The organism is Micromonospora arida, from assembly GCF_003857035.1.
GTDB classification, from domain to species: domain Bacteria; phylum Actinomycetota; class Actinomycetes; order Mycobacteriales; family Micromonosporaceae; genus Micromonospora; species Micromonospora arida.
Genome location: NZ_QGSY01000226.1, coordinates 1 through 42639, shown reverse-complemented (window position 1 = coordinate 42639; position 42639 = coordinate 1). Strand labels below are relative to the sequence as shown.

The following is a 42639-nucleotide window of genomic DNA, read 5'->3' as shown; positions in this document are numbered from 1 at the left end:
GTGCTGGGGTGGGTTAGAGGGTGCAGTTGATGAGGACTGGTTCGGGGTGCAGGGTTACCCCGAAGCGGGCGTGGACCTGGTCGCGGATGGTGCGGGCCAGGGTGAGCAGGTCACTGGTGTGGGCGGTGCCGCTGCGGTTGGTCAGGGCCAGGGTGTGCTTGCTGGAGATGGCCACCCCGCCCTCGCCGGGGTGGCCCTTGGCGAAACCGGCCCTGTCGATCAGCCAGGCGGCGCTCACCTTGACCAGGCCGTCCGCCCCGGGCCAGGCGGGCGGGTCGCCCAGCTCGGCGGAGCGTTCCAGGAGCTGTTCGTACGTCGCCCGGTCGAGCACCGGGTTGGTGAAGAAGGAACCGACCGAGCGAGTGTCCGGGTCGTTGGCGTCGAGCACCATCCCCTTGCCCGCCCGCAGCCGCAGCACCACCGCTCGGGCGTCGGCCAGCGGCACCTGGTCGCCCACCTCGACACCGAGGGCTCGGGCCAGCTCCGCGTAGCGCACCGGCCCGGAGAGCGGAGACCTGGTGAGTCGGAAGTCGACCGAGAGCACCACCCAGCGGTCCACGTACTTGAAGATGCTGCCCCGGTAGGCGAAGCCGCAGTCGGCGGCGGGGATGACCTGACGGGTGCCCTCGACCCGGTCGTACACCTCGACGCCGGTGATCGTCTCGGCGACCTCCTGGCCGTACGCGCCGACGTTCTGGATCGGGGTGGCACCGGTCGAGCCGGGGATGCCGGACAGGCATTCCAGCCCGGCCCAGCCGTTGGTGACCGTGGCGGCGACCAGGTCGTCCCACGGCTCGCCGGCGTCGACCCGTACGGTGACCGAGGTGGCGTCCTCGGCGATGACCCGCATGCCACGGGAGCGCACCAGCACGACGGTGCCGGGGAAGCCGGCGTCGCCGATCACCACGTTGCTGCCCCCGGCCAGGATCAGGACCGGCTCCGCTGCGGCGCGTACCGCCTGGACGAGTTCGTCGGCACTGCCGGCGGCCACGATCCGTTCGGCTGGCCCACCCGTTCGGAGGGTGGTGTAGCCGGCGAGTGGACCGGGGATGGCACGATCGGCGTCGGTTGTCGGCTGGGCGGAGGCGTCTGGCACGCCCTTCACCTTAGGCTGACAAGTAGCCGTGGCACCCACTGGTCGTCCGGCACCCCCGGGAGGATGGCGATGAGCAGACTGCAGGGCAGCAAGGATTTCTGGATCGGGGCGCTCCGGACGGAGGGTCCGGCTTTCGCGGCAGCGGTGGCCGAGGCGCCGCCGGAGACACCGGTGCTGTCCTGTCCGGGCTGGACGGTCAACGACCTCACACTGCACATGGCCGGCCTCTACCACTGGGTGTCGTCGTTCGCCGGTTCCGGCCAGACCAGCCAACCGCCTCGCCGGGAGAAGCTCGAGGCCGGCCCGGGCGTGAACGCGCTCCAGCTGTGGCAGCAGGGTTACGACCGGGTGATGACCCTCTTCGACGGGCTCGACCCCGAGGCACCGGCGTGGAACTGGGCACCGCAGCCGAAGAAGGCCGGTTTCTGGCCGCGTCGGATGGCGCACGAGACGGCTGTGCACCGCTGGGACGCCCAGCTCGCCATCGCGGCTGGTGACCCGGTGGAGGCGAAGCTCGCGGCCGACGGGGTGAGTGAGGTGCTGGACACCTGGCTGCCGGCGGGCCGGCGGCATGTGCCGGGTGACTGGCACGGGGTGGTGCAGCTCTGCGCGACCGATGCGGCCCAGGATTGGTATCTGCGGTTGCGCGGCGAGGGCGTGGCGCTGCTCGACACCGCGACCATCTTCGACCACGACGATCACCACGCCCGTGCCCAGGTCAGCGGCACCGCGAGCGACCTGCTGCTGGCGCTCTGGGGTCGGGTGAGCTTCGAGACGCTGGACGTCGTCGGTGACCGCACCCTGTTGGACGGTCTGCGCACCGGCTGACCGACGCACCACGAACGAGGGCGTCACCCCGGCGGGGTGGCGCCCTCGTCGGCGTTCGGGGGATCCACCGCGCACCGCACACCGCACACGGCGCACCGGCGGCCCGTCCATCACAGGACCACAACGCTGAGAGAGCGCTCTCTTGACACCGGGTTGACGACCTACCACCCTGTCGTGAGAGCGCTCTCTTAGCCATCTGCCATCACCCGCCCGCCTTGAGAGAGGTCGATAACCCATGGCTGTCTTCCCGCGCCGCCGCCTCGCCGCGGTGGCCCTCGCCGCCACCACCGCCCTGCTCGTCACCGCTGGCTGCGGCGGCGGTGACGAGCCGGGCGACGGACCGGTCACCCTGACCGTCGACGTCTTCGGCCAGTTCGGCTACGAGCAGCTCTACCAGGAGTACATGACCGCGAACCCCGGCGTGAAGATCGTCGAGCGCGGCACCGGCACCAACCTCGACGAGTACTCGCCGAAGCTCACCCAGTGGCTCGCCGCCGGCCGGGGCGCCGGCGACGTGGTGGCCATCGAGGAGGGTCTGCTTGTCGAGTACAAGGCCAATCCGGCGAACTTCGTCAACCTGCTGGACCACGGCGCCGCCGACCTCAAGGGCAACTTCCTGGAGTGGAAGTGGAACGCCGGCCTGACCGCCGACGGCAAGCAGCTCATCGGCCTCGGTACCGACGTCGGCGGGATCGCCATGTGCTACCGCAAGGACCTCTTCTCCAAGGCCGGCCTGCCCACCGAGCGCGACGAGGTCTCGAAGCTCTGGCCGACCTGGCCGGACTACATCGCCACTGGTGAGAAGTTCGTCGCGGCCAAGACCGGGGCGTCCTTCCTCGACGCAGCCACCAACACGTTCAACACGATCCTGCTCCAGACGGCCGGCAACAGCAGCGGCTACAGCTACTACGACACCAGCGAGAAGCTGGTCGTCGACAGCAACCCGGCCGTGCGACAGGCCTACGACACCACCATGGACATCATCGACTCGGGCCTCTCCGGCAAGTACGGCTCGTGGTCCGAGGAGTGGGTGTCCGCCTTCAAGCAGTCGAAGTTCGCCACCATCGCCTGCCCCGCCTGGATGACGGGCGTCATCGAGGCCAACGCCGGCACTGGCGCCCAGGGCAAGTGGGACATCGCCCGGGTGCCCGGCAACGGCGGCAACTGGGGTGGATCGCACCTCGCCGTGCCCAAGCAGAGCAAGCACCAGGCCGAGGCGATCAAGCTGGCCAAGTTCCTGACCAGCGCCAAGGGGCAGATCGGGGCGTTCAAGGCCAAGGGTCCGCTGCCCTCCTCGCCGCAGGCGCTCGACGACCCGGCGATCACCGGTGCGACCAACGCGTACTTCTCGGGGGCACCCGTCGGCTCGATCTTCGGCACCGGCGCGAAGAGCCTGAAGCCGGTCTACATGGGCCCGAAGAACCAGGCCGTACGGACCGAGGTGGAGAACGCCGTACGGACCGTGGAGCTGGGTCAGCGCAGCCCCGCGCAGGGCTGGACCGACGCGGTGACCAACGCGAAGAAGGCCGCCGCCAAGTAGCCCAACCAGCGTGCGTGCGGGCGGGCTCCGACGACCGGAGTTCCGCCCGCACGGCGGAAAGGAGTTTCCGGGCATGACCGTCCAGCTCGAGGCCCGCCCGCCGGTCGTACCGGCACCCCAGCGTTCGCCAGGCCGGCTCAGCCGGCTCGACACCCGGTTCTCGCCGTACCTCTACATCGCCCCGTTCTTCCTGATCTTCGGCATCTTCGGGGCGTACCCGCTGGCGTACACCTTCTGGGTCTCGCTGCACGACTGGGACCTGCTCGGAACCGACCACCCCTTCGTCGGGGCGGAGAACTACACCCGGCTGCTGGCCGACGTCGACTTCTGGCACGCTCTGGTCAACACGCTGGGGATCTTCGTCATCTCGACCGTGCCGCAGTTGCTCGCCGCACTCTGGCTGGCCAACCTGCTCAACCGCGGCCTGCGGGCGCGCACCGGTTGGCGGATGGCGGTGCTCGTCCCCAACGTCACGTCCACCGCCGCGGTGGCGATCGTGTTCGGGGTGCTCTTCGGCCGCGAGTTCGGCATGATCAACTGGCTGCTCGACCTGGTGGGCATGGACGCGATCGAGTGGAAGTCCAACCGGCTCGCCTCCTGGGTGGCCATCTCCGCGATGGTCGACTGGCGGTGGACCGGCTACAACGCGCTGATCCTGCTGGCCGCGATGCAGGCCATCCCCCGCGACCTCTACGAGGCGGCGGCGATCGACGGCGCCAATCGGGCCCGACAGTTCTGGTCGGTCACCGTGCCACTGCTCAAGCCGACGATCATCTTCTGCACCATCATCGCCACCATCGGCGGGCTGCAACTCTTCACCGAACCCCGGATGTTCCACTCCGGCACCAACCCGATCCGTGGCGGAACGCTACGCGAGTCGCAGACCCTGACCATGTACATGTTCGAGAACGCCTTCGCCCCGCACTACAACTTCGGATACGGCTCGGCCGTGGCCTGGCTGCTCTTCGCGCTCATCGCGATCGTCGCGGCGGTCAACGTGCTGATCCTGCGCCGGCTCGGCGGCGGGGACCGACCGCAGAAGGGAACGGCGCGATGAGCCGACTCTGGCGGGCCAGCCCGCTCACCTACCTTGCCCTGGTCGTCGCCGCCGGCCTGTCGGTCTTTCCGATCTGGTGGATGTTCGTCGTCGCGAGCCGCAGCAACGACGCGATGGGCCAACTGCCGCCCCCGGTCACCCCGGGCGGCAACCTGGGCGCCAACATCGCCCGGCTGTTCGACAACACCGACGCGTACTTCCTGACCGGTCTGATCAACTCGGCGATCGTGGCCACCACGGTCACCGTCTCCGTCGTGTTCTTCTCCAGCCTGGCCGGTTTCGCCTTCGCCAAGCTGCGGTTCCGTGGCCGCAACGCGATGCTGCTGGTGATCATCGCGACCATGATGGTGCCGACGCAGCTCGGCGTGATCCCGCTCTACCTGCTCATGACCAAGCTGCACTGGAACGACCGGCTGCCCGCGGTCATCGTCCCGGTGCTGGTCACCGGGTTCGGGGTGTTCATGATGCGGCAGTACGCCGGCCAGGCCATCAGCGACGAGCTGATCGAGGCCGCCCGGATGGACGGCTGTGGCACCGCCCGGATCTGGTGGCACGTCGTGGTGCCCGCGCTGCGTCCCGCCGCCGCCGTGCTCGGTCTGCTCACCTTCATGACCACCTGGAACGACTTCCTCTGGCCGTACGCTGTATTGAACGATCCGGCGAATCCGACGGTGCAGCTGTCCCTGAGAGCACTGTCGGACGGGTATTACCAGGACATGTCGCAGGTGTTCACCGGAACGGCCATCGCGACGCTGCCCCTGCTACTGGTCTTCGTGTTGTTCGGCCGGCAGATCATCGGCGGAATCATGGAAGGTGCGGTCAAGGCGTGAACGAGCGGAGCGAGCCAACCAACCGGTCCGGCAACGAGATCCGGTTTCCCGAACACTTCCTCTGGGGAGCGGCCACCGCTGCGTACCAGATCGAGGGTGCGGCCCGCGACGACGGTCGCGGTCCGTCCATCTGGGACACCTTCAGCCGTACGCCGGGCAAGGTGTACCAGGGCCACACCGGCGACGTCGCCTGCGACCACTACCACCGGTACGCCGACGACGTGGCGCTGATGGCCGAGCTGGGCCTGCGGGCGTACCGGTTCTCGGTCGCCTGGCCGCGCATCCAGCCCGATGGCACCGGCCCGGCCAACCCCCGTGGGCTGGACTTCTACGACCGGCTGACCGACACGCTGCTCGACCGGGGAATCGACCCGATCGTCACCCTCTACCACTGGGACCTGCCGCAGGCCCTTGGCGACCGGGGTGGCTGGACCAACCGGGACACCGCCGAGCACTTCGCCACCTACGCCACCGCTGTGTACGCCCGCCTCGGCGACCGGATCGACGTGTGGACCACGCTCAACGAGCCGTGGTGCTCGGCCTACCTCGGTTACGCCAACGGCCTGCACGCTCCCGGCGAGCAGGATCCGGCTGCGGCCTTCACCGCCGTACACCATCTGCTGTTGGGGCACGGCCTGGCGGCGCGGGCGTTGCGGGCGGCCGGCGCGCGCAGCGTGGGCATCACCGTCAACCCGGCCGACGTACGCCCGGCCGACCCGCAGAGCGCGGCCGACGCCGCCGCCGTCCGCCTGGTCGACGGCCTGCACAACCGGATCTTCCTCGACCCGCTGCTGGCCGGCGGCTACCCGGACGACGTCCGCGAGCACGTGGCCCGGATCGTCGAGCCGACGTTCATCCGCGACGGCGACGAGAAGGTGATCGCCGCCCCGATCGACCTGCTCGGCATCAACTACTACGCCCCGAGTTACGTGGCCGGCCGGCCCGACGGCGCCGGCAACGGCGCGTATCCGGGCACCGAGGGCGCTGTGCACTTCCTGCCGCCGGCCGGGCCGCTCACCGACATGGGTTGGATGATCGAGCCGGCCGGGCTCACCCGGCTGCTGGAGCGGATCGCCGCCGACTACCCCGGGGTGCCCCTGCTGATCACCGAGAACGGTGCGGCGTTCCCCGACAAGTCCGGCGCCGACTCGCCCGACGGCCCGGCACAGGTGATCGACGCCGATCGCATCGCCTACCTCGACGGGCACCTCCGTGCGGCGCACGAGGCGATCGCCCGGGGCGTGGACCTGCGCGGTTATCTCGTATGGTCATTCCTGGACAACTTCGAGTGGGCGGAGGGTTACCGCAAGCGGTTCGGGATCGTGCACGTCGACTACCTGACCCAGCGGCGCACACCGAAGGCCAGCGCCCGGTGGTACCAGGAGGTGATCTCCCGGAACGGGCTGTGACGAGCGGGGGGAAAGCGCGATGACGACGGCGCAGCGGCCGACGCTCGAAGCGGTGGCAGCGCGGGCCGGAGTGTCCCGCGCCACCGTTTCCCGGGTGGTCAACGGCTCCACCACCGTCGCCGAGCCGATCCGCGAGGCGGTCACCCGGGCGGTCGCCGAGTTGGGGTACGTCCCCAACCTGGCGGCCCGCAGCCTGGTCACCCAGCGCACCGACTCGATCGCCCTGGTCATGCCGGAGGCGGCCACCCGGGTCTTCTCCGACGACCAGGTCTTCCCCGGCATCATCCGGGGTGTCAGCCAGGAGTTGGAGGCGGCCGACAAGCAACTGGTGCTGATGCTCGCCGGCTCGCCGGCCGGGCACCAGCGGGTCGAGCGGTACACCACCGGCCGGCACGTCGACGGCGTGCTCTTCGCGTCGCTGCACGGTGCCGACCCGCTGCCCGGCACGCTGGCCCGACTCGGCATCCCGGTGGTGGTGAGCGGCCGGCCGCTCGGCGACGTGCCAGTCCCGTACGTCGACGTCGACCACGTGGCCGGGGTGACCGCGGCCGTCCGGCACATGATCGACAGCGGTCGTCGACGGATCGCGACCATCGCCGGGCCACAGGACATGGTCGCCGGGATCGAACGGCTCAGCGGTTACCGCAGCACGGTCGCCGACGCGGGGCTGCCCGAGCTGATCGCCATCGGTGACTTCACCAGGGAATCCGGGTCGGCGGCGATGCGCCGCCTGCTCGCCGAGCATCCCGACCTCGACGGCGTCTTCGCCGCCTCCGACCTGATGGCGCACGCCGCCCTGCGGACGCTGCGCGAGGCAGGTCGGCGGGTGCCCGACGACGTGGCGGTGGTCGGCTTCGACGACATCGAGACCGCCGCCTACACCGAGCCGCCACTGACCACCGTCCGGCAGCCGATCGTGGAACTCGGCCGCCGGATGACCCGCCAACTGCTCCGGCTGGCCGCCGGGGAGACCATCGAGCAGGCGATCATGCTGCCCACCGAGCTGATCCGTCGCGCCTCCGCCTGACCGCGCCGGACGATTATTGCGTCGCTCCGGCGGGCGATCCTGGTTAGCCTCGCCGACATGCACATCCGAGTGGCGCGACCCGACGACGCCCCGGCCGTGGTGGCCCTGCGGGCCGCGGTCTTTCCGTACCTGGTGCGCGGTGTCGAGTCGACCCGGAAGATGATCGCCGAACCGCCGCCCGAGGAAGAGTGGACCGCGTTCGTGGCCGAGGTCGACGAGCGGGTGGTCGGTTGGGTGTCCGCCGAACGCATCGGCACCACATCGGCGACGGATGTCGGTGGCATCAACCTGCTGCACGTGCACCCGGAACACCGGCGGCACGGCATCGGCACCGCCCTGCTGACCGCCGCGACCGACTTCCTCCGCCCGTTGGGAATCCGCCGGGTGCGTGCCATGGCGCAGCCCGACGCGCTGCCGTATGCCCGGCGGCACGGCTACGAGCCCAGCCGGGAGGTGCGCTACTCGGCGCTCGACCTGAATCCGGCACCCGCGCTGCCCGACCCGCCACCGGGCGTGCGGCTGCTCCCGATCGCCGACCTGGACCCGCACCTCCTGTACACGGCGGACGTGGCCTCGGCGGCAGACGAACCGGGCGACGTGCCGGTCGACGCGAAGAGCTACGAGAGCTGGCAGTACGACGTGTGGGACAACCTCGGGCTGGACAAGGCCGCCAGCGTCGCGGCCGAGGTCGGTGGTGAGGTGGTCGCGTTCAGCCTGGTGAAGCGGGACGGGGACCGGATGTGGTCGGACTACACCGGCAGCATCCCGACGTACCGCGGCCGAGGGCTGGCGCGGCTGGCCAAGACGGCCGCACTGCACCGGGCCGCCGCCGACGGTGTACGTGTCGCGTACACCTCGAACGACGAGGCGAACGCGCCGATGCTGGCGATCAACGCCCGGCTGGGCTACCGGCCGGTCACGTCCCAGTGGTCCTGCCTGGCCGACCTGAGCTGATCGTCGTCGCCCGGTGGGGCCGAACCCTCAGCCGCTGTCGAGATCGAGGTACGGGCTGAGAAGTTCGCGGGCGAGGCCGGTTGCGGTCCGCAGGGGAAGCCCTCCCTCGATCATCCGGCTCAGGGCGTAGACGATCGACTGGACCAGTTCTGCCATGCGGACCGGGTCCGACGAGCCGTGGTCCGTGAGCGCGGCCCGCAGCGGGGCTTCCAGGCGGTCGTGCATGAGTCGACTGGACGAGGCGAGTGCCTCGCTGCTGCCGGCCGATGCCAGCGCCCGGGCCAGCGCGTGGTCGCCTCGGGCAACCAGTTGCAGGTTGGCTTCCACGTACGCCTGGATCTTCGGCCCGGGGGCGGTGGCCTCGTCCATGTGCTTCTCGACGTACGCCGACCAGCGGGGGAACGTGTCGATGACGAGTGCGTCGAACATGTCGGCGCGGGACTTGAAGTACGAGTAGACGCTGGACCGGGCGAGACCGGCGTGCTGGGCGACCTCGGCCAGACCAGGGATCTGCTCGGGGTGTTGCGACAGCAGTGTGCGGGCCGCGTCGAGCAGCGCGGCGCGTTGGGATGCACGGTGTTCGGCGACGGTCGCGGCCTGGATCTTCGGCACCCCGCCCCCTCGTGTCGGACGGGCGTGGCCTGCCTGGTCCCTGCGGCCGCGCCCGCCCCGTCGTCGTGGTCAGCTACTGGCCGCGAGCTTGCCGTCGACCATCTCGTAAACGGTGTCACAGTATTGCAGTACGTCGTGGTCGTGAGTGACCATGACCACCGCGACCGACCGGTGCCGGGCCTCGCGGGCCAGCAGCTGCACGATCTCATGACTGCGTGCCCGGTCCAGCGCCGCCGTCGGTTCGTCGACCAACAGCACGCTGGGCTCGGTGACCAGTGCCCGGGCGATCCCGACGCGCTGGCGTTCACCGCCGGACAGCTGGTGCGGGCGCCGGTCGGCCTTGTCTGCCATCCCGACGTCCGCGAGCAGTTTCAGCGGGTCACGGCCGGACCGCTGCGACCGCGGTCCGAGTTGCAGGGGCAGCCGCAACTGGTCGGCGGCGGTCAACGCCGGCAGCAGGTTGCCCGACTGGAACACGAACCCCACGTGCCGGCGGCGCAGCTCCGTCCGCGTGCGGCGACTCGGAACGGTCATGTCCTGACCGGCAACGGTGACGGTTCCGTGGTCGGGCCGGGCCAGGCCGCCCGCGACGGCGAGCAGGCTCGACTTGCCCGCACCGGACGGACCAACGACTGCGGCGAGTTCACCGGGTCGCACCGTCAAATCGACGTCGTCGAGCGCCTGCACGGTCTCGGCGGCGTTGCCGTGCCGCAGGGACACCGCACGCATCACCAACCCGAGCCGCTCGGACGCGTCGTCGGCGGGTGTGGTCGAAGCGGTCGGAGCGGGACGGCTGCTCATCGGTTTCCTCCCAGAGCGGTGGCCGGGTCGACAGAGGTGATGCGGATGACCGCCGCGCCGGCTCCGACCAGGCCAAGGACGACGAGGCCGGCCCCGGCTGCGGAGATGCTCGGCATGCTCAGGGCGAACGGGATGCCACTGCCGGTGATGAGGGCGCCGAGCGCGAGCCCGATTCCCACCCCGATGGCGACGGCAGCAGCCAACAGCACGAGCGCCTGCGTCAGCGCGTCCCGCAACACCCAGCCGGTCGAGGCGCCCAGCGCCCGCAGGACGGCCACCTCGGGCTTGCGCTGGATCGCCCACACCGCGAAGAACGCTCCGGCGACCAGCGCCGAGATCGCGTACAGGAATCCCTGGATCAGTTGCAGGGTCGTCGTCTCGGCGGTGTATCCCGGCGAGGCGCCGTAGGACTCTTTCAGGGTCAGGCTCTCGGTGCCCGCCGCGGTGTCCCCGGCGGGCAGGTCGACGGACTTCCCGTCGTCCGCGCGGACCGCCACGGCCGTGATCTCCGTTGCAGCGCGCTGCGGCAGCGCCGTGCCGGGGGCGGTGCCGGACTTGATGGCCTGCCACGCCGCCAGCGGCACGTACGCCACGTCCACGTGCCCGAAGGTGTCCTGCTGCTTTGTCACGCCGACGACCCGCAGCCGCGTGCCCAGCCGATCGATGGTGACCGTGTCGCCCATCTGCAGGCCCGCGTCCAGCGCCGTGGGGCTGACCACGATGCCGTCCTCGGTTCCCAGCCGTTCACCCTGGCTGACCGACGGCGACAGGAACGAGTCGGGCTGAACCCCGAACAGCGCCAGGTCGACCTCCGTCCCCCGGTCGGTACGCGTGTTCACCAGCGTGTTGCCGAACGGCGCCGCGTCCGCGACGCCCGGCTGGGCGTCCCACTCGTCCACCGCCGAGAGGTCCACGACGCTGCGGGAGAACGCGGAGTCGCGCTGGACGTCCTGCGCGAAGGCGAACGAGGTGACCGGCAGGTTCTGCAGCCCGGACACTCCGTCGCGGACCAGCCCGACCGACAGGCCCGACAGCATCACCATCAGCACGGCGATCAGGGCGATCACCGCGCCCATCAGTGCGAACCGCAGGCGGGCAAAGCTCAGCTCACGAATTGCGAGGAACATCAGCGCCCGCCCTCGTGGGTTATCGACATCATGTCGACATGTTACCAACAGGCTGTTGGCAAAGCGCCGCCCCTGGAGGCAGGGTGATCTCCGTGTCAGCTTTCCTCGATCGGCTGGCCCATCGAGCGACGGGCCAGCAACGTGGCACCGGCGACCGCCGCCGGCATGATCAACACCGCGCCGAGCGGGATGAGGAAGCAGAGGAAGACGGCCACTCCGAAGCCGAGCGCGGTGGGTCGGTCGGCCTTCAGGATCGTCCGGCGCTGCGGCAGCCGCATACCGCGCCGGTAGAACGGCGCCCCGACCAACTCCACGGCGAGGAACCACCCGCCCACGGCCGCCCCGATGACCGGGACGACGGTCTGGCCGACCACCGGGATGAAGCCGGCGACGAACAGCGGGATGCCGACCAACGCCGTGAGCGCCACCAGGCGTACCGAGTCGGCGAGGCTGCGGCGCAGCGACGACCAGAAGGGCACGTCCACCGCCCCCGGCGTGCCGCCGTACCGCTGCTCGACCTGCTCGGAGATCTTCTCGTAGAACGGGTCGCCGATGACCAGGGTGACCGCGGTGAAGGTGAGCACGCCGAGCAGGCCGCCGAGCCCCAGGAAGGCCAACCCGGCGATCACCCGGACCAGGCTGCGGCCGGTGCTCGACCAGTCGTCGGCGAACGGGGTGACCAGCGCGGCGAGATCGTCCACGAAGTACACGAGCGTGGCGAGCGCGGCCAGGAAGAGCACGCCGGAGATCAGCGCCGGCACGACGCCGAGCAGCATCAGCCCCGGGCTGCGGACGTAGAGGCCCAACCCGCGCAGTAGCAGCCCCGCCCCGGCGAGGAAGCGTCCGACGACCCCGGTCACCGGGCTGGCGATTCTGCTGGCATCCACGATCGAGCAGCCTAACCAGCCGTGCTCGGATCCGCCGCGCGGAGCGCTAGCAGCAACGCACCACGTACACATCAACCGGTTGACGGACGGCAGTGATCCACCGGGGACGCCGAGCTTCGTCGCCGACCGGTCGATTCGCCGGCGGGCCAACCCGACAACCCTTGAGGGGTACGAAATCAGCGGCGGCGGAAGGCGGCACGATGCCGGTCATCGAGGTGACCCACCTGAAGAAGCGGTACGGCGACCTGGTGGCGGTGGACGACGTGTCGTTCGCCGTGGAGGCCGGGGAGATCTTCGGCGTCCTCGGTCCGAACGGCGCCGGCAAGACCACCACAGTGGAGTGTGTCGCCGGGCTGCGTGTCCCTGACGGGGGCGGGGTGTCGGTCCTCGGGCTCGACCCCCGCCGGGACGCGGCCCAGCTACGCCAGCGGGTCGGGGTGCAGCTCCAGGAGAGTCAACTGCCGGACCGGTTGCGGGTGGCGGAGGCGCTGGAGTTGTACGCCTCGTTCTACCGCAACCCGGCCGACCCGGCCGCTCTGATCGACAAGCTGGGCCTCGGCGACAAGCGGAACACCGCGTACAAGAAGCTCTCCGGCGGTCAGAAGCAGCGGCTCTCCATCGCGTTGGCCCTGGTCGGCAACCCGGAGATCGCGATCCTCGACGAGCTGACCACCGGGCTGGACCCGCAGGCGCGCCGAGACACCTGGGGTCTCATCGAACAGGTCCGCGACAGCGGGGTGACGATCGTGCTGGTCACCCACTTCATGGAGGAGGCCGAGCGGCTCTGCGACCGGGTCGCGGTGATCGACCGGGGTCGGGTGGTTGCCCTGGACAGCCCGGCGGGCCTGGTGTCGACGGTGGCTCCCGAGCAGCGGATCCGGTTCCGGCCCTCGGCTCCGGTCGACGACCGACTCCTCACCGACCTGCCCGAGGTGTCCGCCGTGCAGCGAACCGGCGGCCAGGTGGTGGTGACCGGCACCGGTGACCTGCTGCACGCCGTCACCTCGGTGCTCGCCCGCCACCAGATCGTCGCCGCGGACCTGCGGCTGGAGCAGTCCACCCTCGACGACGCCTTCGTCGAGCTGACCGGGCACCGGCCCGCCAACTGAGAGGGAGCAAGCATGCACGCCTTCCGCAACATCCTGAGAACCGAGGCGCGGCTCTACCTGCGGGACCTACCGACGCTGCTCACCATAGTCGGGCTGCCCACAATGATCCTGGTGGTGCTCGGGTTGATTCCCTCGCTCCGCGAGCCGGATCCGAACTTCGACGGGCAGAACTTCGTCAACTACTTCGCCCCGTCGCTGTTGGTGGTCACCCTGGCCATGGTGGGGGTGAACACGATGCCCATGGCACTGGCCACCTACCGGGAACGCGGCGTGCTGCGTCGGCTGGCGACCACTCCGGCGCACCCGGGCGCTCTGCTCGCTGCCCAACTGGTGGTGGCCCTGGCCGCGATCCTGGCCAGCGCGCTGCTGCTCATCGTCGTCGGCCGGTTGGCGTTCGGGGTGCCGCTCCCCCGGCACCCGCTCGGCTTCACCCTGGCGTTCGTCCTCGGCACGGCGGCGCTGCTGGCGCTCGGCCTGCTGGTCGCCGCCGTGGCCCGGACGACGAAGGCGGCGCAGGCCCTGGCCGTCCCACTGTTCCTGCTCACCATGTTCTTCGGCGGGGTCTACCTGCCCCGGTTCCTGCTACCGGACGCCGTGGCGCGGATCGGCGACTACACGCCGCCCGGGGTGCAGGCGCTCCTCGACGCCTGGACCGGCCCCTCGCCGCAGCCGCTGCACCTGGCGATAATGGCGGTGATCGCCGTGGCGGCCGGCGCCAGCGCGGCGAAACTGTTCCGCTGGGAGTGAGCGGAGATGCGATGACCAGCAGCGGTGGGCACGACCGTCTGACCAGTTGGCGAGAGCGCGAGGCGACGCTCTATCGCGTACTTCCCTACGGAGGGCTGGCTCTGGGCACCCTGCTGGTCCTCGTCGTCCCGGCGCCCCGCAGCCTCGCGACGGCGCCCACCCTGGCCATCGCCGCGGCGGCCGGATGCTGGATCGTCTGGTTCCTCACCCTGCACCCCGGCTGGCAGAGCCGGCGCAAGCTGATGGCGGTCTACTACGTCGGGCTGCTCACGTTCGCCGCCGCACTGGTGGCCGCCAGCCCGTGGTACGGCTTCTTCGCCTGGATCGGTTACACCCACGCCTTTCCGGTGCTGCCCAAGCGCTTGCGGATCGCCGGGGTGATCGCCACGGCCGCCTTCGTCGCCACCTCTCAGGGCGGTGGTCTCGCGATAGCGATGTCGCACTGGCCGCTCTGGTTGGTGCTGGTGCTGTTCAACCTGGTGGTCGCCGGCTCGGTGACCTGGTTCGCGATGATCGCCGAATTGGAGGACGCCAAACGCCGGCGGTTGATGGCGGAACTCGGCGAGGCCAACCGTCAACTCACCGAGACGGTCCAGGAGAACGCCGGGCTGCACGCCCAGCTGCTCACCCAGGCACGGGAGGCCGGCGTGCTGGACGAGCGCCAACGGATGGCGCGGGAGATCCACGACACCCTGGCGCAGGGGTTGACCGGCATCATCACCCAACTGGAGGCGGCCGAGCAGACCCGCGACCGCTCCGCCGACTGGCGGCGGCACGTCGACAACGCGCTCGCGCTGGCCCGGGAGAGCCTGACCGAGGCCCGCCGCTCGGTGCGGGCGGTCCGCCCGGAGACGTTGGAGACATCCCGGCTGCCGGACGCGCTCGTCGAGCTGGGCGGGCGCTGGTCGGCTCTGAACGGGGTACGGGCCGAGGTCGCCACCACCGGCACGCCCCGCCCCCTGCACCCGGAGGTCGAGGTGACCCTGCTACGGGCCGCCCAGGAGGCGCTGTCCAACGTGGCCCGGCACGCCGCCGCGTCACGGGTCGGGCTGACCCTGTCGTACATGACGGACGTGGTCACCCTCGATGTCCGTGACGACGGGACGGGCTTCGAGCTCACCGATCAGCCGCTGCCCCGTGAGTCGGGCAGCGGGTACGGGCTGACCGCCATGCGGCAACGGGTGACCCGGGTCGGTGGCGAGTTGGCCGTCGAATCCGAGCCGGGCGGCGGCACCGCCATCTCGGCGTCCGTTCCCGCGCTACCCGGAGGTGCCGGTTGAGCGCCCCGGTTCGACTGCTGATCGTCGACGACCATCCGGTGGTGCGGGACGGTCTGCGGGGGATGTTCACCGGCGACCCCGATTTCGAGGTGGTGGGCGAGGCGGCGGACGGTTCGGAGGCGTTGGTCCTGGTCGAGACGCTGCGGCCGGACGTGGTGCTGATGGACCTGCGGATGCCCGGCATGGACGGGGTGACCGCCATCGGCAGGCTGGCCCGCGCCGGCAGCACCGCCCGGGTGCTGGTGCTCACCACGTACGACACGGACGCCGACGTGCTGCCCGCCATCGAGGCCGGTGCCACCGGCTACCTGCTCAAGGACACGCCCCGCGAGGAGCTGGTCCGCGCCGTACGGGCCGCCGCCCGGGGCGAGTCGGTGCTCGCGCCGAGCGTCGCCGGGCGGCTGATGGGCCGGCTGCGCGCACCGGTCGAGGAGCCGCTCAGCCAACGGGAGTTGGAGGTGCTCACCCTGGTGGCGCGTGGTGCCTCCAACCGGGAGGCGGCGACCCGCCTGTTCATCAGCGAGGCCACCGTCAAGACGCACCTGCTGCACCTGTACGCCAAGCTCGGGGTCAACGACCGGGCTGCCGCGGTGGCCACCGCGTACGACCGGGGGTTGCTGACGCCCGGCGGGCGGTGAGCGGCACAGGGCAGGATGGGCGGATGCGCGCGTCCCGACTGATCTCGTTGCTGTTGCTGTTGCAGTCGCGCGGATCGATGACGGCGAGCGAGCTGGCACGGGAGCTGGAGATTTCCGAGCGGACCGTCTATCGGGACGTTCTGGCGCTCTCCGCGGCGGGTGTGCCGGTCTACGCCGACCGGGGGCGGGCCGGCGGTTACCGCCTGCTCGGCGGGTACCGCACCCGACTGACCGGGCTGACCCGCGACGAGGCGGAGGCGCTCTTCCTCGCCGGGCTGCCCGGGCCGGCCGGCGAGATGGGGCTCGCCGACGCGGTCGCGTCCGCCGAGCTGAAGGTGCTCGCCGCGCTGCCACCCTCCCTGCGCGATGCGCCGGCCCGTGCCGGGCAGCGGTTCCACCTGGACGTGCCGGGCTGGTTCCGGGAGACCGCGCCACCGCTCTGGCTGCCCGAGCTGGCCCGGGCGGTCTGGGGCGACCGGGTGGTGGAGCTGCGCTACCGACGCGGCGACCGGGAGGCGACCCGCCAGGTCCAGCCGTACGGCCTGGTGCTCAAGAGCGGGGTCTGGTATCTGGTCGGCCGGGTCGGCGACGATGTGCGCACCTACCGGGTGGACCGGGTCACCGGGGTCGAGGTGGGCGACGAGCACTTCGACCGCGACGAGGGCTTCGACCTGGCCGGGCACTGGCGCGAGCAGGCCGGGTCGTTCCTGCGGACCATGCTGCGGGCCGAGGTCGCCGTCCGGCTGAGCCCCGCCGGCCTGCGCCAGCTCCGGCACCTGGTCGATGCCCCCTTCGTGTACGACGAACTGGTCGCCGCCGCCAGCCCGCCCGACGGGCAGGGTTGGGTGGTGACGCGGTTGCCCGTCGAGTCGGTCCAGGTGGCGTACCACCAACTGCTGGGGCTCGGCCCCGAGGTCGAGGTCATCGACCCACCCGAGCTGCGGCGGTTGTTCGCGGAGAGCGCCGACCGGCTCGCCGCGCTCTACCGGTAGCCGGTCACGTCCGCCGGCTTGCCCGCGTCGACCACCTCGGTGATGTAGCGGAAACCCTCGGGTTGGCTGCCGTCGAGGTCGGTGAAGCCGTACACCTTGGACAGCGTGCCGGCGTCGACGGATTTGCCGCTCCAGCGGGCCTTCTCCTCGTCGGCGGCGAGCGCGGCCACCGCCCGGCCGACGAAGGCCGGGGTCTCCGAGATGAGGAAGTTCGTGTCGGTGGCGGCACCGTCGCGCCAGTTCTCCTCGGTCACGCCGAAGTGCTCCAGCATCGCCTCGGAACGGATCCAGCCGGGGGTGAGCGCCACGGCGGTGCAGCCGTGTGGCTTCAGCTCGTGCGCCTGGCTGAAGGCGAGCCGGTTGACCGACACCTTGGCCAGGTCGTAGAAGACCGACAGCCGGTAGTTCTCGTCGTTGTACGCCTTGGTGCCGTCGCCCATCTCCACCACCAGGCCGCCGGGCTTGCGGATCAGCAGCGGCAGGGCGAAGTGGCTGGTGATGATGTGCGTGTCGACGGCCAGTCGCAGGGTACGGAAGCCGGCGTCGAGCGGCTGCTCCCAGACCGGCTTGTTCCAGGTGACCAGTGGGTCGCCGCCCCAGATGTCGTTCACCAGCACGTCGAGTCGACCCTGCTCGGCGTCGATCCGGGCGACCAGGTCGCGGACCTGCTCGGGCACCAGGTGGTCGACCTGAACGGCAATGCCGGTGCCGCCGGCCTCGCTGACCAGTTCGGCGGTCTCCTCGATGGTCTCCGGTCGGTCCATCTCGGAGCGGCCGGCCCGGGAGCTGCGACCGGTGGCGTAGACCGTGGCACCGGCCGCGCCGAGCTGAACGGCGATCTGCCGCCCGGCACCACGGGTGGCACCGGCGACGAGCGCGATCTTTCCTGTGAGCGGTTGTGTCATGCCTGCGACGTTGTCAGGAATACCTGACAACCGACGTCCGAATTCGGTACTCGATCTAATCGACCAGCCGGACCCGGACCCGGCGGTTGGCCCGGCCCTTGCTCTCCACCTTGACCACCTGCACCTTGCCGATCTGGGCGGTGGAGGCGACGTGGGTGCCCCCATCGGCCTGCACGTCCAGCCCGACGATGTCGACGATCCGGACCTCCTGCTCATCCGGCGGGATGAGGTTGGACTGGGTACGGATGATGTCCGGCAGGGCCAGCGCCTCGGTGCGCGGCAGCACCCGGGTGGCGACCGAGCGGTCGGCGGCCACCTCGGCGTTGACCAGTTCCTCGATGCGGCTCTTGAAGTCCGGGGGCACCTCGGGGAGGTTGAAGTCCATCCGGGCCTCGCCCGGCTCCATGGAGTTGCCCGTGACGAGGGCGCCGAAGTCGCGGAACACCACACCGCAGAGCACGTGCAGCCCGGAGTGGGTACGCATCAGCCGGGTACGGCGCTCGTCCTCCACCGCGCCCACGACCTCGGTGCCGACCGGCGGCAGCGGGTCACCTTCGGCGGGGATCAGGTAGGGGTCGTCGCCCTTGCGGGTGCCGACGATCCGGGTCTGCACGCCCTGCCAGAGCAGGACGCCGTGGTCGGGTGGTTGACCACCGCCACCCGGGTAGAACGCCGAACGGTCCAGCACGATGCCCTGCTCCGCATCGGAGTGCAGGACCGTGCACGTCCATTCGCGCAGGGTCGGATCGGCAAGGTCCAGCCGGTGCGTCCGGCCATGCTGTGTGACGCCCATGACAGGGCAGGTTACTCGTTCAGAAAGCCGGAGATGCGGTCCCGCAGATCGGCGCGTTCCGACCAGAGCACGCCGGGCCGGTCGTACACGTGCAGGGTGGCCTGGGGCAGCGCGACGGCGAGCCGCTCGGCGACCTCGACCGGGTGCAGGTCGTCGCCCGCGCAACCGATCACCAACGCCGGCGCGGTGACCGCCGTCAGGTCACCGATCTGGCGCAGCGGGGTCTGGTCGGTGAGCGTGGCCAGGCCGTCGGCCAGGCCGTCGCGGAGCAGTTGGTCGAGCCGTTGTCGCAGGTAGGCCCAGCCGGCCGGGGTGTTGCGCACCGCCGGAGGCAACTCCAGCGTGACGATGTCGGCGACCGCCGAGGCGTCCCCGCTCTCCACCGCCTCCAGCAGGTCGGTGACGCGCTCCCGGGCGAGCGGCCCGCGTGGCTCGTCGAGGACCGCCGGCAGGAAGAAGACCAGCTTGTCGAAGCGGTCCGGGCTCTCCACGAGGAGTCGGCAGAGGGCACCCGCGCCGAGGCTCGCGCCGAACGCCCGGCTGGCGCCGCCGAGGTCGGCGATCGCCCGCAGATCCCGGGCCAGGTCCAGGTAGTCCCAGGGCCCGTCCGGGGCTTCGGAGCGGCCGTGCCCGCGGAACTGGAAGAACACCTTGCGGCCGTTCACCCCACTGCCGAACGGGCGGGTGGTGGCGATGCCGTTGCCCAGCCCGTGCGCGAACACGGTGACCGGATCACCGGTGCCGGTGACCAGCCGCTCCAGCCGTACGCCGTGCGGGGTGGTGACCAGCTCGGTCTCCGGCTCCGGCAGCGCCGGCCGGCCGGTACGCGGCCCACCCGGCCCGGGCCCCCAGGTGCGGGGCCCGCTGTCGGGTGGGGGCGGCCAGCGAAAACCTCTCACCAGAACCCTTTGCCGTCGGTGAGGTCGCGCAGACCGACCCGTACGTCGAGCAGGTAGATGAGCGCGGCGGCGATGCCGATCAGTCCGAAGAGGCTGATCGGACCGAAACCGAGCAGGGTGAGCACGAGGCAGACCGCCAGGATGGCGATCCAGCCGCCCTTGGGCAGCGTCCCGATGGCGGGGAAGGCGTCGGAGCGCTGCGTGACGGCGTGCACCAGCGCGACACCCTGGATGATCAGCGCGAAGACGAGCAGGATCAGCTCGATCACGTAGCGGACTTCGAACGCGAAGATCGGCGCGGCGTTGGCCATGTCGGCCAGTTTATGTCCACGACCCCGGCTACGTCCGACAAGGACGCCGCCGGGGTCGTCGACCCGACGAGTTACTCGGCGGCCGGGCGGGTCCGCTTGGTGGCCCGGGGGAGCTTCGCCGACGGGGTCTCGGCCGTCTTGGCAGCCTTCGGCGCGCGGGCGACCTTCTTGACCGCAGCCGGCTTGGCCTCGGCGATCTCGGCCACGTCGGCCGGGGTCGGCGCGTCGGCGGGGGCCGCAACGGTGGGGGTGGTGGCAGCCGCGGTGGTGGCCGGCGTCACGGCCTCGGTGGCCTCGATGTCGGCGTTGACCGTCTCGGCGGCCTCCAGCACGCCGGCACCGACGACCCGCTCGCCCCGGGCGACCAGCGCGCCGTACGCGGCGAACGCGCGCTCCTGGGCGACCTGGGCGCCCGCGACCACCAGGGCGGCGTTGCGGGTCGCGGCGGCGCGCAGCTTGTCGATGTCGGTCACCTCGCGCAGCTTCGCCAGGTCGGCGGTCTCGTTGGCGGTGCGCAGCGTCTCGGTGGCCTTCTGCTTCAACTCGAAGCCGGTCAGCACGGCCCGGCCACCCAGGTCGGCGACGACCCGGGTGCTGAGGACGCCGACCACGGCGGGCAGCTTGCGCAGCTGCTCGATGGCCAGCTCACCGGCGCCGGCTGCGGCGTAGATCGGGGCGGGGATGCGGTTGGTCTTCGGCTCGCTCATGACGTCTCCTCTTCGGCCGCCTCGGCGGCCTTCTTCTTCTGGGGGATGCTGGTGCTGCCCGGGGCGGGGGCGGTGCCCGCCTCGGTGACGGCGACCGACTCGAGCACGGCCTCGGTCGGGGTGCCGCCCACGGTGGTGGGGCCGGTGGCGGCCACATTGGCCAGGTCCGCAGCCTGGCTGGCGGGCTGGTCGGCCTGCGCCGCCTCGGCTTCGGCCTGAGCCTCGGCCACCCGGGTGTTCTCCCGGCGGAACGTCTCGTAGATCTGACTGAGCGACTGCTTCTGCGCCATCGTCAGGTCGGCGTCCACGGCGATGGCGGCGAGCACCCCGTGGCCTTCCTTGTCGTCGAGCAGGCCGGCGCGCAGGTACATCGCCGGCGTGGAGACCCGCAGCGCGCTCGCCAGTTGCTGGAGCACCTCGGCGCTGGGTTTGCGCAGGCCCCGCTCGATCTGGCTGAGGTACGGGTTGCTGACCCCCGCCTGCTCGGCGAGCTGCCGAAGCGAGATCTTGGCGTTGCGCCGCAGATCGCGGATGAACCCGCCGACGTCGGGAAGGTCCTTGGGTGTGGCCATGGCAGCGACGCTAACCGCCCGCGCTAGCTCTTGCAAGCAAAACGCTAACCATAGTTAGCAAGGTCTCAGGACGCTGTTGCGCGCCGCTCGGCCGATCCGTACGGTCCGTCCGTGGACAAGATCACAGTCAATGGAGCAAGCATCGCGTACGACGAGGCCGGCACCGGTTCGCCCGTCGTCCTGCTGCACGCCGGAATCGCCGACCGGCGGATGTGGCGAGGGCAGGTGTCCGCGATCGCCGCCCGGCACCGGGTGATCGTCCCGGACCTGCGCGGCTACGGAGACTCGGAGCTCCCGCCGACCCCGTTCACGCACCACGACGACGTGGCCGGGCTGCTGGACGCGCTCGACCTGCCCCGGGCCGCCCTGGTCGGCTGCTCCTTCGGCGGAGCGGTCGCCATCGACACCGCGCTGGCCCACCCCGACCGGGTGAGCGCGCTCGCGCTGTTCGACACGGCGGTCTCCGGCAACGAGTGGTCCGACGAGGCGAACGAGCTCTGGGACGGCCTGGTCGGCGAGGTCGACCCGGACGACTTCGTCGCCGGCGCGGCCGGTGAGGTGCGGTTCTGGGTGGTCGGCCCGCACCGCCAGCCGGAGGACGTCGACCCGGAGCTGGTCGCGTTCGCGCAGGAGATGGACCAGCGCGCCCTCGCCGCCGAACTGGCGCTCGGCGCGGTCGAGGTGGGAGAGCTGTCGCCACCGGCGATCGGTCGTCTCGGTGAGTTGAAGATCCCCGTCCTGGTCACCGCCGGCGCCGCGGACGTGCCGGACATCAGTCGGCTCGCCGACCGGATCGCCGCCGAGGTCCCCGGCGCGGTACGACTGCCCGACGTGCCGGACGCCGCGCACCTGCTGCCGTTGGAGCGTCCGGAGCAGGTCAACGCCGCGCTGCTCGACTTCCTGAGCTAGAGCGCGCTCACCAGAGCGGGCGGACCGCCCCGACCGGGACCCCGCCACCGAAGAGCGGCACCTCGGCGTACTCGGTCAGCACCGGAGCGTCCACGCCGAGCCGGCGCAGCGCGGAGACCAGGACCGGCATCCGGGCCCGGTCGGCGCCGTCGTCGATCTTCAGTGCGACGGCGCCGACGCCCGGCAGCGCCACGGCGATCACGCCCTCGGCACCGACCTTGGCCAGCAGCCCCGGGACACCCCGCATCAGCCGGGTGTCGTCGGCCTGGGTGCCACCCACGATCTCCGGGTACGCCCGCATCGCGTCCACCACTGTGCGCGGCACCGAGCCGGGCTCGGCGTCGACCAGCCGGAGGTACGCCCCGGCCAGGCCGGCCAGCGACACCGCGAGGACCGGGGCACCGCAACCGTCGACCCCCACCGCCGCCGCCTGCTCGCCGGTGAACTCCTCGATGGCGGCCCGCAGTCGCTGCTGAAGCGGGTGCTCCGGCCGCCAGTAGCCGTCCCGGGACCAACCGGCGGCCTCGCAGGTCAACAGCATCCCGCTGTGCTTGCCGGAGCAGTTCATCTGCACCCGGCTCGGACCGCCACCGGCCCGAAGCACCGCCTCCCGCGCCGCGGCCCCCACCGGCAGGTCGGGCGGGCAGTGCAGCGCCGACGCGTCCAACCCGGCGCGCTCCAGCAGCGCGCCGACCCGGGCCAGGTGGAATTCCTCGCCGGCGTGGCTCGCCGAGACCAGCGCCACGTCGGCCGGGTCGGTCAGGGCCAGGCCGGCCCGGAGCATCCCGATCGCCTGCATCGGCTTGCTGGCCGAGCGGGGGAAGATCGGCGAGGTCACGTCCCCGGCGGACGCCACCGCGACACCATCGGCGTCCAGCACCACCACCGAGCCGCGGTGCGCACCCTCCACGAACCCGGACCGGACCACCTCGGCGAGCGGCGCGCCGCCCTCGTACGTCTTCGTCACGCGCTGGACGGTACCGACGGTCCGGGGGTGCCCGGCGGCCGGGTGACCAGGAGGTCCACCGCCCGGGTGACAGGGGCGCAGGACAGACCTGGCCTTACAACCCGAGCAGCTCGCGGGCCTCGGTGGTGGTCAGCGGCGGGCGCTGAGCGAGCTGGGCGAAACCCACCGCGCGGGCGACCAGCTGCATGTTGGACTCCACCGGGCGGCCCTTCGCATACGTCACGGTGTCCTCCATGCCGACCCGCAGGTGCCCGCCGGTCGACAGCGAGGCCAGCAGCACCGCGATGGTGCTCCGGCCGACGCCGGTGGCCGAGAAGGTGGTGCCCTCGGGCAGGTCCCGCAGCATCCGGTGGGCCGCGACCAGGGTCTCGGTGTTGCCCGGCATCCCGCCCGGCACGCCCATCACGAAGTCGACGTGCACGTGCCCGCCGGCCGGCAGCCCGTACTTGCCGAGCAACCGCTGCAACGCGGACAGGTGGCCGAGGTCGAAGATCTCGTATTCCGGCACGATTCCGCGTTCCTGCATCCGGGTGTGCAGGTCGACGATGAACTCCCAGCGGTTGAGGAAGACGTCGTCGCCGAAGTTGACAGTGCCCATGGTGCAGGAGGCCATGTCCGGACGGGCGTCGAGCACGGCGAGCCGGGCGGCCTCCGGGTCGGTCACCGCGCCGCCGGAGGAGAGCTGCACGATCAGGTCGGTGCTCTCCCGCAGCGCCGCCACCGTGTCGGCCAGGCGCACCGGGTCGAGCGTCGGCCGGGCCTCGTCGTCGCGGATGTGGACGTGGATCACGGCGGCGCCGAGGGCCTCGCACTCCTTCGCGGTGAGCAGCAACTCGTCGAGGGTCACCGGCAGCGCCGGCACCTCCGCCTTGGCCGACTCAGCGCCGGTCGGGGCCACCGTGATCAACGTCCCTGTCGTCATGCCGGCGATCCTAGACGGCCCGCTCAGGACGGGTCGATCGCCGCCGCGGTCTCGCCGATCAGCAACGCGGCGTCGTCCGGGACGTTCCGCTTCAGCACCGCGAGAGCGACCTGGCCCAGCTCGTGGTGCAGCACGGCGGTGCCGACGAAGCCGACCGCCCGGCCGTCGAGGGTCACCGGCGTACCGGCCACCGGCGGCTGATCGGTGGTCACCCCGTCCAGATGCAGCAGTACGAGGCGACGCGGCGGCCGGCCCATGTTGTGCACCCGCGCCACCGTCTCCTGCCCCCGGTAGCAACCCTTGTCCAGATGAACCGCCGGGGCGATCAGGTCGACCTCGGCCGGAATGGTCCGGTGGTCGGTGTCCACCCCGACTCGCGGCTGCCGGGCGGCCACCCGGATCGCCTCGTACGCCCACAGCCCCGCGACCGGCACACCGGCGCCGCGCAGCTCCGCCACCACCTGGTCCATCGCCGAGCGGGGCACCAGCAGGTCCACCCCGAGCGGACCACGTCGGGCCCAGCCGCCGATCGGCAGCGGTCGTACGTCGTACCGAGCGCTCGCCCGGGGTGGCACGGCACCGTGCGGAAACTTCGGACCCGGCACCGCGACCACGTCCGGTGCGGCGAGCCCGGTCACGCCGAGCGTGCCGAGCGCCTCCATGGCCGCCGGCCCGACCAGCGACAACAGCGCGCGCTCGGCCGTCGCGTCGCGCGGTTCGACCTTGCTGAAGAACCGCATCTTCTCCAGGTAGGTCAGCAGGCCCTGGGTGGCACCGGGCTCGGTGTCCAGCCAGGTGGTCTCGCCGTCCTCGGCGACCATGGCGTGCTGCTCGATGTGGCCGTGCGGGGACAGCACCAGCAACTCGGTGCCCTCACCGGCGGCCAGCGCGTTCAGGTGCTGCGAGGTGACCGTGTGCAGCCAACTGGCCCGCTCCTCCCCGGGCACCGCGATGATCCCTCGATGCGACCGGTCGACCAGACCGACCTCGGTGTCGAGGGTGCGCTGCTCGCGCAGCGGGTCCCCGTAGTGCGCGGCCACCCCCCGCACCCCGGCCGCGACGTGCGCCGGATCCGGTTGGTCACGGCTGGCCTCGTCGATGCTCTCGACGGCCACCGCACCCGCGATGTCGATCATTTTTCGTCCCCGTTCTCGCAGCGTACGCAGACGCCGAAGAGTGACACGTGCCCGATGTCCACCCGGAACCCGCGCTGCGCGGCCAACTGGTCGGCGAGGGGGCGGAGCAGCTCCGGATCGATCTCGTCGATCGCGCCGCACTCCCGGCAGACCAGGTGGACGTGTTGGTGTTCACCGGCGGCGTGATAGGTCGGTGAGCCGTGCGACAGGTGCGTGTGGGTGACCAGACCGAGCCGTTCCAGCAGCTCGAGCGTGCGGTAGATGGTGGTGATGTTGACGCCGGCGGCCACCTCCCGGACCGCGGTGTGCACCTGCTCCGGGGTGGCGTGGCCCAGATTGAGCACCGCCTGGAGAACGAGCTGCCGCTGGGCCGTCAGCCGCAGCCCACGGGCCCGCAGCATTTCCGCGAGGGAGGATTCGGACACCGTCCGATCATAGTTCGGCCACCAGGCTGTTCCCCGCACCGCGATCGATCACCGCTACGCTCGACGGTCATGGTGAGGTCGTCCGTCGGGAAGGTCGCGGCCGCCCCGACCGCGCGGATCGCCGTTCTGGGCCGCGGCCCGGTGCCGCCCGGCGACCCGGTGCTCCGCGGTGACGACCTCGGTGTGCTGCACGGCGACGGGCTGTTCGAGACCATGCACCTGCGGGACGGCCAGCCGTGGCTGCGCGACGAACACCTGGCCCGCCTGACCGCGGCGGCGGCCGCCGTCGAGCTGACCCTGCCCCCCACCAGCGCGCTGATCGACCTGCTGGATCAGGTGCGGACAGGCTGGCCAGCAGCAGTGGAGGGTGCACTTCGGCTGGTCTGCACCCGAGGCCCGGAGGCCGGCGGCCCGCCCACCATCTACGCCACGCTGGCCCCGGTGCCGGCGGCCTCCCGGGCCGCCCGGCGGGACGGAATCACGGTGGCCACCCTGCCGCTGGGGCTGCCCGCCGCCGCCCGCAGTGGGCTGACCTGGCTGCCGGCCGGCATCAAGTCCACGTCGTACGCGGTCAGCAGCGCCGCCCGCCGCTGGGCCCGCCGGGCCGGCGTGGACGACGTGCTCTGGATCTCATCCGACGGGTACGTGCTGGAGGGCCCCACCGCCAATGTGGTGTGGCTCACCGACGACACGCTCTGCACGGTGCCGGCCGCCAGCACCGGCATCCTCGCCGGCACCACCGCGGCCTGGCTGCTCGCCCACGCGAGCGAGCTGGGCCTGGGCGCCGCCGAGCGGATGGTCGGCACCGCCGAACTGCACGCGGCGGACGGCGTGTGGTTCACCTCGTCGCTGCGCGGAGCCGCCGAGGTCCACACGCTGGACGGGGTACGGCGGGCTCGCTGCCCGCGTACCCCCGCCCTACAGGCCCTGCTGGGCTTCCCCGTCTAGCCGGCCACCGACCGTCGAGGTCAACCGCCGACCCGGACGAGTCGGGCGGAGAGGTGCGGACTGAGCCCGTGCCCCATGGCGGCCATCTCCTGGGCGTAGAGCAGCGCACCCTCGACGATGCCGAAGAGCCGGTGCCCGCCGGTGACCTCCTTGGCGGTCGGAGTCCGGATCACCGCGTCGGTGGCGAACTCGAGCTGCGTGCCGGTGCGCTTGCCCAGGTGCAGCTCCATCACCCCGGTCGGGGTGGTCAGCAGCGCCTCCAGCTCGTCGGTCGCCCGCCCGTCCACCAGCACCGGTCGCCACCAGCCCACCTCGCGGCCGGCCGGACGGACCGGCTTGCTCTGCTCGTCGAGGATCCACGCACGCGACTCGTAGTGCAGGAACGGTCGGCCGTCGTGGCTGATCCGGATCTCCTGCGCGTAGTCGAAGTCCTCGATGGTGGGGAAACCGCCCTTGCCCCGACCACGCCACAGACCGATGTACGGCAGCAGGGCATCCAGCGCGGGGTGCAGCTTCGGCCCGACCCGCAGGTCGTGGCTCTCCTCGAACGGGTACTCCTCGACCGGCGGCGCGTTCAGCCACGGCGGCTGCAGCGGGTTCTCGCTCACTGGACCACCTTCGTTCGCGACTGCGGGGCTCGCAAACCCGGCTCACTCCTCGCGCTCACCAGCGTCCTCTCGAAATGCGTACGGCAAGGTAGACCAGGCCACCGGCGAGCCCACCCAGGCCAGCGACCAGCAGGCTGACAAACCCGATCTCGGTAACCATCCCGGCCATCCTATGCTGGGCCACATGGCCCGCACTCTCGTCGTCAAGGCCACCGCAGGGGCGGACGCCCCGGAGCGGTGCGCGCAGGCATTCACCGTCGCCGCGACGGCGGTAGCGGCCGGGGTGGACGTCTCGCTCTGGCTGACCGGTGAGTCCACCTGGTTCGCGGTGCCCGGTCGCGCCCAGCAGTTCGACCTGCCGCACTCCGCACCCCTGGCCGAGCTGTTGCACGTCATCCTGACCAGCGGCCGGGTGACCGCCTGCACGCAGTGCGCGGCCCGACGGGACATCGGCCCGGACGACGTACTGCCCGGGGTCCGGATCGCCGGTGCCGCGGTCTTCGTCGAGGAGGCGTTGGCCGAGGGCGCGCAGGCACTCGTCTACTGACCGCACGGCGGCGGTGGGTCGATCCGGGCGGAGTGCCGATACCGACCCGACATCTCGGACGACTGCCTACGATTCGGTTGTGACCGAGGCGGCGGAGAGGTTCTTCGAGGCACTGCCGTCGCACGCCGCCGAGGTCCTCGGCGGCCTGGCCGACGGCACCCTCCAGATCGACCTCGGCGAGGACCACCGCACCGAACACTGGCTGGTCCGGATGCGGCCCGGGTCGGTGCAGGTCAGCCGGGGACGCGGTCCGGCCGACGCGATCTGGTACAGCAGCGCCGCCCTCTTCGACCGGCTGATCACCGGTGAGGCCCAGGGGGTCGCGGCGGTGCTGCGCAATGAGAGCACGTTCAGCGGGAACGTGGTGCTCTTCCTCGCCTTCCGCCGGTTCTTTCCGAGCCCGCCCGGCACCCGCGACCCCCGCGAAACGGCCCGTCGAGCAGCCGGGCGACTCAGGTGAAGGACCTCGTCAGCATTCTGGACGGCAACACCTTCCTGGTCAGCGACCGGCGTGGGGACATCGAACCGTCCTACGACTTCCCCACCGGGCTGTTCTCCTTCGACACCCGCTTCCTGTCCAAGTGGGTGCTCACCCTGGACGGCGAACGGCTGCACGCACTCTCCGTCGACGATGCCGAGTCGTACCGCACCAAGTTCTTCCTCGCCCCCGGCGAACCCACGCACTATCTGGACGCCAAGGCGTCGGTGATCCGCAGTCGGGCGATCGTGGGCAGCTTCCAGGAGGAGCTGACCGTGCTGAACCACCTCGGCGCGGAGGTCGAGTGCACCCTCCGGATCGAGGTCGGGGCCGACTTCGCCGACCTGTTCGAGATCAAGAACTCTCGACAGAAGCGGGGCCGGACCACAGTCACGATCGCCGAGAACGAGCTGCGGCTGACCTACCGGCGGGAGGCGTTCCACCGGGAGATGGTGGTCAGCACCACCGCGCCGGCGCAGGTCGACGACACCGGAATGACCTTCCGCATCCGGATCGCCCGCAACGACAGCTGGAGCACGCGGCTGCACGTGTCCAGCGTCGTCTTCGGGGCCCGGGGCGAAGACATCCGGGCCACCCTCCCGTACGGCGGCAGCCGCAGCGCGGACGCCATCCGGGCCGAGCAGCAGGAGCTGATCGACCGGGCGCCGAAGCTCGGCTGCGACTGCGAGCCGCTGGCCGGGGCGTACCGGCGCAGCCTGAACGACCTGGCCGCGCTGCGGTACGAGTCGATCGCCCTTGGCGTACGGCTGATCGCCGCAGGACTCCCCTGGTTCATGACCCTGTTCGGCCGGGACAGCATCATCACCTCTTTGCAGGTGCTGCCGTTCCTGCCGGAGCTGGTTCCGCCGACCATCCTGATGCTGGCCGGCCTCCAGGGGCAGCGGGTGGACGACTTCCGGGACGAGGAGCCCGGCAAGATCCTGCACGAGCTGCGGTACGGGGAGACCGCCGGCTTCGAGGAGCAGCCACACTCGCCGTACTACGGGTCGGCCGACTCGACGCCCCTGTTCATCATCCTGATCGACGAGTACGAGCGGTGGACCGGCGACGCGGCACTCGTCCGCAAGCTGGAACCGCAGGTCCGCGCGGCGTTGGAGTGGATCGACACCTACGGTGACCTGCTCGGCACCGGCTACCTCTGGTACCAGACCCGCAACCCGGAGACCGGCCTGCAGAACCAGTGCTGGAAGGACTCCTGGGACGCCATCTCGTACTCCGACGGTCGGCTGCCCGACTTCCCCCGGGCCACCTGCGAGTTGCAGGGCTACGCCTACGACGCGAAGGTCCGGGCCGCCCGGCTGGCCCGGACCTTCTGGAACGATCCGGAGTTCGCCGACGAGCTGGAGCGCCAGGCCGCCGACCTCAAACGGCGGTTCGACCGCGACTTCTGGATCGCCGACCGCGAGTACTACGCGCTCGCGCTGGACGCCGACGGCCGGCAGGTGGACGCGCTGACCTCGAACATCGGGCACCTGCTGTGGAGCGGCATCGTGGACGAGTCGCGCGCCGGCAAGGTGGTCGAGCATCTGCTCGGGCCACGACTGTTCTCCGGCTGGGGGGTGCGGACGCTCGCCGCGGACGAGGGGCGGTACAACCCGATCGGCTACCACGTGGGCACCGTCTGGCCGTTCGACAACTCGATCATCGCCTGGGGATTGTGGCGGTACGGCTTCCGGGAGGAGGCAGGGTTGCTCTGCGAGACGATGCTGGCCGCGTCCCGGTACTTCCAGGGTCGGCTGCCGGAGGCGTTCGCCGGCTACGCCCGCGACCTCACCGACTACCCGGTGGAGTACCCGACCGCGTGCAGCCCGCAGGCCTGGTCGACCGGCACCCCGCTGCTGCTGCTGCGGGTGATGCTGGGGCTGGAGCCGCAGGGCGAGCACCTGATCATCGACCCGGCAGTGCCACCGGGAATGGGCCGACTCGAGCTGCTGGACATCCCCGGCCGGTGGGGCATGGTCGACGCGTTGGGTCGCAGCCGTGACCCGGAGGACCAGCCGGACGACGGCTGACCCGAGGGGCCGCCCAGCTCAGCCCGGGCAGCCGACGGTGGCGGCCAGTCGGGTGGCGTCCGGGCTGATCTCGGCCAGCACCGTGACGACACCGCTGCGGTACGCGTACACCGGGGGTTGGTCCAGCAGTGGGCCGTTACCGGCCAGCGGGGCGAGTGCGGCCGTCGAGGCCGGCGGGCCGGGACCGTTCGCGGACCATGCGGTACGGGCGAGCCCGCCGCCCGGGCAGGGCGCGGTGACCAGCTCCGAAGCGGCGTCGCCCGGCCGGTCGAGGGCCCGCAGCGCGGCGGTCAAGGCGGCGGTCTCCGGGTCGCCGGCGGTGGCCAGGGCCGGCGTGTATCCGGTGCCGACCGGCCGGCAACCGGTGTCGACGACCAGTCGCACCCGGCCGTCGACGGTCGGCCGGCCCTCGACGGCCACGAATTCTCCGGCGTCGGCGCGCAGCTCGGGGCCGTCCACGCCGGGCCCGACTCCGGCGCGCCAGCTCGCCGGCAGCCGCTCGGCGATGCCGGCCAGCACGGCCCGCTCGTCACCGGTGGCCGCGAGCACCCCTACCTCGCGCCGCAGCCTCGCCCCGTCGGCGAACGGGGTCACCCGGCAGCCGGACGCGACCCGCGCGGGGCCCAGTTCCAGCAGACCGGCCGCACCTGCCGCGCGGGCCAACTCGCCGACCGCCCGGTCGACCACCGGGCCGGCCTGATCGAGGGAGCGCTGTTCGCGCACGGTCGGCGGGTCGTTCCGCACCGATATCCAGGTGAGCCCGGCCAGCAGCACCGCCCAGGCCACGGTCACGGCCAGCAGCCAACGCCGCCGCGACCCGGCCGGTGTCGGCGCGGCAGGGCCGGCCGAAGAGGCCCAACCCGTCTGGACAGCACCGCTCACCCGGCCATGGTGTCACGGGCCCGCCGCCGGGCCGGCAGCGGATGCGGTCGGCCCGGCGGAGCGACTGCGGGTCAGTGGTCGTTCAGCCGGGGCGGCGGGTCGAGCCGGTAGCCGACGCCCCGCACGGTGTGCACCTGCGGTCCGCCCGGGAGGCCCCGCAGCCTGCGACGAAGCCGTTTGATGGTGGATTGCAGCGCTGCGGTGTCCGCGCCACCCAGCGCGGAGACGCAGAGCCGTTCGTAGCTCCACACCACCAGCGGCGGGCCGATGAGCAGGGTGAGCAACTCCCGTTCGGTGGGGGTCAGCGGAAGCACCTCGCCGCGCCAGGTGACCCGGTGTCCGGCCCGGTCGACGACCAGCTCACCCCACTTCACGAGGCCCCGCGCCTCGGTGAGCGGAAGGACTGTGGGACTGACCGGCGCCGGGCCCGTCGGCGACGACAACAGCTCGCGTAGCTCGGTCAGATCGGAACAGCTGTGCACCGGGGCGCGCCCGTCGAGTTGGCTCAGCACCCGCTCCCGCAGCGACATGTCCGTGCCCACGCAGAGGACGATGGGGACCGCTTCGTCGGACCCGCCGCTTTCATCCCTGAAATCCACCCGTAGATAGTGACGCATGCCGATGAATTTCGGCACCCGTCCCGGCGTGCCGGCGCGCTGCGAAGAAACGACCGGGGCCAGCCACCCCCGGGAGGGTGACCGGCCCCGGTCGATCAGAGCAGTGGGTCAGGCGACGGTGACGGCAACCTCGTTGACGCCTCGGCCGGCAGTGACAGCGGTGTCACCGTTGCCGTGCCGGGACAACGCCCGCAGCGTCCAGGAACCCGGCGCGGCGAAGAACCGGAACTGCCCGGCGGCTGAGGTGACCACCTCGGCGGTGAACTCACCGGTCGAGTCGAGCAGCCGGACGTACGCGCCCGGCACCGGCTCGGCCTCGGCGGAACGGACGATGCCGGTGATGACGGTTTCCTTCTCCAGGTCCAGGCTGGCCGGCAGCGGCGCGGCCTGGTCCGGTGCGGCGCAACCTGCGGCGGTGGGAAGAGTCATGATCAGGCCTCCCCGGGTTCGTCGCCGAGCGCGACCGGCACACCGACCAGCGAGCCGTACTCGGTCCAGGAGCCGTCGTAGTTCTTGACGTTGCGGTGACCCAGCAGCTCCTGGAGCACGAACCAGGTGTGCGACGAGCGCTCACCGATCCGGCAGTACGCGATGGTCTCCTTGCCGTCGTCGAGCCCCGCGTCGCCGTAGATCTTGCGCAGCTCGTCGTCGGACCGGAAGGTGCCGTCCTCGTTGGCCGCCTTGGACCACGGCACGCTGATCGCGGTGGGGATGTGGCCGGCCCGCTGCGCCTGCTCCTGCGGCAGGTGGGCGGGGGCGAGCAGGCGACCGGCGAACTCGTCGGGGCTGCGCACGTCGACCAGGTTCTTGGTGCCGATCGCGGCGACGACCTCGTCGCGGAAGGCCCGGATGGAGGTGTCCGGCTCCTCCGCGACGTACTGCGTCGCCGGGCGGGACACCGCGTCGGTGACGAGCGGGCGGGCGTCCAGCTCCCACTTCTTGCGGCCGCCGTCGAGCAGCTTCACGTCACGGTGGCCGTAGAGCTTGAAGTACCAGTAGGCGTACGCGGCGAACCAGTTGTTGTTGCCGCCGTACAGGATGACGGTGTCGTCGTTGCTGATGCCCCGCTCGGAGAGCAGCGCCTCGAACTGCGTCTTGTTGACGAAGTCCCGGCGAACCTGGTCCTGGAGGTCGGTCCTCCAGTCAATCTTGATGGCGCCGGCGATGTGGCCGGTCTCGTAGGCCGAGGTGTCCTCGTCGACCTCGACGAAGACGACGCCCGGGGCGTCGAGGTTCTTCTCGGCCCACTCGGCCGAAACGAGTGCGGTGTCGCGACTCATCGAATCACTCCCTGGTGAGGATGGATGGTGAGCCAACGCGCGCGAATCGATGGGTGTAACTGTCGCACCACGCGCGGGACCCAGCGGAAGGACGGGATCACGGGTTCGTGCGACGGCGCCGCTGCCGGGCGTTCGGTGGGATAACCGGAGGGTGCGAGAACCCTGTGCCGGTGGCCGCCGTCAGGCGGCCGGAGACAGCCCCGCCGTCAGATGACGGGGCGACACAGGCAGGTGGCCACGCGGCACAGGTCGACCGCGCGCCGTTTGGTGAGGTGGGTCCCCATGGCCAGGGAGCCTACCAGCCAGTGACCGTGCTGCCACTGGGCCGACCACCATCCGGGAATCGCCGGGATCGCCGAGGATGTCGGCGTCCCACCGCGCCTCCGGCGTCAGCCAGCGGAGTTGATCGGCACGTTCTTGGCGTCGGCGGTGACCGCCAGCCCCTCCGGCAGTGGACGGACCTCCCGGACCGCGAGCTGGAACGGCAACTCCGGCAGGGGAACGTCGATGGAAATGCTCTTGGCGAAGTTGTTCAACAGGCCGCGCGCCAGCGGCAGGTTCGGCAGACCCGCGGCGTCCAGGTCGTTGAACCGCAGGGCGACCGCGCCGTTGTCGGCGACGGTGACGTCGGCGGTGCCGCTGATCGTGATCTTCTGACCGAGGATGTCGGCCGGACCCGTGACGGCGAGCTTGCCGTTCTGCTCGCCGAGGGTGAGACCCGGGCGGTTCAGCAGCGCGGCCAGACTCTCGTAGCTGATCGTGCCGGCACCGTTGACGGTGTCCGCCACGACGTCACCCTGGCCGGTGCGCAGGGTGTCCAGCGAGGCCCGGACGTTGCGGGCGGTCACATCGAGCACCGGCAGCCGGACGGCGTCGCCCTCGACCGGGGCCTGCACGTCCCGCAGGTTGATGGTGATCCGCTTGTAACGGCCATCCAGCACCTGGGTGAGGAACGGCGTGCCGCCCACCTCCACATCGGGCTCGGCGGATTGCGCGCCCTGCTTGGTGATCTCCTGGCGGACCCGGTCTGCGATCATCCGCTCGGCGACCCCGACCGCGACCCGGTCGGCGACCACCAGCAACCCCGCCAGCAGCAGGAGCAGCACGAACAGCCCGATGAGCAGCTTGCGTCCACGCCGTCGGGGTCGCGCCTCGTTCACCGGATAGTCCTGCGCCACGCCGCCTCCTGTCTCCGCCCGTCGCGCCGCGACGGATCGTTCGTACCGACGCCGCGGGGCGGCGCACCCGTAGGTACCCGACCGACCCAGCGCTCAATCGTGACTCAGAGGAAGAGCATGCACATGGCGTACGCGGCGGGCGCCGCCAGGGCGAAACCGCCGAGCGGGCCCTGCATGTGCCGGGCCACCCACATCGTGGGCGGTTCGCCGGCCATCAACCGGCCTGCCTCCGCGTACCCCACGGCGAGGTCGGAGAGGACGGCGGTGACCGCCGCGACCAGGCCGATCACGGCGGCCCGGGTCGGCGTGAAGGGAGCCACCAGGTAGCTGCCGAGGAGGGCGCTGGTCAGCGTGCCGACCATCGCGCCGGCCACCACGCCGGCGGCGCCCCGGGGCACCTGCGGGGCGAGCCGGGGCCAGGGCAGGACGGCGTCGGTGAGTCGGGCGACGGTGAGCGCGACACCGCTCGCGGTCAGGCAGACGGTGATCGCCTGGGTGCCGGCCGGGATCCGGCTGAGCACGATCAGGGTGCCGAAGGCCACCACCCCCACCACGATGAGCAGCGTGGCGCCGAGGGAGTCGGTGACCCGGACCCGGTCGACCCGACGAACCAGCTGGCCGAGCACGGCGGCGAGGAACCCGCCGGCGGCCAGGTAGCCCAGTGGCGCCAGGCCGGCGACGTCGGTCTGCACCGCGGCGATGTCGGCCAGCGCCGCGACCACGGCGCTGATCCCGGCGACCACCAACAGCGCGGGCGGACGCATGGCCATCGTCCAGGCGAGCACGAACAGTAGTTGGACGCCGAAGATGATGAAGGCGAACGGCAGCCGGTGACCGGGGCCCGACGTCTGCGCGCCGAGCACCAGGCCGACACCGAGCAGCGCGGCGAAGCCGGCGATGGTCAGCGCCAGTTGACGGTGCACCGCGACCGGGGGGATGACCTCCTCTTCCGGCTCGTCGATCTCGTCTTCGGATCGGCGGGCCGGCTCGCCGGCGCGACGGGCACGGCGCGGCCCACCCCGTTCGCGGCGGTCGCCATCGGTGGTGGCCGGACCGGTACGCGGCGCGGGCGGTTGGCCGCGCGTCGCTGCGGCGGCCGGGCCCGGCTGGGGCCCAGCGGGCCACGATTCACGGCCGGCCTCGGGCGAGGTGGAGGGAAACACGACCCGATCGTGCCAGACCGACGGCCCGACGCGGTGGTCACGGGTTTCAGCGACGTTAAAATCCTTGCCACGATCAGGGGCAAGATAGACAAACGGGAAATGACCTGACGGCGCGGCCGAGGCGATCGGTTACGCTCATCGCGTTACCCGCCCGTCAGCGACGCCGGGACCACGCAATTTCTCAGCGCACTCCTTGATGAGTGCGACTGGTCGCGTGCGGCCTCGCGCCGCCGGGACGGAGGTGATCGTGGAGATCCTGCTGCTGGTGACCGCACGCGCAGGAGAACCGTCGGCTGTGCTGCCGGCGCTCGACCTGCTGCCGCACTCGGTCCGCACCGCGCCGCGTGATGTTCGCACACTGGTCGCGGGCCCCAGCCCGGACGCGGTGATGGTGGATGCCCGATCGGAGTTGAGCGAGGCCCGGGCGACCTGCCGGATGTTGCACGCCACCGGGCTCGGCGTGCCGTTGGTCGCGGTGGTGACCGAGGCCGGCCTGATCGCCCTCAACGCCGACTGGGGCGTCGACGACGTCATCCTCGCCTCGGCCGGCCCCGCCGAGGTCGAGGCACGGCTGCGGCTGGCGGTGGGCCGGCTCAGCAACGCGACCGCCGGCGCGGGCGGCTCGATCCGGGCCGGTGAGCTGACCATCGACCCGGACACCTACGCGGCCAAGCTGAAGGGCCGTCCGCTCGACCTCACCTACAAGGAGTTCGAGCTGTTGAAGTTCCTGGCCCAGCACCCGGGCCGGGTGTTCACCCGGGACCAACTCCTGCGCGAGGTCTGGGGCTACGACTACTTCGGCGGCACCCGCACGGTGGACGTGCACGTCCGGCGACTGCGCGCCAAGCTCGGCTCGGAGTACGAGTCGATGATCGGCACCGTCCGCCAGGTCGGCTACAAGTTCGTCGTCCCGCCGTCGCGGTCGCTTCCCGAGGCGGAGCACGCGCCCCTGCCGGTCTGATCCGGAGACCTCTCCGGGCGATTTCCCATATGCCCTTTTTGCGCAGCTTGGCGGATCTATTCTGACTGCCGGGTTTGTCGGAGAAAGGGGCGATGGTGCTCGCACTGAACACGGGGGCGACGGGCCGGCGTGACCGGCAAGCCAGGCGGAAGTCGTGACGCGGGGCAGCTCCACCGCGCGGGCCGCGGGGATCGTGACGCTGGTGGTGGCGGGGCTGCTCGGCTCCGCGTACGTGCTGGGCCGCAGCCTCGTCCCCGACCAGACGCCCCGGCAGTCCACTGGCGTCACCACGAGCGCCGACGGACCGCACTACGCCGACCAGCCCGGCGTTGGCGGGCCGGGCGGAACCCCGAGCGCCAGCGCAAGCGCGGCTGGGACCGGCCCAGCCGAGACCGGCCAGGACGGGTCCGGACGGGACGCCGGAGGCGACAACCTGTTCGGCGCGCACGCCACCACCGGCACCCCGCGGCTCGCGCTGACCTTCGACGACGGGCCGGACCCGCGCTACACGCCGCAGGTCCTCGCCGTCCTGCGCGAATACGACGTGCGCGCCACGTTCTGCGTGGTCGGCGAGAACGCGCAGAACCACCCCGAGCTGGTCCAGTCGATCGTGGACGCCGGGCACACCCTGTGCAACCACTCCTGGCACCACGACGTGGGCCTGGGCACCCGGTCGGCCGACGCGATCCGCTCCGACCTCCTGCGCACCAACGCGGCGATCCGGGCGGCGGTGCCGAACGCCCCGATCGTCTGGTACCGCCAGCCGGGCGGAGCCTGGACGTACCCGGTGGTGTCGGTGGCGCGGCAGCTCGGCATGACCCCACTGCACTGGTCGGTGGATCCGTCGGACTGGGAGCTACCCGGCGCCAGCAAGATCACCGCGACGGTGCTTGGCCAGGCCGAACCCGGCTCGGTGGTGCTGCTGCACGACGCCGGTGGGGACCGGCAGGGCACGGTCGACGCGCTGCGCCGGATCCTGCCCGACCTGACCGCCCGGTTCGAGCTGGAGGCCCTCCCCACCGACCCGACGTGAGCCGCGGCTTTACAGCGACGCTCCGGGGGTCACGACACGCAACGGATACGGTGGCGGGATGAGCAGCGCGGAGCCGACCAGCGACCAGGTGACCCGGAGCGACCAACTGGCGCCGGCGGAGATCGCCGACGTACTCGCCCTCGCCAGCGCCGCAGGTGACACGGACGGAGCGGACCCGCTCGACGAACACGTCCTGCTGCGGCTGCGCGACGCCGACGCCCCCGCCGTTCACCTGATCGCCCGCGCCGACGACGGCACCCTCACCGGGTACGCGCACCTGGACACCACCGACCCGGTCGGTGGGATCGGGGTCGAACTGGTGGTGCACCCCGCGTACCGGCGACGGGGCACCGGGCGGGCGCTCGCCCGGGGCGTACTCGCCTCGGCCACCGGGCCGCTGCGGGCGTGGGCGCACGGCGACCACCCCTCGGCCGCCGCGCTCGCCGTCGACCTCGGCTTCACCCGCGCCCGGGTGCTCTGGCAGTTGCGCCGGCCGTTGGCGGCCCCGCTGGGTGAGCCGCGCCTGCCCGACGGTGTCGCGCTACGCGCGTTCCGGCCCGGGGCGGACGACGCCGCCTGGTTGACCCTCAACGCACGGGCCTTCGCCGAGCACCCCGAACAGGGCCGGTGGACGTCGGACGACCTGCGGGTCCGCCTCGCCGAGCCGTGGTTCGACCCGGCGGGCTTCCTGCTCGCCGAGGAGACCGCGACCGGGCGACTGCTCGGATTCCACTGGACCAAGGTGCACGAGCGGCCGGGGTCGGCCCGGATCGGCGAGGTGTACGTCCTGGGGGTGGAGCCGACCGCGCACGGTGGCGGACTCGGCCGGGCCCTGACCACCGCCGGGTTGGCACACCTGCGGGACAAGCGTGGCCTCGACCGGGTGATGCTCTTCGTGGACGACTCGAACACCGGTGCCGTCGCGCTCTACGAGCGGCTGGGCTTCGCCCGCTGGTCCGCGCACATCAACTACCACCTGGGCTGACCGTCGGCCGTCGCTGCGACCGCGTCACCGACGGGTAACGGCCGAGCATCGGCGGGATAACGCCGAACCGGAAATATGGCCATACTTCCGACAGGTGTACCCGGGTTCACTTAACGGACAACTCACCCTCGGCAAGCGGTCACCTCAGGGGCCGTACGTGTTCACCTTGCGTTCACTTGCGACCGGCGAACCGGCCACCTGGCACTTCTAACTTTCGTGTCAGCCGGTCAGTGCCGGTCCTCGGGCCCCGGGATCGGGGCGCCAAGTCAGACGCGAAGGGAAACCCCTCAGGTGAAGCTCCAGCGGTACGGCACTATTGCCTGCCTCGCTCTTGCCGCGACGCTCGGCCTCAGTGCATGCGGCTCGGACAACAACGAGCCCGCCTCCGGCGCGAGTGCTTCGGGCTCGACCGCCGCGGTCGACTGCGCCACCGGCACGCTGAACGCCCAGGGCTCGTCGGCTCAGAAGAACGCCATGGCCGAGTGGATCAAGGCGTACCAGCAGAAGTGCCAGGGCACCACGATCAACTACGAGGCTTCCGGCTCGGGCGCCGGCATCCAGGCGTTCATCGCCGGGACCGCCGACTTCGCCGGTTCCGACTCCGCGCTCAAGCCGGAGGAGCAGCCGCAGGCGGACGCCAAGTGCGTCGGTGGCAAGGCCATCCACCTGCCGATGGTGATCGGCCCGGTGGCCGTCGCCTACAACGTCAGCGGCGTGGACAACCTCCAGCTCAAGCCGGCCACCCTGGCGAAGATCTTCGCCGGCAAGGTCACCAAGTGGGACGACGCCACGATCAAGGCCGACAACCCGGACGCCAAGCTCCCGGCGACCACGATCCAGACCGTGCACCGCTCGGACGAGTCGGGCACCACCGACAACTTCACCAAGTACCTCTCGAAGACCGCTGAGAGCGACTGGACCCTGGGCAACGCCAAGGCGTGGAAGGCCCCGGGCGGCACCGGCGCCAAGGGCTCGGACGGCGTGGCCAGCCGGGTCAAGGGCGCGGACGGCTCCATCGGCTACATGGAGTGGTCGTTCGCCGAGAACGCCGGTCTGAAGATGTCGAAGATCGGCAACGGCAACGGCGAGTTCGCCGCGCTGACCGCCGACGCGGCCGGCAAGACCATCGCCGGCGCTGCCATCGAGGGTCAGGGCGACGACCTCAAGCTGAAGATCGACTACAACACCAAGGAGGCCGGGGCCTACCCGATCGTCCTGGCGACGTACGAGATCGTCTGCAGCAAGGGCCTCGCGGCCGACAAGCTGAAGCTGGTCAAGGGCCTGCTGGGCCACGCCGCCAGCGCCGAGGGCCAGGCCTCTCTCACCGAGCTGGGCTACGCCCCGCTGCCGGAGACGGTCCGCACCAAGGTCGAGACCGCGGTCAAGAACCTCTCCTGACCCGATTCCACACCTCCGCAACCGAATCGAGCGAGCAGATGGGTGAAACCCCTCACCGCTCGGCCGACGCCGGCACCGGCGGGACGCGCGTGACCCAGAGTCACGAGTGGCCCGCCGGTGCCTCGGCGCGTGTGGCCGAGGCACCAGTCAGCACCCGTTCCCCGGGCGGCACCGGGCTGGGCGGCGGCGGCGCGCTGCCGCGCAGCCGTAAGTTCGGCGCCGAGCGGGCCTTCCGCGGTCTCACCCTGGCCGCCGGCACCGCCGTTCTGGTCATCATCGCCGCCATCGCGATCTTCCTGGTCGCCAAGGCGGTGCCGGCCCTACGCGCCAACACCGAGAACTTCTGGTCCTACGAGGGCTGGTCCCCCAACGAGACGGAGCCGAAGTTCGGCATCGGTGCGCTCGCCTTCGGCACCGTGCTCAGCTCGGCGCTCGCACTGCTCATCGCGGTGCCGGTGGCGCTCGGCATCGCGCTCTACCTCTCGCACTACGCGCCGCGCCGGCTGGGCACCGCGCTCGGCTTCCTGGTCGACCTGCTGGCCGCCGTACCGAGCGTGGTCTTCGGCCTCTGGGGACGGGACGTCTTCAGCAGCCCCGTCCGGGACTTCTCGGTCTGGCTGAACCAGCACTTCGGCTGGATCCCGCTCTTCGGCGGCGACGGCCCCTTCGGGGCGTCGGTCATGCTCGGCGCGCTGGTGCTCGCGATCATGGTGCTGCCGATCATCACCTCGCTCTCCCGCGAGGTGTTCCTCCAGACCCCCACCGCGAACGAGGAGGCCGCCCTCGCCCTGGGCGCTACCCGCTGGGAGATGCTCCGCACCGCGGTGCTGCCCTACGGCCGTCCCGGCATCATCGCCGCGATGATGCTCGGCCTCGGCCGGGCGCTCGGCGAGACCATCGCCCTGGCGCTGACCCTCGGCATCACCTTCGGCATCTCGTTCAACCTGATCCAGAACGGCGGCAACACCATCGCCGCCAACATCGCCAACGCGTTCGGCGAGGCGAACGAGACCGGCCGTGGCGCGCTCATCGCCTCCGGTCTGGTGCTGTTCGCCATCACGCTGATCGTCAACATCACGGCGCGGGCGATCATCTACCGCCGCCGGGAGTTCACGGAGTCGGCCGCATGACCACAACCGCCACCTCCCACCGCACCCGACCGCCGGCCCAACCCGACTCGCTGCGGGCCAAGCGGCTGCCCTGGTACGCCGCCCCGGCCATCGCCGTGGCGGCCCTGGCGCTCTCCGCCGTGCTCGTCTACGGCACCAGCATCGGCGGCCCGGTCCTCGTGATCGTCCTCGGTGCGATCCTCTACCTGGTCGGACTCTTCGCCGCCGCCAACGCGGTCGAGGGGCGCCGGTCGGCCCGCAACCGCACCTGGAGCGCGCTGATCCACTCCGCCTTCGTGCTGGCGGTACTGCCGCTCGTGTCGGTGGTCTGGACCCTGGTCAGCAAGGGCGCCGACCGACTGGACGTCAACTTCTTCCAAACCTCGATGAACAACATCGGGGCCCGGGACGCCAACGGCGGCGCGTACCACGCGATCGTCGGCACGCTGGAGCAGGTCGGCATCGCCACCCTGATCACCGTCCCGCTCGGCGTTCTCTGCGCGATCTACATCGTCGAGTACGGGCGCGGCAAGTTCGCCTTCGCGATCCGGTTCTTCGTGGACGTCATGACCGGCATTCCGTCGATCGTCTCCGGCCTCTTCGTGCTGGCGTTCTGGGTGCTGATCGTGTCGCCGTGGTTCAACGACGGTCGGCCCAGCTTCTCCGGCTTCGCCGCCGCGCTCGCGCTGAGCGTGCTCATGCTGCCCACCATCGTCCGGTCCACCGAGGAGATGCTCCGCCTCGTACCGGCGCCACTGCGCGAGGGCGCGTACGCGCTCGGCGTACCCAAGTGGAAGACCATCCTGCGGGTGGTGCTGCCGACGGCGCTGCCCGGCATCGTCACCGGCGTCATGCTCGCCATCGCCCGCGCGGCCGGTGAGACCGCGCCGGTGCTGCTGGTCGCCGGCGGTGGCGCCGCGATCAACACCAACCCCTTCGAGAACAACCAGTCGTCGCTGTCCCTCTTCGTCTACCAGCAGGCCGGCGACGCGTCGAAATACGCGCCGGCACGGGCGTGGACCGCGGCACTCACCCTGGTCGCCCTCGTGCTCATCCTGACGATCGCGGCGAAGCTGCTGGCCCGTCGCAACAGGCTCAGCCGATGAACCCCGGAGGTACCACCATGGCCAAGCGCGTCTCCGCCTCGAACGTCACCGCGTACTACGGCGGCTTCAAGGCAATCGAGAACATCAACCTGACAGTCGAGCCGAAGACGGTCACCGCCCTCATCGGGCCGTCCGGTTGCGGCAAGTCGACGTTCCTGCGGTCGATCAACCGGATGCACGAGGTGCTGCCGGGGGCCCGGGTCGAGGGCAGCCTGACCATCGACGACCAGGACATCTACGACCGCGACGTGGACGTCACAGCGGTCCGGCGCACCATCGGCATGGTCTTTCAGCGGCCGAACCCTTTCCCCACCATGAGCATCTTCGAGAACGTGGTGGCCGGGCTGAAGCTCAACGGGGTCCGCAAGAAGTCGATCCTGGAAGACGCGGCCGAGAAGGCCCTGCGCGCCGCGAACCTGTGGAGCGAGGTCAAGGACCGGTTGGGCAAGCCCGGCGCGGGCCTCTCCGGCGGTCAGCAGCAGCGGCTCTGCATCGCCCGGACCATCGCGGTCGAGCCACAGGTCGTCCTGATGGACGAGCCGTGCTCCGCCCTGGACCCGATCTCCACGCTGGCGATCGAGGACCTGATGTTCCAGCTGAAGGACAAGTTCACGATCATCATCGTGACGCACAACATGCAGCAGGCAGCGCGTGTCTCGGACCGGACCGCCTTCTTCTCGATCGAGAAGACCGGCGACCCGGGCCGGTTGATCGAGTACGACAACACCCAGAAGATCTTCAGCAACCCGAGCGTGAAGAAGACCGAGGACTACATCACCGGCCGCTTCGGCTGAGCCGCCCACGTCCGGCCAGCGGCGCCCCGCATCCCGGCG

The 42639-nt window shown here is 71.3% G+C and carries 48 protein-coding genes; 24 read left to right on the top strand and 24 right to left on the bottom strand.

Annotated features, from left to right (window positions below; all coding sequences use genetic code 11):
- Positions 1–13: 13 nt before the first annotated feature.
- Positions 14–1051: a UDP-N-acetylmuramate dehydrogenase gene (locus tag DLJ58_RS22370; RefSeq protein WP_244219079.1), complete on the bottom strand. Its 1038-nt coding sequence runs from the start codon at positions 1049–1051 to the stop codon at positions 14–16.
- A 114-nt stretch (positions 1052–1165) separates the two neighbouring features.
- Between DLJ58_RS22370 and DLJ58_RS22365 the strand changes: the two genes are divergently transcribed.
- The 7 genes from DLJ58_RS22365 (at position 1166) to DLJ58_RS22335 (ending at position 8741) form a co-directional block, all read left to right on the top strand.
- On the top strand, positions 1166–1924 hold the full coding sequence (locus DLJ58_RS22365; protein ID WP_124858955.1) for a maleylpyruvate isomerase family mycothiol-dependent enzyme: 759 nt from the start codon (positions 1166–1168) through the stop codon (positions 1922–1924).
- 235 nt (positions 1925–2159) lie between these two features.
- On the top strand, positions 2160–3464 hold the full coding sequence (locus DLJ58_RS22360; RefSeq protein WP_124858954.1) for an ABC transporter substrate-binding protein: 1305 nt from the start codon (positions 2160–2162) through the stop codon (positions 3462–3464).
- A 73-nt stretch (positions 3465–3537) separates the two neighbouring features.
- A complete protein-coding gene (locus tag DLJ58_RS22355) occupies positions 3538–4521 on the top strand; it encodes a carbohydrate ABC transporter permease (protein WP_124858953.1) in 984 nt (327 codons plus the stop codon).
- Positions 4518–5351, top strand: a complete 834-nt coding sequence (locus DLJ58_RS22350) for a carbohydrate ABC transporter permease (RefSeq protein ID WP_112699824.1) — start codon at positions 4518–4520, stop codon at positions 5349–5351. The genes DLJ58_RS22355 and DLJ58_RS22350 overlap by 4 nt, the downstream gene beginning before the upstream one ends.
- Positions 5348–6760 carry a GH1 family beta-glucosidase gene (locus tag DLJ58_RS22345; RefSeq protein ID WP_124858952.1) on the top strand — a complete coding sequence of 471 codons (1413 nt, stop codon included), beginning with the start codon at positions 5348–5350 and terminating at the stop codon, positions 6758–6760. Before DLJ58_RS22350 ends, DLJ58_RS22345 begins: the two co-directional genes overlap by 4 nt.
- Positions 6761–6779: 19 nt before the next feature.
- Positions 6780–7787, top strand: a complete 1008-nt coding sequence (locus tag DLJ58_RS22340) for a LacI family DNA-binding transcriptional regulator (protein ID WP_124858951.1) — start codon at positions 6780–6782, stop codon at positions 7785–7787.
- A 57-nt stretch (positions 7788–7844) separates the two neighbouring features.
- On the top strand, positions 7845–8741 hold the full coding sequence (locus tag DLJ58_RS22335; protein WP_124858950.1) for a GNAT family N-acetyltransferase: 897 nt from the start codon (positions 7845–7847) through the stop codon (positions 8739–8741).
- A 27-nt stretch (positions 8742–8768) separates the two neighbouring features.
- Here DLJ58_RS22335 and DLJ58_RS22330 read toward each other — a convergent pair whose 3' ends face one another.
- From DLJ58_RS22330 to DLJ58_RS22315, 4 genes are all read right to left on the bottom strand, one after another.
- Positions 8769–9353, bottom strand: coding sequence for a TetR/AcrR family transcriptional regulator (locus tag DLJ58_RS22330; protein ID WP_124858949.1), 585 nt, complete (start codon positions 9351–9353; stop codon positions 8769–8771).
- Positions 9354–9422: 69 nt separating this feature from the next.
- Positions 9423–10154 carry an ABC transporter ATP-binding protein gene (locus tag DLJ58_RS22325; RefSeq protein ID WP_124858948.1) on the bottom strand — a complete coding sequence of 244 codons (732 nt, stop codon included), beginning with the start codon at positions 10152–10154 and terminating at the stop codon, positions 9423–9425.
- The gene (locus tag DLJ58_RS22320) at positions 10151–11281 is read right to left on the bottom strand and encodes an ABC transporter permease (protein WP_124858947.1); all 1131 of its coding nucleotides are present in this window, start codon (positions 11279–11281) and stop codon (positions 10151–10153) included. Before DLJ58_RS22320 ends, DLJ58_RS22325 begins: the two co-directional genes overlap by 4 nt.
- A gap of 95 nt (positions 11282–11376) precedes the next feature.
- Positions 11377–12168 carry an EI24 domain-containing protein gene (locus DLJ58_RS22315; RefSeq protein ID WP_124858946.1) on the bottom strand — a complete coding sequence of 264 codons (792 nt, stop codon included), beginning with the start codon at positions 12166–12168 and terminating at the stop codon, positions 11377–11379.
- A gap of 200 nt (positions 12169–12368) precedes the next feature.
- Here DLJ58_RS22315 and DLJ58_RS22310 point away from each other — a divergent pair, with 200 nt between their 5' ends.
- From DLJ58_RS22310 to DLJ58_RS22290, 5 genes are read left to right on the top strand one after another with little or no spacing between them, the layout of a single operon-like run.
- On the top strand, positions 12369–13277 hold the full coding sequence (locus tag DLJ58_RS22310; protein WP_124858945.1) for an ABC transporter ATP-binding protein: 909 nt from the start codon (positions 12369–12371) through the stop codon (positions 13275–13277).
- 12 nt (positions 13278–13289) lie between these two features.
- On the top strand, positions 13290–14024 hold the full coding sequence (locus DLJ58_RS22305; RefSeq protein ID WP_124858944.1) for an ABC transporter permease: 735 nt from the start codon (positions 13290–13292) through the stop codon (positions 14022–14024).
- 11 nt (positions 14025–14035) lie between these two features.
- Complete coding sequence (locus DLJ58_RS22300) at positions 14036–15304, top strand: sensor histidine kinase (protein ID WP_167493729.1); 1269 nt, start codon at positions 14036–14038, stop codon at positions 15302–15304.
- Positions 15301–15942, top strand: a complete 642-nt coding sequence (locus DLJ58_RS22295) for a response regulator (protein ID WP_124858942.1) — start codon at positions 15301–15303, stop codon at positions 15940–15942. Before DLJ58_RS22300 ends, DLJ58_RS22295 begins: the two co-directional genes overlap by 4 nt.
- A gap of 23 nt (positions 15943–15965) precedes the next feature.
- Positions 15966–16934 carry a helix-turn-helix transcriptional regulator gene (locus DLJ58_RS22290; RefSeq protein ID WP_124858941.1) on the top strand — a complete coding sequence of 323 codons (969 nt, stop codon included), beginning with the start codon at positions 15966–15968 and terminating at the stop codon, positions 16932–16934.
- Here the strand turns inward: DLJ58_RS22290 and DLJ58_RS22285 are convergent.
- The 6 genes from DLJ58_RS22285 to DLJ58_RS22260 form a co-directional block, all read right to left on the bottom strand.
- A complete protein-coding gene (locus DLJ58_RS22285) occupies positions 16925–17839 on the bottom strand; it encodes an SDR family oxidoreductase (protein ID WP_124858940.1) in 915 nt (304 codons plus the stop codon). The genes DLJ58_RS22290 and DLJ58_RS22285 overlap by 10 nt on opposite strands.
- 55 nt (positions 17840–17894) lie before the next feature.
- Positions 17895–18632 (bottom strand): alanyl-tRNA editing protein, encoded by a 738-nt coding sequence (locus DLJ58_RS22280; protein WP_124858939.1) that lies wholly within the window; start codon positions 18630–18632, stop codon positions 17895–17897.
- Positions 18633–18643: 11 nt separating this feature from the next.
- The gene (locus DLJ58_RS22275; protein WP_124858938.1) at positions 18644–19531 is read right to left on the bottom strand and encodes an alpha/beta fold hydrolase; all 888 of its coding nucleotides are present in this window, start codon (positions 19529–19531) and stop codon (positions 18644–18646) included.
- Positions 19528–19842, bottom strand: coding sequence for a DUF2516 family protein (locus tag DLJ58_RS22270; protein WP_124858937.1), 315 nt, complete (start codon positions 19840–19842; stop codon positions 19528–19530). Before DLJ58_RS22270 ends, DLJ58_RS22275 begins: the two co-directional genes overlap by 4 nt.
- A 71-nt stretch (positions 19843–19913) precedes the next feature.
- The gene (locus DLJ58_RS22265) at positions 19914–20549 is read right to left on the bottom strand and encodes a hypothetical protein (protein ID WP_124858936.1); all 636 of its coding nucleotides are present in this window, start codon (positions 20547–20549) and stop codon (positions 19914–19916) included.
- Positions 20546–21121: a helix-turn-helix domain-containing protein gene (locus tag DLJ58_RS22260; RefSeq protein WP_124858935.1), complete on the bottom strand. Its 576-nt coding sequence runs from the start codon at positions 21119–21121 to the stop codon at positions 20546–20548. Before DLJ58_RS22260 ends, DLJ58_RS22265 begins: the two co-directional genes overlap by 4 nt.
- A 111-nt stretch (positions 21122–21232) precedes the next feature.
- Here DLJ58_RS22260 and DLJ58_RS22255 point away from each other — a divergent pair, with 111 nt between their 5' ends.
- Positions 21233–22030 carry an alpha/beta fold hydrolase gene (locus tag DLJ58_RS22255; RefSeq protein ID WP_124858934.1) on the top strand — a complete coding sequence of 266 codons (798 nt, stop codon included), beginning with the start codon at positions 21233–21235 and terminating at the stop codon, positions 22028–22030.
- A gap of 7 nt (positions 22031–22037) precedes the next feature.
- Here DLJ58_RS22255 and DLJ58_RS22250 read toward each other — a convergent pair whose 3' ends face one another.
- The 4 genes from DLJ58_RS22250 to DLJ58_RS22235 all read right to left on the bottom strand — a co-directional run bounded on the left by DLJ58_RS22250 (position 22038) and on the right by DLJ58_RS22235 (position 25480).
- Positions 22038–22997, bottom strand: a complete 960-nt coding sequence (locus DLJ58_RS22250) for an asparaginase (RefSeq protein WP_124858933.1) — start codon at positions 22995–22997, stop codon at positions 22038–22040.
- 94 nt (positions 22998–23091) lie between these two features.
- The gene (locus DLJ58_RS22245) at positions 23092–23919 is read right to left on the bottom strand and encodes a beta-keto acid cleavage family enzyme (protein ID WP_091402837.1); all 828 of its coding nucleotides are present in this window, start codon (positions 23917–23919) and stop codon (positions 23092–23094) included.
- Positions 23920–23942: 23 nt separating this feature from the next.
- Complete coding sequence (gene ygfZ, locus DLJ58_RS22240; RefSeq protein ID WP_124858932.1) at positions 23943–25055, bottom strand: CAF17-like 4Fe-4S cluster assembly/insertion protein YgfZ; 1113 nt, start codon at positions 25053–25055, stop codon at positions 23943–23945.
- On the bottom strand, positions 25052–25480 hold the full coding sequence (locus DLJ58_RS22235) for a Fur family transcriptional regulator (protein ID WP_124858931.1): 429 nt from the start codon (positions 25478–25480) through the stop codon (positions 25052–25054). The genes ygfZ and DLJ58_RS22235 overlap by 4 nt, the downstream gene beginning before the upstream one ends.
- Positions 25481–25549: 69 nt before the next feature.
- On the opposite strand from DLJ58_RS22235, the gene DLJ58_RS22230 reads away from it, so the two are divergent.
- Positions 25550–26428 (top strand): aminotransferase class IV, encoded by an 879-nt coding sequence (locus tag DLJ58_RS22230; protein ID WP_124858930.1) that lies wholly within the window; start codon positions 25550–25552, stop codon positions 26426–26428.
- Positions 26429–26448: 20 nt separating this feature from the next.
- Here the strand turns inward: DLJ58_RS22230 and DLJ58_RS22225 are convergent, their stop codons facing one another.
- Positions 26449–27036 (bottom strand): heme-binding beta-barrel domain-containing protein, encoded by a 588-nt coding sequence (locus DLJ58_RS22225; protein ID WP_091402847.1) that lies wholly within the window; start codon positions 27034–27036, stop codon positions 26449–26451.
- A 55-nt stretch (positions 27037–27091) separates the two neighbouring features.
- Positions 27092–27196, bottom strand: coding sequence for a small membrane protein MtfM (gene mtfM / locus DLJ58_RS34930; RefSeq protein WP_030327764.1), 105 nt, complete (start codon positions 27194–27196; stop codon positions 27092–27094).
- A gap of 12 nt (positions 27197–27208) precedes the next feature.
- Here mtfM and DLJ58_RS22220 point away from each other — a divergent pair, with 12 nt between their 5' ends.
- From DLJ58_RS22220 to DLJ58_RS22210, 3 genes are all read left to right on the top strand, one after another.
- The gene (locus tag DLJ58_RS22220; RefSeq protein ID WP_124858929.1) at positions 27209–27583 is read left to right on the top strand and encodes a DsrE family protein; all 375 of its coding nucleotides are present in this window, start codon (positions 27209–27211) and stop codon (positions 27581–27583) included.
- Between the two features lie 79 nt (positions 27584–27662).
- Positions 27663–28043, top strand: a complete 381-nt coding sequence (locus DLJ58_RS22215; RefSeq protein WP_124858928.1) for an SCP2 sterol-binding domain-containing protein — start codon at positions 27663–27665, stop codon at positions 28041–28043.
- The gene (locus DLJ58_RS22210; protein WP_124858927.1) at positions 28040–30094 is read left to right on the top strand and encodes an amylo-alpha-1,6-glucosidase; all 2055 of its coding nucleotides are present in this window, start codon (positions 28040–28042) and stop codon (positions 30092–30094) included. Before DLJ58_RS22215 ends, DLJ58_RS22210 begins: the two co-directional genes overlap by 4 nt.
- 18 nt (positions 30095–30112) lie before the next feature.
- On the opposite strand, the gene DLJ58_RS22205 is transcribed toward DLJ58_RS22210, so the two are convergent.
- The 7 genes from DLJ58_RS22205 to DLJ58_RS22180 form a co-directional block, all read right to left on the bottom strand.
- Positions 30113–30976, bottom strand: a complete 864-nt coding sequence (locus DLJ58_RS22205; protein ID WP_124858926.1) for a hypothetical protein — start codon at positions 30974–30976, stop codon at positions 30113–30115.
- A 71-nt stretch (positions 30977–31047) separates the two neighbouring features.
- Complete coding sequence (locus DLJ58_RS22200; RefSeq protein WP_124858958.1) at positions 31048–31506, bottom strand: winged helix-turn-helix domain-containing protein; 459 nt, start codon at positions 31504–31506, stop codon at positions 31048–31050.
- A gap of 195 nt (positions 31507–31701) precedes the next feature.
- The gene (locus DLJ58_RS22195) at positions 31702–32022 is read right to left on the bottom strand and encodes a DUF1416 domain-containing protein (RefSeq protein WP_091402852.1); all 321 of its coding nucleotides are present in this window, start codon (positions 32020–32022) and stop codon (positions 31702–31704) included.
- A 2-nt stretch (positions 32023–32024) separates the two neighbouring features.
- Complete coding sequence (locus DLJ58_RS22190) at positions 32025–32873, bottom strand: sulfurtransferase (RefSeq protein WP_124858925.1); 849 nt, start codon at positions 32871–32873, stop codon at positions 32025–32027.
- 206 nt (positions 32874–33079) lie between these two features.
- Positions 33080–33157 carry an Ms5788A family Cys-rich leader peptide gene (locus DLJ58_RS35070; RefSeq protein WP_310503780.1) on the bottom strand — a complete coding sequence of 26 codons (78 nt, stop codon included), beginning with the start codon at positions 33155–33157 and terminating at the stop codon, positions 33080–33082.
- A 105-nt stretch (positions 33158–33262) separates the two neighbouring features.
- Positions 33263–34051: an LmeA family phospholipid-binding protein gene (locus tag DLJ58_RS22185; RefSeq protein WP_124858924.1), complete on the bottom strand. Its 789-nt coding sequence runs from the start codon at positions 34049–34051 to the stop codon at positions 33263–33265.
- A 104-nt stretch (positions 34052–34155) separates the two neighbouring features.
- Positions 34156–35214 carry a hypothetical protein gene (locus tag DLJ58_RS22180; protein WP_124858923.1) on the bottom strand — a complete coding sequence of 353 codons (1059 nt, stop codon included), beginning with the start codon at positions 35212–35214 and terminating at the stop codon, positions 34156–34158.
- A gap of 241 nt (positions 35215–35455) precedes the next feature.
- Between DLJ58_RS22180 and DLJ58_RS22175 the strand changes: the two genes are divergently transcribed.
- The 7 genes from DLJ58_RS22175 to pstB all read left to right on the top strand — a co-directional run bounded on the left by DLJ58_RS22175 (position 35456) and on the right by pstB (position 42600).
- On the top strand, positions 35456–36175 hold the full coding sequence (locus tag DLJ58_RS22175; RefSeq protein WP_181518701.1) for a winged helix-turn-helix transcriptional regulator: 720 nt from the start codon (positions 35456–35458) through the stop codon (positions 36173–36175).
- Positions 36176–36329: 154 nt separating this feature from the next.
- Positions 36330–37208 carry a polysaccharide deacetylase family protein gene (locus DLJ58_RS22170; RefSeq protein WP_124858922.1) on the top strand — a complete coding sequence of 293 codons (879 nt, stop codon included), beginning with the start codon at positions 36330–36332 and terminating at the stop codon, positions 37206–37208.
- A gap of 58 nt (positions 37209–37266) precedes the next feature.
- The gene (gene mshD / locus DLJ58_RS22165) at positions 37267–38193 is read left to right on the top strand and encodes a mycothiol synthase (RefSeq protein WP_124858921.1); all 927 of its coding nucleotides are present in this window, start codon (positions 37267–37269) and stop codon (positions 38191–38193) included.
- Positions 38194–38484: 291 nt separating this feature from the next.
- The gene (gene pstS, locus DLJ58_RS22160; protein WP_124858920.1) at positions 38485–39591 is read left to right on the top strand and encodes a phosphate ABC transporter substrate-binding protein PstS; all 1107 of its coding nucleotides are present in this window, start codon (positions 38485–38487) and stop codon (positions 39589–39591) included.
- A 38-nt stretch (positions 39592–39629) separates the two neighbouring features.
- Entirely contained in the window at positions 39630–40721 is a 1092-nt protein-coding gene (pstC, locus tag DLJ58_RS22155; RefSeq protein ID WP_124858919.1) for a phosphate ABC transporter permease subunit PstC, read from the top strand.
- Positions 40718–41806 carry a phosphate ABC transporter permease PstA gene (gene pstA, locus DLJ58_RS22150; RefSeq protein WP_124858918.1) on the top strand — a complete coding sequence of 363 codons (1089 nt, stop codon included), beginning with the start codon at positions 40718–40720 and terminating at the stop codon, positions 41804–41806. The genes pstC and pstA overlap by 4 nt, the downstream gene beginning before the upstream one ends.
- Before the next feature lie 17 nt (positions 41807–41823).
- Positions 41824–42600, top strand: coding sequence for a phosphate ABC transporter ATP-binding protein PstB (gene pstB / locus DLJ58_RS22145; protein WP_124858957.1), 777 nt, complete (start codon positions 41824–41826; stop codon positions 42598–42600).
- Positions 42601–42639: the final 39 nt, after the last annotated feature.

Coding starts and splice junctions, on each gene's coding strand:
- pstC (WP_124858919.1), top strand. CDS start 39,630: ATGGGTGAAACCCCTCACCGCTCGGCCGACGCCGGCACCGGCGGGACG.
- DLJ58_RS22190 (WP_124858925.1), bottom strand. CDS start 32,873: ATGAGTCGCGACACCGCACTCGTTTCGGCCGAGTGGGCCGAGAAGAAC.
- DLJ58_RS22340 (WP_124858951.1), top strand. CDS start 6,780: ATGACGACGGCGCAGCGGCCGACGCTCGAAGCGGTGGCAGCGCGGGCC.
- DLJ58_RS22195 (WP_091402852.1), bottom strand. CDS start 32,022: ATGACTCTTCCCACCGCCGCAGGTTGCGCCGCACCGGACCAGGCCGCG.
- mshD (WP_124858921.1), top strand. CDS start 37,267: ATGAGCAGCGCGGAGCCGACCAGCGACCAGGTGACCCGGAGCGACCAA.
- DLJ58_RS22335 (WP_124858950.1), top strand. CDS start 7,845: ATGCACATCCGAGTGGCGCGACCCGACGACGCCCCGGCCGTGGTGGCC.
- DLJ58_RS22320 (WP_124858947.1), bottom strand. CDS start 11,281: ATGTTCCTCGCAATTCGTGAGCTGAGCTTTGCCCGCCTGCGGTTCGCA.
- DLJ58_RS22310 (WP_124858945.1), top strand. CDS start 12,369: ATGCCGGTCATCGAGGTGACCCACCTGAAGAAGCGGTACGGCGACCTG.
- pstA (WP_124858918.1), top strand. CDS start 40,718: ATGACCACAACCGCCACCTCCCACCGCACCCGACCGCCGGCCCAACCC.
- DLJ58_RS22280 (WP_124858939.1), bottom strand. CDS start 18,632: ATGGGCGTCACACAGCATGGCCGGACGCACCGGCTGGACCTTGCCGAT.
- DLJ58_RS35070 (WP_310503780.1), bottom strand. CDS start 33,157: ATGGGGACCCACCTCACCAAACGGCGCGCGGTCGACCTGTGCCGCGTG.
- DLJ58_RS22270 (WP_124858937.1), bottom strand. CDS start 19,842: ATGGCCAACGCCGCGCCGATCTTCGCGTTCGAAGTCCGCTACGTGATC.
- DLJ58_RS22360 (WP_124858954.1), top strand. CDS start 2,160: ATGGCTGTCTTCCCGCGCCGCCGCCTCGCCGCGGTGGCCCTCGCCGCC.
- DLJ58_RS22200 (WP_124858958.1), bottom strand. CDS start 31,506: ATGTCGCTGCGGGAGCGGGTGCTGAGCCAACTCGACGGGCGCGCCCCG.
- mtfM (WP_030327764.1), bottom strand. CDS start 27,196: ATGGTTACCGAGATCGGGTTTGTCAGCCTGCTGGTCGCTGGCCTGGGT.
- DLJ58_RS22365 (WP_124858955.1), top strand. CDS start 1,166: ATGAGCAGACTGCAGGGCAGCAAGGATTTCTGGATCGGGGCGCTCCGG.
- DLJ58_RS22285 (WP_124858940.1), bottom strand. CDS start 17,839: ATGACACAACCGCTCACAGGAAAGATCGCGCTCGTCGCCGGTGCCACC.
- DLJ58_RS22300 (WP_167493729.1), top strand. CDS start 14,036: ATGACCAGCAGCGGTGGGCACGACCGTCTGACCAGTTGGCGAGAGCGC.
- DLJ58_RS22245 (WP_091402837.1), bottom strand. CDS start 23,919: ATGACGACAGGGACGTTGATCACGGTGGCCCCGACCGGCGCTGAGTCG.
- DLJ58_RS22350 (WP_112699824.1), top strand. CDS start 4,518: ATGAGCCGACTCTGGCGGGCCAGCCCGCTCACCTACCTTGCCCTGGTC.
- DLJ58_RS22290 (WP_124858941.1), top strand. CDS start 15,966: ATGCGCGCGTCCCGACTGATCTCGTTGCTGTTGCTGTTGCAGTCGCGC.
- DLJ58_RS22220 (WP_124858929.1), top strand. CDS start 27,209: ATGCTGGGCCACATGGCCCGCACTCTCGTCGTCAAGGCCACCGCAGGG.
- DLJ58_RS22260 (WP_124858935.1), bottom strand. CDS start 21,121: ATGGCCACACCCAAGGACCTTCCCGACGTCGGCGGGTTCATCCGCGAT.
- pstB (WP_124858957.1), top strand. CDS start 41,824: ATGGCCAAGCGCGTCTCCGCCTCGAACGTCACCGCGTACTACGGCGGC.
- DLJ58_RS22230 (WP_124858930.1), top strand. CDS start 25,550: ATGGTGAGGTCGTCCGTCGGGAAGGTCGCGGCCGCCCCGACCGCGCGG.
- DLJ58_RS22265 (WP_124858936.1), bottom strand. CDS start 20,549: ATGAGCGAGCCGAAGACCAACCGCATCCCCGCCCCGATCTACGCCGCA.
- ygfZ (WP_124858932.1), bottom strand. CDS start 25,055: ATGATCGACATCGCGGGTGCGGTGGCCGTCGAGAGCATCGACGAGGCC.
- DLJ58_RS22355 (WP_124858953.1), top strand. CDS start 3,538: ATGACCGTCCAGCTCGAGGCCCGCCCGCCGGTCGTACCGGCACCCCAG.
- DLJ58_RS22325 (WP_124858948.1), bottom strand. CDS start 10,154: ATGAGCAGCCGTCCCGCTCCGACCGCTTCGACCACACCCGCCGACGAC.
- DLJ58_RS22305 (WP_124858944.1), top strand. CDS start 13,290: ATGCACGCCTTCCGCAACATCCTGAGAACCGAGGCGCGGCTCTACCTG.